Source organism: Nocardioides sp., from assembly GCF_035481145.1.
In the GTDB taxonomy this organism is placed as follows: Bacteria; Actinomycetota; Actinomycetes; order Propionibacteriales; family Nocardioidaceae; genus Nocardioides.
The window spans coordinates 1-47,492 of record NZ_DATIHB010000205.1 but is presented as its reverse complement, the minus strand read 5'-3'; the positions used below and the strand labels follow the sequence as shown (position 1 = coordinate 47,492).

51 protein-coding genes, 1 tRNA gene and 1 pseudogene are annotated in these 47,492 nt (G+C 70.6%); 40 read left to right on the top strand and 13 right to left on the bottom strand.

What is annotated here, in order from left to right; translation table 11 throughout:
• The first annotated feature begins 92 nt into the window (after positions 1–92).
• The 3 genes from VLF38_RS16465 to VLF38_RS16455 are packed head-to-tail and all read left to right on the top strand — an operon-like array spanning position 93 to position 3,773.
• A complete protein-coding gene (locus VLF38_RS16465; protein WP_325272320.1) occupies positions 93–941 on the top strand; it encodes an SPFH domain-containing protein in 849 nt (282 codons plus the stop codon).
• Positions 938–1,708, top strand: coding sequence for a sulfite exporter TauE/SafE family protein (locus VLF38_RS16460; protein ID WP_325272319.1), 771 nt, complete (start codon positions 938–940; stop codon positions 1,706–1,708). The genes VLF38_RS16465 and VLF38_RS16460 overlap by 4 nt, the downstream gene beginning before the upstream one ends.
• Before the next feature lie 34 nt (positions 1,709–1,742).
• A complete protein-coding gene (locus tag VLF38_RS16455) occupies positions 1,743–3,773 on the top strand; it encodes an acyltransferase family protein (RefSeq protein ID WP_325272318.1) in 2,031 nt (676 codons plus the stop codon).
• Here VLF38_RS16455 and VLF38_RS16450 read toward each other — a convergent pair.
• The gene (locus VLF38_RS16450) at positions 3,766–4,713 is read right to left on the bottom strand and encodes an alpha/beta hydrolase (RefSeq protein ID WP_325272317.1); all 948 of its coding nucleotides are present in this window, start codon (positions 4,711–4,713) and stop codon (positions 3,766–3,768) included. The two genes, VLF38_RS16455 and VLF38_RS16450, sit on opposite strands and share 8 nt — an antisense overlap.
• An 82-nt stretch (positions 4,714–4,795) precedes the next feature.
• On the opposite strand from VLF38_RS16450, the gene VLF38_RS16445 reads away from it, so the two are divergent.
• Positions 4,796–5,938 carry an LLM class flavin-dependent oxidoreductase gene (locus tag VLF38_RS16445; protein ID WP_325272316.1) on the top strand — a complete coding sequence of 381 codons (1,143 nt, stop codon included), beginning with the start codon at positions 4,796–4,798 and terminating at the stop codon, positions 5,936–5,938.
• A complete protein-coding gene (locus VLF38_RS16440; protein WP_325272315.1) occupies positions 5,935–6,579 on the top strand; it encodes an FMN reductase in 645 nt (214 codons plus the stop codon). Before VLF38_RS16445 ends, VLF38_RS16440 begins: the two co-directional genes overlap by 4 nt.
• Here VLF38_RS16440 and VLF38_RS16435 read toward each other — a convergent pair.
• A complete protein-coding gene (locus tag VLF38_RS16435; RefSeq protein ID WP_325272314.1) occupies positions 6,576–7,103 on the bottom strand; it encodes a YbhB/YbcL family Raf kinase inhibitor-like protein in 528 nt (175 codons plus the stop codon). The two genes, VLF38_RS16440 and VLF38_RS16435, sit on opposite strands and share 4 nt — an antisense overlap.
• Positions 7,104–7,158: 55 nt before the next feature.
• Between VLF38_RS16435 and cobT the strand changes: the two genes are divergently transcribed.
• The 5 genes from cobT to VLF38_RS16410 all read left to right on the top strand — a co-directional run bounded on the left by cobT (position 7,159) and on the right by VLF38_RS16410 (position 11,737).
• Complete coding sequence (gene cobT / locus VLF38_RS16430; RefSeq protein WP_325272313.1) at positions 7,159–8,226, top strand: nicotinate-nucleotide--dimethylbenzimidazole phosphoribosyltransferase; 1,068 nt, start codon at positions 7,159–7,161, stop codon at positions 8,224–8,226.
• Positions 8,226–9,452 carry a uroporphyrinogen-III C-methyltransferase gene (cobA, locus tag VLF38_RS16425; protein ID WP_325272312.1) on the top strand — a complete coding sequence of 409 codons (1,227 nt, stop codon included), beginning with the start codon at positions 8,226–8,228 and terminating at the stop codon, positions 9,450–9,452. The genes cobT and cobA overlap by 1 nt, the downstream gene beginning before the upstream one ends.
• A 21-nt stretch (positions 9,453–9,473) precedes the next feature.
• On the top strand, positions 9,474–10,280 hold the full coding sequence (locus VLF38_RS16420) for an RNA methyltransferase (protein WP_325272311.1): 807 nt from the start codon (positions 9,474–9,476) through the stop codon (positions 10,278–10,280).
• A gap of 66 nt (positions 10,281–10,346) precedes the next feature.
• Complete coding sequence (locus tag VLF38_RS16415) at positions 10,347–10,862, top strand: CHRD domain-containing protein (RefSeq protein WP_325272310.1); 516 nt, start codon at positions 10,347–10,349, stop codon at positions 10,860–10,862.
• Between the two features lie 35 nt (positions 10,863–10,897).
• The gene (locus VLF38_RS16410; protein WP_325272309.1) at positions 10,898–11,737 is read left to right on the top strand and encodes an oxidoreductase; all 840 of its coding nucleotides are present in this window, start codon (positions 10,898–10,900) and stop codon (positions 11,735–11,737) included.
• A gap of 20 nt (positions 11,738–11,757) precedes the next feature.
• Here the strand turns inward: VLF38_RS16410 and def are convergent, their stop codons facing one another.
• Positions 11,758–12,357, bottom strand: a complete 600-nt coding sequence (gene def, locus VLF38_RS16405) for a peptide deformylase (protein ID WP_325272308.1) — start codon at positions 12,355–12,357, stop codon at positions 11,758–11,760.
• 77 nt (positions 12,358–12,434) lie between these two features.
• On the opposite strand from def, the gene VLF38_RS16400 reads away from it, so the two are divergent.
• Positions 12,435–13,802: an acyl-CoA dehydrogenase family protein gene (locus VLF38_RS16400; protein ID WP_325272307.1), complete on the top strand. Its 1,368-nt coding sequence runs from the start codon at positions 12,435–12,437 to the stop codon at positions 13,800–13,802.
• Between the two features lie 28 nt (positions 13,803–13,830).
• On the top strand, positions 13,831–15,039 hold the full coding sequence (locus VLF38_RS16395) for an acyl-CoA dehydrogenase family protein (RefSeq protein WP_325272306.1): 1,209 nt from the start codon (positions 13,831–13,833) through the stop codon (positions 15,037–15,039).
• A gap of 65 nt (positions 15,040–15,104) precedes the next feature.
• Here VLF38_RS16395 and VLF38_RS16390 read toward each other — a convergent pair whose 3' ends face one another.
• A complete protein-coding gene (locus tag VLF38_RS16390; RefSeq protein WP_325272305.1) occupies positions 15,105–16,214 on the bottom strand; it encodes a galactokinase in 1,110 nt (369 codons plus the stop codon).
• A gap of 85 nt (positions 16,215–16,299) precedes the next feature.
• Complete coding sequence (locus VLF38_RS16385) at positions 16,300–16,908, bottom strand: hypothetical protein (protein WP_325272304.1); 609 nt, start codon at positions 16,906–16,908, stop codon at positions 16,300–16,302.
• Positions 16,909–16,981: 73 nt separating this feature from the next.
• Here VLF38_RS16385 and VLF38_RS16380 point away from each other — a divergent pair, with 73 nt between their 5' ends.
• Together VLF38_RS16380 and VLF38_RS16375 are read left to right on the top strand one after the other, a co-directional pair.
• Positions 16,982–17,575 (top strand): nucleosidase, encoded by a 594-nt coding sequence (locus VLF38_RS16380; RefSeq protein WP_325272303.1) that lies wholly within the window; start codon positions 16,982–16,984, stop codon positions 17,573–17,575.
• Positions 17,576–17,736: 161 nt separating this feature from the next.
• Positions 17,737–18,285 carry a VanZ family protein gene (locus VLF38_RS16375; RefSeq protein WP_325272302.1) on the top strand — a complete coding sequence of 183 codons (549 nt, stop codon included), beginning with the start codon at positions 17,737–17,739 and terminating at the stop codon, positions 18,283–18,285.
• Between the two features lie 65 nt (positions 18,286–18,350).
• On the opposite strand, the gene VLF38_RS16370 is transcribed toward VLF38_RS16375, so the two are convergent.
• From VLF38_RS16370 to VLF38_RS16360, 3 genes are all read right to left on the bottom strand, one after another.
• Positions 18,351–18,761, bottom strand: a complete 411-nt coding sequence (locus VLF38_RS16370) for a VOC family protein (RefSeq protein ID WP_325272301.1) — start codon at positions 18,759–18,761, stop codon at positions 18,351–18,353.
• A 249-nt stretch (positions 18,762–19,010) separates the two neighbouring features.
• Entirely contained in the window at positions 19,011–20,273 is a 1,263-nt protein-coding gene (locus VLF38_RS16365; RefSeq protein ID WP_325272300.1) for a hypothetical protein, read from the bottom strand.
• Between the two features lie 110 nt (positions 20,274–20,383).
• A complete protein-coding gene (locus tag VLF38_RS16360) occupies positions 20,384–21,184 on the bottom strand; it encodes a LysR family substrate-binding domain-containing protein (RefSeq protein ID WP_325272299.1) in 801 nt (266 codons plus the stop codon).
• Positions 21,185–21,268: 84 nt separating this feature from the next.
• Between VLF38_RS16360 and VLF38_RS16355 the strand changes: the two genes are divergently transcribed.
• The 5 genes from VLF38_RS16355 to VLF38_RS16335 all read left to right on the top strand — a co-directional run bounded on the left by VLF38_RS16355 (position 21,269) and on the right by VLF38_RS16335 (position 24,761).
• Positions 21,269–21,353 (top strand) — tRNA-Leu (locus VLF38_RS16355).
• A 102-nt stretch (positions 21,354–21,455) separates the two neighbouring features.
• Positions 21,456–23,156: a helicase gene (locus tag VLF38_RS16350; RefSeq protein ID WP_325272298.1), complete on the top strand. Its 1,701-nt coding sequence runs from the start codon at positions 21,456–21,458 to the stop codon at positions 23,154–23,156.
• 59 nt (positions 23,157–23,215) lie between these two features.
• Complete coding sequence (locus tag VLF38_RS16345; protein WP_188784415.1) at positions 23,216–23,479, top strand: phosphoribosyl-ATP diphosphatase; 264 nt, start codon at positions 23,216–23,218, stop codon at positions 23,477–23,479.
• 11 nt (positions 23,480–23,490) lie between these two features.
• On the top strand, positions 23,491–24,336 hold the full coding sequence (gene hisG, locus VLF38_RS16340; protein WP_325272297.1) for an ATP phosphoribosyltransferase: 846 nt from the start codon (positions 23,491–23,493) through the stop codon (positions 24,334–24,336).
• On the top strand, positions 24,336–24,761 hold the full coding sequence (locus tag VLF38_RS16335; RefSeq protein ID WP_325272296.1) for a PH domain-containing protein: 426 nt from the start codon (positions 24,336–24,338) through the stop codon (positions 24,759–24,761). The genes hisG and VLF38_RS16335 overlap by 1 nt, the downstream gene beginning before the upstream one ends.
• Positions 24,762–24,790: 29 nt before the next feature.
• On the opposite strand, the gene VLF38_RS16330 is transcribed toward VLF38_RS16335, so the two are convergent.
• Both VLF38_RS16330 and VLF38_RS16325 read right to left on the bottom strand, forming a co-directional pair.
• Positions 24,791–25,690 carry an aldose 1-epimerase family protein gene (locus tag VLF38_RS16330; RefSeq protein ID WP_325272295.1) on the bottom strand — a complete coding sequence of 300 codons (900 nt, stop codon included), beginning with the start codon at positions 25,688–25,690 and terminating at the stop codon, positions 24,791–24,793.
• 5 nt (positions 25,691–25,695) lie between these two features.
• Complete coding sequence (locus tag VLF38_RS16325) at positions 25,696–26,316, bottom strand: 4-amino-4-deoxy-L-arabinose transferase (RefSeq protein ID WP_325272294.1); 621 nt, start codon at positions 26,314–26,316, stop codon at positions 25,696–25,698.
• Between the two features lie 45 nt (positions 26,317–26,361).
• Between VLF38_RS16325 and VLF38_RS16320 the strand changes: the two genes are divergently transcribed.
• The 5 genes from VLF38_RS16320 (at position 26,362) to VLF38_RS16300 (ending at position 29,384) form a co-directional block, all read left to right on the top strand.
• Complete coding sequence (locus tag VLF38_RS16320) at positions 26,362–26,883, top strand: SseB family protein (protein WP_325272293.1); 522 nt, start codon at positions 26,362–26,364, stop codon at positions 26,881–26,883.
• 302 nt (positions 26,884–27,185) lie between these two features.
• Positions 27,186–27,866 (top strand): translation initiation factor IF-3, encoded by a 681-nt coding sequence (infC, locus tag VLF38_RS16315; RefSeq protein WP_325272321.1) that lies wholly within the window; start codon positions 27,186–27,188, stop codon positions 27,864–27,866.
• 47 nt (positions 27,867–27,913) lie between these two features.
• Positions 27,914–28,108: a 50S ribosomal protein L35 gene (rpmI, locus tag VLF38_RS16310; protein WP_107699752.1), complete on the top strand. Its 195-nt coding sequence runs from the start codon at positions 27,914–27,916 to the stop codon at positions 28,106–28,108.
• 68 nt (positions 28,109–28,176) lie between these two features.
• Positions 28,177–28,560: a 50S ribosomal protein L20 gene (rplT, locus tag VLF38_RS16305; RefSeq protein ID WP_325272292.1), complete on the top strand. Its 384-nt coding sequence runs from the start codon at positions 28,177–28,179 to the stop codon at positions 28,558–28,560.
• A gap of 26 nt (positions 28,561–28,586) precedes the next feature.
• Positions 28,587–29,384 (top strand): RNA methyltransferase, encoded by a 798-nt coding sequence (locus tag VLF38_RS16300; RefSeq protein ID WP_325272291.1) that lies wholly within the window; start codon positions 28,587–28,589, stop codon positions 29,382–29,384.
• Here VLF38_RS16300 and VLF38_RS16295 read toward each other — a convergent pair whose 3' ends face one another.
• Entirely contained in the window at positions 29,385–29,921 is a 537-nt protein-coding gene (locus VLF38_RS16295; protein ID WP_325272290.1) for a hypothetical protein, read from the bottom strand.
• Between the two features lie 77 nt (positions 29,922–29,998).
• Here VLF38_RS16295 and VLF38_RS16290 point away from each other — a divergent pair, with 77 nt between their 5' ends.
• Positions 29,999–31,036 (top strand): HAMP domain-containing sensor histidine kinase, encoded by a 1,038-nt coding sequence (locus tag VLF38_RS16290; protein WP_325272289.1) that lies wholly within the window; start codon positions 29,999–30,001, stop codon positions 31,034–31,036.
• Positions 31,037–31,041: 5 nt separating this feature from the next.
• Here VLF38_RS16290 and VLF38_RS16285 read toward each other — a convergent pair whose 3' ends face one another.
• The gene (locus VLF38_RS16285) at positions 31,042–31,839 is read right to left on the bottom strand and encodes a DUF817 domain-containing protein (protein ID WP_325272288.1); all 798 of its coding nucleotides are present in this window, start codon (positions 31,837–31,839) and stop codon (positions 31,042–31,044) included.
• A 143-nt stretch (positions 31,840–31,982) separates the two neighbouring features.
• On the opposite strand from VLF38_RS16285, the gene pheS reads away from it, so the two are divergent.
• On the top strand, positions 31,983–33,089 hold the full coding sequence (gene pheS / locus VLF38_RS16280) for a phenylalanine--tRNA ligase subunit alpha (protein ID WP_325272287.1): 1,107 nt from the start codon (positions 31,983–31,985) through the stop codon (positions 33,087–33,089).
• Positions 33,089–35,569 carry a phenylalanine--tRNA ligase subunit beta gene (gene pheT, locus VLF38_RS16275; protein WP_325272286.1) on the top strand — a complete coding sequence of 827 codons (2,481 nt, stop codon included), beginning with the start codon at positions 33,089–33,091 and terminating at the stop codon, positions 35,567–35,569. Before pheS ends, pheT begins: the two co-directional genes overlap by 1 nt.
• Positions 35,570–35,657: 88 nt before the next feature.
• On the opposite strand, the gene VLF38_RS16270 is transcribed toward pheT, so the two are convergent.
• Positions 35,658–36,209, bottom strand: coding sequence for a TIGR00730 family Rossman fold protein (locus VLF38_RS16270; RefSeq protein WP_325272285.1), 552 nt, complete (start codon positions 36,207–36,209; stop codon positions 35,658–35,660).
• 43 nt (positions 36,210–36,252) lie between these two features.
• Between VLF38_RS16270 and VLF38_RS16265 the strand changes: the two genes are divergently transcribed.
• The 13 genes and pseudogenes from VLF38_RS16265 to VLF38_RS16205 form a co-directional block, all read left to right on the top strand.
• Positions 36,253–36,783, top strand: coding sequence for a gamma carbonic anhydrase family protein (locus VLF38_RS16265; RefSeq protein WP_325272284.1), 531 nt, complete (start codon positions 36,253–36,255; stop codon positions 36,781–36,783).
• A 62-nt stretch (positions 36,784–36,845) separates the two neighbouring features.
• Complete coding sequence (argC, locus tag VLF38_RS16260) at positions 36,846–37,883, top strand: N-acetyl-gamma-glutamyl-phosphate reductase (protein WP_325272283.1); 1,038 nt, start codon at positions 36,846–36,848, stop codon at positions 37,881–37,883.
• Positions 37,880–38,398, top strand: a complete 519-nt coding sequence (locus tag VLF38_RS16255) for an ACT domain-containing protein (protein WP_325272282.1) — start codon at positions 37,880–37,882, stop codon at positions 38,396–38,398. Before argC ends, VLF38_RS16255 begins: the two co-directional genes overlap by 4 nt.
• Positions 38,395–39,546, top strand: coding sequence for a bifunctional glutamate N-acetyltransferase/amino-acid acetyltransferase ArgJ (argJ, locus tag VLF38_RS16250; protein WP_325272281.1), 1,152 nt, complete (start codon positions 38,395–38,397; stop codon positions 39,544–39,546). Before VLF38_RS16255 ends, argJ begins: the two co-directional genes overlap by 4 nt.
• On the top strand, positions 39,543–40,502 hold the full coding sequence (argB, locus tag VLF38_RS16245; RefSeq protein ID WP_325272280.1) for an acetylglutamate kinase: 960 nt from the start codon (positions 39,543–39,545) through the stop codon (positions 40,500–40,502). The genes argJ and argB overlap by 4 nt, the downstream gene beginning before the upstream one ends.
• Entirely contained in the window at positions 40,502–41,740 is a 1,239-nt protein-coding gene (locus VLF38_RS16240) for an acetylornithine transaminase (protein ID WP_325272279.1), read from the top strand. The genes argB and VLF38_RS16240 overlap by 1 nt, the downstream gene beginning before the upstream one ends.
• Entirely contained in the window at positions 41,737–42,672 is a 936-nt protein-coding gene (gene argF, locus VLF38_RS16235; RefSeq protein WP_325272278.1) for an ornithine carbamoyltransferase, read from the top strand. Before VLF38_RS16240 ends, argF begins: the two co-directional genes overlap by 4 nt.
• A 2-nt stretch (positions 42,673–42,674) precedes the next feature.
• A complete protein-coding gene (locus tag VLF38_RS16230) occupies positions 42,675–43,184 on the top strand; it encodes an arginine repressor (protein ID WP_325272277.1) in 510 nt (169 codons plus the stop codon).
• Positions 43,185–43,207: 23 nt separating this feature from the next.
• On the top strand, positions 43,208–44,638 hold the full coding sequence (gene argG / locus VLF38_RS16225) for an argininosuccinate synthase (RefSeq protein WP_325272276.1): 1,431 nt from the start codon (positions 43,208–43,210) through the stop codon (positions 44,636–44,638).
• The gene (argH, locus tag VLF38_RS16220) at positions 44,638–46,062 is read left to right on the top strand and encodes an argininosuccinate lyase (protein ID WP_325272275.1); all 1,425 of its coding nucleotides are present in this window, start codon (positions 44,638–44,640) and stop codon (positions 46,060–46,062) included. Before argG ends, argH begins: the two co-directional genes overlap by 1 nt.
• Positions 46,063–46,066: 4 nt before the next feature.
• Positions 46,067–46,654, top strand: a complete 588-nt coding sequence (locus tag VLF38_RS16215; protein WP_325272274.1) for a DNA-3-methyladenine glycosylase — start codon at positions 46,067–46,069, stop codon at positions 46,652–46,654.
• A 1-nt stretch (position 46,655) separates the two neighbouring features.
• The gene (locus VLF38_RS16210) at positions 46,656–47,303 is read left to right on the top strand and encodes a hypothetical protein (RefSeq protein ID WP_325272273.1); all 648 of its coding nucleotides are present in this window, start codon (positions 46,656–46,658) and stop codon (positions 47,301–47,303) included.
• A 55-nt stretch (positions 47,304–47,358) separates the two neighbouring features.
• A pseudogene (locus VLF38_RS16205) lies at positions 47,359–47,492 on the top strand (tyrosine--tRNA ligase); the annotation flags it as partial.

The following is a 47,492-nucleotide window of genomic DNA, read 5'->3' as shown; positions in this document are numbered from 1 at the left end:
CACGGTCGAGCCGGGCCAGACCGTGACCGTCAGCGAGATCCGGGGTGCGACGGCCGTCGTGCGCCCGGCCACAGTTACCGAGGGGGAGTGACATGGAAGCCGTAGCAGTGATCCTGGTGCTGGGGCTGATCCTGCTCGTCGTCTTCCTGGTGAAGACCGTGCGGATCGTTCCGCAGGCCTTCGCCGGAGTCGTCGAGCGGTTCGGCAAGTACCACGCCACGTTGCCGGCCGGCCTCAACATGGTCGTGCCGTTCATCGACAACGTCCGCTACATGATCGACCTGCGCGAGAACGTCGTGTCGTTCCCGCCGCAGCCCGTGATCACCGAGGACAACCTGACCGTGTCGATCGACACGGTCATCTACTTCCAGGTCACCGACCCGGTTGCCGCGACGTACGAGATCGCCAACTACATCCAGGCGATCGAGCAGCTGACGATGACCACGCTCCGCAACATCGTCGGCGGCATGACCCTCGAGCACGCGCTCACCTCCCGCGACCAGATCAACAACGGCCTGCGTGGTGAGCTCGACGGAGCGACCGGCAAGTGGGGCGTCCGCGTGAACCGCGTCGAGCTCAAGGGCATCGACCCGCCGCCGTCGATCTCCGACGCGATGGAGCAGCAGATGCGCGCCGAGCGGTCCAAGCGCGCCGCGATCCTGACCGCCGAGGGTGCCAAGCAGGCCCAGATCCTGACGGCCGAGGCCGACCGCGAGGCGGCGATCCTGCGTGCCCAGGGTGAGGCCAGCGCGATCCAGCAGGTCTTCACCGCGATCCACGAGGGCCGTCCTGACCAGGAGCTGCTCGCCTACCAGTACCTCCAGGCGATGCCGAAGCTGGCCGAGGGATCGGCCAACAAGGTCTGGATCCTGCCGAGCGAGTTCAGCAAGGCACTCGACGGCCTGGGTCGCCTGGCGCCGGAGGGCGACACGCAGGCGTGAGCCCGTTCGAGATGGCGGCGATCCTCCTCGCGGGGGTCGCCGCCGGCACGATCAACACCGTGGTGGGGTCGGGGACGCTGGTGACGTTCCCGGCCCTCCTCGCGTTCGGCGTACCTCCGGTGACGGCCAACATCTCCAACGCGATCGGGCTGGTCCCCGGCTCGGTCTCGGGCGCGATCGGCTACCGCCGTGAGCTCGCCGGCCAGAGGGAGCGCGTGCTGCGTCTCGCCTCGGCGACCCTGATCGGTGCGACGGCCGGGGCGCTGCTCCTCCTCGTCCTGCCGGCCGAGGCGTTCCGGGCGATCGTGCCCGTCCTGATCCTGCTGGGGCTGGTCCTCGTCGTGCTCCAGCCGCGCATCGCCCGTGCGGTGGCGCGGCGCCACGAACACCTCGGCGGGCTCCCCGAGCACGGCGCGCGCTGGGTCTGGCCCTCGATCCTCGGCGTCGGCGTCTACTGCGGCTACTTCGGCGCCGCGCAGGGCGTGCTCTGCATGGCGGTCCTCGGCGCAGGGGTCGATGACACCCTGCAGCGGCTCAACGGCGTCAAGAACGTCCTCGCGGCGCTCGGCAATGGCGTCGCTGGACTCGTCTTCGTGGTCGCGGCCTTCGGCTCGATCGACTGGCGCGTCGTCGCGCTCATCGCGATCGGTGCGACGGTCGGCGGGCAGCTCGGCGCGACGTGGGGGCGGAAGCTCCCGGCACCCGTGCTGCGGGCGCTGATCGTCGTCGTGGGCACGATCGCACTGGTGCGCTTCCTCCTCAATTGAGCACTGGCACGTCGAGATGCATAGAGTTTCCGCCGTGCCCGGCCTGCCCTACCGTCCCGAACTCGATGGCCTCCGGGCGATCGCGGTCTACCTCGTCCTCCTCTTCCACGCCGGGATGGTCACGCTCGAGGGTGGCTTCGTGGGCGTCGACCTCTTCTTCGTGCTCTCCGGCTTCCTGGTGACCGCGGTGATCCTCGACGAGGTCACTCGCTCGGGCCGCTTCGAGCTCGGCACGTTCTACGCGCGCCGCGTGCGCAGGCTGCTGCCGGCAGCGGTGCTCGTCATCCTGGCCACTGGCCTGGTGCAGCTGCTCGTGGCGTCCTCCGCCGCTCGTGCCGAGATGCTCGACGACGCGCGGGCCGCGTTGCTCTACGTCGCAAACTGGCACTTCATCGGCGAGTCCCGCGACTACTTCGCCCACGACACCGAGAGCAGTCCGTATCTCCACTTCTGGTCGCTCGCGATCGAGGAGCAGTTCTACATCCTCTATCCGCTGGTGGTCCTCGCGGCGCTGCGCTTCTCGGCCCGGCCGATCCGGGCACTCGCTCTCCTCCTCGCCGGGCTGGCGGTGGGCTCCGCAGGGCTCCAGGTCTGGTGGGGCGTGCACGATCCGACCCACGCGTACTACGCGACGGAGACACGCGCCTACCAGCTGGCGGTCGGAGCGCTCTGCTGCCTGGCTGTCGGCGCCGGGCGCCGCGCCGAAGCAGGCAGGATCTGGCGGTCGTGGGGACCGGCCATGTCCGGGGTCGGCCTGGTGCTCCTCCTCGCCGTGGCGAGCCGCGCGATGGACCTCAGCCCGTCGGCGCGGGGGCTCGTCGCGGCCGTCGCGTCGGGCCTCCTCGTGGCAGGTGTCTGGTCGACGCAGGGAGGCTGGTTCAACCGCCTCCTCGCGAGGCCCGCGCCGCGCTACCTCGGCCAGATCTCCTATGGCACCTACCTGTGGCACTGGCCGGTGTTGCTCGTGCTCGGCGACGTCTTCTCGGTGCGGCCACTGGTGCTCGCCGTCCTCGCGGCAGCGATCTCGACGGGCCTGGCCGCTCTCTCCTTCGTGCTCGTCGAGCACCCCGTGCGCAAGGCGCCGGTCCTCGTCCGGCTCCGCTGGTCCGCGGTCGGTGTGGGCCTGGCGACCAGTGTCGCTGCTGCGGTCGTCGTCGTCCCGCTCGTCCTCGAGAGCCAGGTCCGGCCCGCCCTCGCAGCGGGTGCGCCGACCACCCGGTCGGCGGTCCTCGAGGCACTCGACCGGGCTGTTCCGGAAGACCTCGACCTGGCGGCCGCGTCGGGCGACACCGGCGTTCCTCCGAAGCCGTGCACGGCCGAGGAGCCCGACGCCTGCCGACTCGTCAAGGGCACGGGGGCGCACGTGCTCCTGGTAGGCGACAGTCAGGCGCAGATGTACATCCCCGCCCTGGAGAAGGTGGCGCGTGCGCAGGGCCTGACCTTCTCCGCCAACGTCCAGGCGGCGTGCCCCTGGCAGGTCGGGCAGGTCAATCTGCTCTCCACGCCCGACGAGCAGGCTGCGTGTGAGGCTGGGCGCGAGACGTTCTACGCGGACGTGCTGCCCGAACTCGACGTCGACGTCGTGCTGGCGATCGGCCTGTCGCGGTCAGAGCCGTACTGGGCCAGCAGGCTCGGCGGCATCCGCGACGGCGAGAGCCTCGACGAGTTCCAGACGCGGACCACGCGCACCTCGGTCGACCGGGTCACCGGCGCCGGGCCGGACCTGGTCATCGCGAAGAGCATGCTCGGCACGGGTGGCTACAAGCGGCACGGCCCTGACCCCCTGACCTGCCTCGCCCGCGCCGACAAGCTCGCGGACTGTGCCGTCCTCGCGCCCCGCCAGCACCCCCTCATCGACAGCGTGTACGACGTGGTGGCCGCCGACCGCGCCGATGTCGCGACGGTCGATCCCAACGCGCTCATCTGCCCCGGGTACCCCGTCTGCTCGCCGGTCCTGGAGGACACCGTCGTCTGGCGCGACTCCGACCACGTGACGGCAGCGGTGCTGACGCGCCGGGCAGACCAGCTGTGGCGGATGCTCCGCGAGACCGGGCTGCTCAGCTGAGGTAGGCGTCGGCCCAGCGACCGATCTCGGCGTAGAACGCCTCACGGGCGGGGAGTCGCGACAGCGAGAGGTCATGCCGGCCGCCGTCGATCGCGACCGACGTGACGTGCGTGCCGAGCGACGAGGCCCAGCGGCGGATCTGCTGCACGTCGAGCACGATGTCGTGGGTGTGCACGGCGTCGCTCATCTCCGCCGGCCACGTGGACGCAGCCGAGGAGAGGACCAGCACCGGAGCCTCGATCGCCAGGCCACGGTGCAGCTCGGCGTGCCCGCGACGGATCGCAGAGATCCAGCCGAAGCGGACCGGCCAGGACTGCACGGGCTTCCAGGACAGCTCGAAGTCGAACTCGCCGCTGTGGTTCACGTGGAGGCTCTGCGTGTAGAGGCCGGAGACCGTGCGCGGCATGGTCCGCATCGGCGCGACGGCAGCGATGCGGTGGATCACCCTGGTGCCGATGCCGCGCTCCACAGCCGACCCCTGCAGGTCGAACCAGGGGGAGTTGAGGACCATCCCCGCGATCGGCACGCGGCGCTCCGATGCCCACAGGGGCAAGGTCAGCCCGCCCGTCGAGTGGGCGCTGAGCACCACGTGGTCGTGGCCGTCGCGCTCGGTGACGCGCTGCCAGGCGGCGTCGAGCTCGGGCCAGTACTCCCGGAGGTCGGCCACGTAGTTCGGCGTCTGGTGGGGGAGCAGCGACCGGCCGTACTTGCGCAGGTCCAGCGCGTAGAAGTCGTAGCCCCGCTCGGTCCACCACTCGGCGTACGCGGTCTGGAAGAAGTAGTCGCAGAAGCCGTGGACGTAGAGGACGGCCTTGCGCGTCGTGGTGTGAGCGGGACGCTTGACGAGGGTGGCGACGACCCGCCCCTCGCTGTCGTCGGGGAGCTCGATGGTCTCGGCGGTGTAGGGGGCGCCGAGGACGTCGGTGACCGGCTCGCTCATGCGCGGGAGTCTAGGGGCCCGGGTGCGGGAATGAGCGACGTTGGTATATGGTTGACATGTCATCTACAAAGGAGTGATGGACATGCAGATCGGCATCTTCACCGTCGGCGACGTGACGCCGGACCCGACGGACGGCACGGTTCCCACCGAGTACCAGAAGATCAAGAACACGATCGCCCTCGCGAGGAAGGCCGAGGAGATCGGTCTCGACGTCTTCGCGACGGCGGAGCACCACAACCCGCCGTTCGCCTCGCCGGCCAACCCACCGATCCTGCTCAGCGCCATCGCAGCCCAGACCGAGAAGCTGATCGTGAGCACGGCGACCACGCTGATCACCACCAACGACCCGGTGCGCCTGGCCGAGGACTACGCCTACCTCCAGCACGTCTCCGACGGCCGCATGGACCTCATGCTCGGCCGTGGCAACACCGGCCCGGTCTACCCGTGGTTCGGCAAGGACATCCGCGACGGCATCCCGCTCGCGATCGAGAACTACGACCTGCTGCACCGGCTGTGGCGCGAGGACGTCGTCACGTGGGAGGGGAAGTACCGCACGCCGCTGCAGGGCTTCACCTCGACGCCCCGCCCGCTCGACGGCGTACCCCCGTTCGTGTGGCACGGGTCGATCAGGAGCCCCGAGATCGCCGAGCAGGCGGCCTACTACGGCAACGGCTTCTTCGCGAACCACATCTTCTGGCCGGCCTCGCACACCGAGCAGATGGTCCGGCTCTACCGCCAGCGCTTCGCGCACTACGGACACGGTGACGCCGACCAGGCGATCGTCGGGCTCGGCGGCCAGTTCTTCATGCGGAAGAACAGCCAGGACGCCGTCAAGGAGTACCGCCCGTACTTCGACGTCTCGCCGGTCTACGGCCACGGCCCGTCGCTGGAGGACTTCTCCTCGCAGACGCCGCTGACCGTCGGCTCGCCCCAGCAGGTCCTCGAGCGCACGCTCGGCTTCCGTGACTACGTCGGCCACTACCAGCGCCAGCTCTTCCTGGTCGACCACTCGGGGCTGCCGATCAAGACCGTGCTCGAGCAGATGGACCTGCTCGGCGAGATCCTCCCCGAGCTCCGCAAGGGGTACGCCGAGGGGCGCCCCGCGCACATCCCGGACGCGCCCACCCACGGCGCGCGGGTCGCCGCCGCCGGCGGCGCGCACGACGCCACCGTGTACGCCGCGGCGGACTCGGCCACGGGCAGCCGGGCGGAGGACGTCCGATGACCCGGCACGTCGCGGTCGTCTCCGCCGGCCTCTCGAGCCCGAGCTCGACGCGGATCCTGGCCGACCAGCTCGCGAGCGCCGTCGAGGCGCGGCTCTTCGAGCGGGGTGAGGAGGTCCGGATCCACGTCATCGAGCTGCGGGAGCACGCGCGGGCGCTGGCGGACAACCTGCTCACCGGCTTCCCCTCGGGCGGTCTCGCCCAGGCGGTGCAGACCGTCGCGGACGCCGATGCGGTCATCGCCGTGACACCGGTCTTCTCCGCGTCGTACTCCGGGCTCTTCAAGACGTTCTTCGACGTCCTGGAGCCCGGGGTGCTCGAGGGCAAGCCCGTGCTGATGGGTGCCACGGCGGGCACTGCCCGTCACTCGCTGGTGCTGGAGCACGCGCTGCGGCCGCTCTTCTCCTACCTGAAGGCGACGCCGGTGCCGACGGCGGTCTTCGCCGCCTCGGAGGACTTCGGCAGCAACGCGGACGGCCGGCTGGCCGGGCGCGTCGACCGCGCCGCGGCCGAGCTCGTGGCGCTGCTCGACGGTCCGTCGACGCGGGCCGATGTCCCGCCGGCCCGCAAGCTGCAGGGCAGCACCGAGTTCGACCCGGAGGCCGACGACTTCGTCAGCTTCGACCAGCTGCTGAAGGGCTAGTGCTGGTAGGTGCCCGTGAGGATCGCGCGGCCCAGCGTCTTGAACGCCAGGTTGAAGCCGACCACCGCGGGTGAGGCCGAGCCGTCGACGCCGAGCTTCTCCTCGCTGACCGCGTGGACCACGAAGTAGTAGCGGTGGACCTGGTCGCCCTGCGGCGGAGCAGCGCCCATGAAGTTCAACCCGCCGCCGTCGTTGCGCACGTGGAAGGCGCCGTTCGCCAGCTTCGCGTCGCCGGCTCCGGCGCCGGTGTCGAGCGAGGTCACGTCCGCGGGGATGTCGCAGACGACCCAGTGCCAGAAGCCGGAGACGATCGGGGCGTCCGGGTCGAAGCACGTGACGACGTACGACTTCGTGCCCTCGGGGGCCCCGCTCCAACTGAGCTGGGGCGAGGTGTCGCCACCGGCGTGGACCTGGGCCTGGTCCAGCGGCTGGCCGTCCGAGACGTCGGTGCTGGTCACGGAGAACGCGGGGACGGCGGGCAGCAGGTTGTACGGATCGGGAGTCACAGGACGGTCGAGGCTCATGTCCGCAGGCTAGGCCGCGGTGCTCCCGAGTCCAAGGGTCGGCAAGAATGGCGCCGTGAGTGAAGTCCTGAGCAGCACGATTGCCCGCATCCAGCCGCTCGATGCGGAGGCGGTGGCGAACGCCGAGGCGGCCCAGGCCGGTCTCGCCAAGCCAGCCGGCGCACTCGGCGTCCTGGAGTCGCTCTCGATCCAGCTGGCGGGCATCGCGCGCACCTGCCCGCCGCCGGTGCCGGCGCAGCCTGCCGTCGGTGTCTTCGCGGGGGACCACGGGGTCCTCGCCCAGGGCGTGACGCCGTGGCCCTCCGACATCACCTTCGTCATGTGCACCGTCTTCCAGGCCGGTGGTGCCGCGATCAACGTGCTCGCGCGCGCGGCCGGTGCGTCGGTGACCGTCGTCGACATGGGCGTCGTGGGTCCGTTCGCCGAGGGCGACGGTCCTGGCGTCGAGCTGGTGTCGAAGAAGGTCCGACCGGCCACGTCCGACCTCGCCAAGGGGGCAGCGATGTCGCGCGACGAGGCGATCCAGGCGCTCGCGTCGGGCATCGCGGTCGCCGACCAGCTCGTCGACGGCGGCGCGGACCTGCTCATCACCGGTGACATGGGCATCGGCAACACGACCCCGTCGGCCGCCCTGATCGCCGCGTTGACCGGCACGGCTGCGGATGTCGTCACCGGTCGGGGCACCGGCATCGACGACGAGATGCTCGCCCACAAGACCTCGATCGTGGCGGGCGCGGTGGCGCGCATCGCCGACGGCGCCGACGCGATCGACGTCCTCGCGGAGGTCGGCGGGTTCGAGCACGCCGGGCTCGCAGGCTTCATCCTCGGTGGCGCTGCACGCGGCGTGCCGGTGCTCCTCGACGGCGTCATCGCGGGCTCGGCTGCGTTGGTCGCCCAGGCGCTCGCGCCCGACGTCACCTCCTACTGCATCGCCGGCCACCGCTCCGTCGAGCCGGGCCACCGCATCGCGCTCGAGAAGCTCGCCCTGCGCCCGCTCCTCGAGCTCGACCTCCGCCTCGGCGAAGGCACCGGTGCCGCCCTCGCGGCGCCGATCGTCCAGGCCTCAGCGCGCATCCTCAGCGAGATGGCGACCCTCGAGTCGGTCATGGCGGGTGGCCAGTGATGGGTGCTGACCTCCCGACGTACCCGGTCGGGCTCCGGCTCGCCGGCCGCAAGGTCCTCGTCGTCGGTGGCGGCCACGTCGCCCAGCGCCGGATCCCGACGCTGATCGCCGCCGGTGCCGACGTTTACGTCGTCGCGCGCGAGGCGACGATGGCCATCGAGGGCATGTCCGACGAGATCACGCTCGTCATCCGCGACTTCGAGCCCGCCGACCTCGACGGCGCCTGGTATGCCATCGCGGCCACCGACAACGCCGACACCAACGCCGCGGTCGCCGCTGCGGCCGAGGAGCGCCGGATCTTCTGCGTCCGCTCCGATGACGCCTCCGAGGCGACCGCGTGGACGCCGGCCGTGGGCCGTCACGACGGACTGACCGTCGCCGTCCTCGCCAACCGTGAGCCGCGTCGTTCGGCGGCGGTCCGTGACCAGATCATGGAGGCGATGCGCTCGGGCGGCTCGATCCGCAGCGAGTCCGCGATCGCGAAGACGCCCGGTGTCACCCTGGTCGGAGGCGGCCCCGGCGATCCCGACCTCGTGACGATCGCCGCGCGCAACGCCATCCTCTCTGCCGACGTCGTGGTCGCCGACCGGCTCGCCCCGCGTGAGCTGCTCGCCGACCTCGCACCGGACGTCGAGCTGATCGACGTCGCCAAGCTGCCCCGTGGTCGCTATGCGAGCCAGGAGTTCATCAACGAGGTGATCGTCGACCGGGCCAAGGCGGGCAAGCGCGTCGTCCGGTTCAAGGGCGGCGACAACTTCGTCTTCGGCCGTGGCTACGAGGAGATCCAGGCCTGCGATGCTGCCGGTGTGCCGGTGACGATCATCCCCGGGCTCTCCTCGTCGATCTCGGTGCCCGCGCGCGCCGGCATCCCGGTGACGCACCGTGGCGTGACGCACGAGTTCACCGTGATCTCCGGGCACATCCCGCCGGGCCATCCCGACTCGCTGGTGAACTGGTCGGCCGTCGCGCAGATGCAGGGCACCGTCGTCCTGCTGATGGCGGTGGAGAACGGTCCTGCGATCGCGGCTGCGCTCGTCGCTGGCGGTCGCTCCGTCGACACGCCGGTCGCGGTCGTCATGGACGGCACGATGCCCGACGAGAGGGTCGTCCTGTCGACGCTCGGCACGCTCGCGGCCGACATCGCGGCCGAGGGCGTCACCCCGCCGGCGATCATCGTCGTCGGTGAGGTCGTCGCCGTCGCCAACCCGGAGCGCTACGGCCGCTGAGGCCCGGCACGGCCCCTCCTGATGGCAGAGATCGTCGAGGTCGCAGACCCCGCAGACCCGCGGCTCGCGGACTTCCGCGACCTGCGCGACGTCGACCTGCGCGTCTCGCTCGAGGCCGAGCACGGCCTCTTCCTGGCCGAGGGTGCCAAGGTCGTACGCCGGGCGGCCGACGCCGGCTTCACCCCACGGGCTTTCCTGCTCCAGCCCAAGTGGGTCGACGGGCTCGCCGACGTGCTCGCAGGGAGCGACGCACCGTGCTTCGTCCTGCCGGAGCGCGAGATCGAGCAGGTCACCGGCTTCCACCTGCACCGTGGTGCTCTCGCGAGCTTCGAGCGCCGGCCGCTGCCGTCACTCGCCGCGCTCGTCGGTGCACCGGGACGCCTGCGCGTCGCTGTGCTCGAGGACCTGGTCGACCACGGCAACGTGGGCCTGATCTTCCGCAACGCCGCCGCGCTCGGCATCGACGCGGTGGTGCTGACCGAGCGCACGGCCGACCCGCTCTACCGCAGGGCGAGCAAGACCAGCATGGGCAACGTCTACTCCGTGCCCTGGACGCGCGCACGGGGCATCGAGGACATCCTTCGTGAGCTGCGCGAGCACGACGTCGTGCCCGTGGCGCTCACGCTCGCCGACGACGCGATCACGCTCGACGAGCTCGCCGCCATGCGCCACGAACGGCTGGCGTTCGTCTTCGGCACCGAGGGCGCCGGGGTGCATCCAAAGACCGAGCAGCAGGTCGACCACCGCGTGCTGATCCCGATGGAGCCCGGCGTCGACTCGCTCAACGTCGCGGCGGCCACCGCGGTCACCTTCTACGCGACACGCTGACCGGACCAATCCGGACCGGATGGGGTGACGAACGTCTCGTGACACCCATTCCTCAGGAGGTTTCCCATGCGTTCGTTCCCCCGCCGTCTGCTCGTCCCCGCGATGGCCTCGGCCGCCGTGATCGCCGTCGGCCTCTACGGTCCTGCCCAGGCCGGGCACACCAACAACGTCATCGAGTCCGACCTGTCGGGCCGGGCCGAGGTCGGCACCAGCCGGGCGATGACCGGCGATCCCAACGGCACCGGTGAGCTCTACGTCTTCGGGATCGACGGCGACCCCACCACGCTCTGCTACGTGCTGATCGTCGATCGCATCGAGGACGGCGCCCCCGGCACCGGCAGCCCGTTCGCGGCGCACCTGCACCGTGGGGCCCGTGGGCAGAACGGTCCGGTCGTCGCGAACCTCGCCTTCCCGCAGGGTGGGCAGTCCGCTGACTGCCTGAGCCAGGACGAGGCCGGCAAGTTCGTCAACGGCGGCTCCGTCGCGGAGATCCTCGCCTCTCCGGGCGGCTTCTACGTCAACGTGCACACGGCCGAGTACCCGGGCGGGGCGGTGCGGGGACAGCTCGAGCCCCAGCACTGACCCACAGGCGCGCGATCGGCGCTAGGTTGACCGCCATGACGAAGAAGGTCGCACTGGTCACCGGGGCGTCGAGCGGCATCGGCGAGTCTGCCGTGGTGGAGCTCCTCGGCAAGGGCTTCACCGTGTACGCCGCGGCGCGGCGTACCGAGCGGATGGCCGGGCTGGGGGAGAACGGCGCGCAGGTGGTGGCGCTCGACGTCACCGACGACGCGTCGATGGTCGCCTGCATCGACCGGATCATCGCCGAGCAGGGCCGCATCGACGTGCTGGTCAACAATGCCGGCTACGGCTCCTACGGTGCGGTCGAGGACGTCCCGATCGAGGAGGCCAAGCGGCAGTTCGAGGTCAACGTCTTCGGGCTCGCGCGCCTGAGCCAGCTGGTGCTGCCGCACATGCGCGCGCAGGAGTCGGGCCGGATCATCAACATCTCCAGCATCGGCGCACGTCTCTACGAGCCCTTCGGTGCGTGGTACCACGCCACGAAGTTCGCCGTGGAGGGGCTGAGCTTCTCCATGCGGCTCGAGGTGGCGCCGTTCGGCGTCTCCGTCTCCTGCGTCGCGCCGGCCGGCGTGGTGACGGAGTGGAACACCATCTCGCGCGACTCGCTGCTCGAGACGTCAGGGAGCAGTGCCTACGGGCCGTGGGCGAAGCGCGCGTTCAAGGTCCTCCAGACTGCCGACGGGCCCGCGATGTCGTGCACCCCTGATGTCGTGGGACGCAAGATCGCCAAGGTCGCGACCGCTCGGCGCCCGAAGGCGGTCTACCCGGTCGGGAAGGGAGCCCGGATGATCCGCGGGTCCTTCGACGTCGTGCCGAACGGCATGACGGACCTCATGCTCGGCCAGGTCTACGGCACGGGCCGCAGCGCGCGGTAGCGCCTGGCCCGCGCGAACGGTCAGGCCTGGTTGGCGGGCCAGGTGAGCGGATACTCCTCGATCGCCTGCTCCATCTGCTTGCGGAGCTTCTTCTGGGCGCCGAAGGCGAGGCGGTCGCCGAAGACCATGCCGTTGAGGTGATCGGTCTCGTGCTGCAGGCAGCGCGCCAGCAGGCCGTCACCCTCGAAGTGCACCGGCTCGCCATCGAGGCCGAAGCCGTCGACGGCGGCGTGGTCCGGGCGGCTGCAGGGGACGTAGGCGCCCGGGTAGGAGAGGCAGCCCTCGTCGCCTTTGTCGAGCTTCCGGCTCTTGCCGGTGGGCACCGTGACGACCGGGTTGCACACGATGCCGGCAACGTGCTGGCCGGCCGCGTCCGGGCAGTCGAAGACGAAGACGGCGAGGTCCTCGCCGATCTGGTTGGCGGCCAGGCCCACGCCCTCCGCGGCGTACATCGTCGCAACCATGTCGGCGACCAGCGCGCGCAGCGCGTCGTCGTACGCCGTCACGGGCTGGAGCGCGCGGTGCATGACGGGCTCGCCCCACCGGGTGATCGGGCGGACCGTGCCACCCGTGGGCAGCGGGCCGTACGGCGCGTGAGGAGGAGTGGTGGCGTCGGACATGAGCAGGATCCTAGTGCGCGCCGAGTGTGGCGCGCGTCTCTGTAGCGCAGTGTGTAACTGGGAGTTACAGTTGCCGCATGTCCCAGAACCCTGTCACCCGGGCCGGCGGAAAGTTCGGCCTGTCCAGCAAGGAGAGGCGCGACCCGATGGGTGTCGCGATCCTCGCCCTGAACAAGCTCGGCCAGAGCCCGCTCCTCGACAAGCTCAAGATGCGCAAGCAGGCGGAGGAGATCGTCTTCCAGAGCACACGCGGCGGCTTCAAGGTCGCCGCTGCTGCCAGCCGCACCTTTGCCAGGAAGGGCAAGAAGGGCGCTCCCGGCACCTCGACCCCCAAGGCGCAGGCGAAGGGCCTCTTCGACCTGACCCCGACCGAGGACGAGCAGATGCTCGTCGACGTGGTCTCGGAGTTCGCCGCCGAGGCGGTCCGCCCGGTGGCCGCCGAGGCCAACGAGGCCGCCGCTACGCCGCAGGACGTGCTGGCTGCGACGCTCGAGATCGGTCTGCCGATCCTCGGTGTCTCCGCTGAGCTCGGCGGCATCGCCGAGGAGCGCTCGGCCGTCGCCGGCACCCTCGTCCACGAGGCGCTGGCCAAGGGCGACATGGGCGTCGCGGTCGCCGCCCTCGCGCCCGGAGCCGTCGCCACCGCCCTCTCGCTGTGGGGCACCGACGAGCAGCAGAAGACCTACCTGCCCGAGTTCACCGAGGCGGCCGACGTCCCGGCTGCCGCACTGGCGCTGACCGAGCCGGCTGTCCTCTTCGACGTCTTCAAGCCCTCCACCACCGCCGTCCGCCAGGGCGACAAGCTGGTCCTCAACGGCGTGAAGTCCTTCGTGCCGCGCGGTGCCGAGGCGGAGCTCTTCATCATCGGTGCCTCGCTCGAGGGCGCCAACGTCCTCGTCCTGGTCGAGGCCGCGACGGCCGGCATCCGGATCGAGGCCGACCCGGCCATGGGCCTGAAGGCCGCCAGCCTGACCAAGGTCCACCTGCGCGACGTGACCGTCGAGGCCGACGCGATCCTCGGCGCGACCGACGGATCGACGTACACCGAGGCGGTCCGCAACTCGCGCCTCGCGTGGTGCGCCCTCGCCCTCGGCACCGGCCAGGCTGTGCTCGACTACGTCGTTCCCTACGTCAAGACGCGCGAGGCGTTCGGCGAGCCCATCGCGCACCGCCAGGCGGTCGCGTTCATGGTCGCCAACATCGCGATCGAGCTCCAGGCGATGCGCCTGGTCACCTACAAGGCGGCGAGTCGCGTGGCCCGCGGCGTCGACGCCACCCGCGAGATCGGTCTCGCCCGCAAGATCTGCGCTGACAAGGGCATGCAGATCGGCAACGACGGGGTGCAGCTGCTCGGCGGCCACGGCTTCACCAAGGAGCACCCGGTCGAGCGGTGGTACCGCGACCTGCGGGCCATCGGCATCCTGGAAGGAGGCGTCCTCGTCTGAGCCCTGCTCAGACGGAGGAGAACACACCATGATCTATCTCGAGACCCCCAAGAAGCACCGCGCGCTGGTCGACCAGGTCCACCAGGTCGCGATGAACATGCTGCGTCCGGTGTCGCGCAAGTACGACCTCGCCGAGCACGAGTACCCCAAGGAACTCGACATGCTCGCCGCGATGGCCGACGGCCTCAACGAGTCGGGCGCCTCCGAGGGCGCCGGTGCGACCGGCGTCCGCCGCAGCTCCGACGACGACACGTCCAACAAGAACGGCTCCAACATGGCGTCGGCCCTCTCGGTCGCCGAGATGTGCTGGGGCGACACCGGCCTCACCCTCGGCATGCCGCGCCAGGGCCTGGGCAACTCCGCCATCGCCTCCGTCGCGACGGACGCGCAGCTGGAGAAGTTCAAGGGCACGTGGGCGTCGATGGCGATCACCGAGCCGTCGTTCGGCTCCGACTCGTCGGCGATCACGACCACCGCCAAGAAGGACGGTGACGCCTACATCATCAACGGCGAGAAGATCTTCGTGACCTCGGGCGAGCGTTCCGACTCGATCGTCGTCTGGGCGACGCTCGACAAGTCCCTCGGCAAGGCCGCGATCAAGTCCTTCGTCGTCACCAAGGACATGCCGGGCGTGAAGGTCGAGCGCCTCGAGCACAAGCTCGGCATCCGTGCCTCGGACACGGCCGTCATCACCTTCACCGACGTCCGGGTCCCGGCCGAGAACCTCCTGGGCAACCCGGAGATCAACGTCCAGGAGGGCTTCGCCGGTGCGATGGCGACGTTCGACAACACGCGTCCGCTCGTCGCGGCGATGGCGGTGGGCTGCGCCCGTGCCTCCCTCGACCTGACGCGGGACCTGCTCGCGCAGGCCGGCGTCGAGATCGACTACGACAAGCCGGCGCACCTGCAGCACGCGGCCGCCGCGAAGTTCCTCCAGCTCGAGGCCGACTGGGAGGGTGCGCAGCTGCTGACCCTCCAGGCCGCGTGGATGGCCGACAACAAGAAGCCCAACTCGCTCGAGGCCTCCATGTCGAAGGCGAAGGCGGGCCGTGTGGGCTCCGACGTCACGCTCTCGTGCGTCGAGCTCTGCACCGGCATCGGCTACTCCGAGAGCGAGCTGCTCGAGAAGTGGGCGCGCGACTCCAAGATCCTCGACATCTTCGAGGGCACGCAGCAGATCCAGCAGCTGATCGTCGCGCGCCGGGTCCTGGGCCTCTCGAGCTCCGAGCTCAGGTGACCCCTGCCTGACGTCACACCAGAACGGCCCGTCCCTCCGGGGGCGGGCCGTTCTGTCGTCGCGGCTCAGGTGAGCAGGAAGCGTGGCTTGCGCCAGTGTCTCCGGTCGTACGCCGCGAGCACGGCGTCGGCGGCCTCCCCGAGGCGATCGCGGGGGAGCAGTGCGATCGCTGATCCGCCGAAGCCGCCACCTGTCATCCGCGCGCCGAGCGCACCGTGCTCGAGCGCGGTCTCGACGGCGACGTCGAGCTGCTCGCAGGAGACCGCGAAGTCGTCGCGCAGGGACTCGTGGCTCGAGGTCATCAGCGCGCCGGCCTCGGCCCACTCGCCGGTTGCGACGGCCTGGACGAACTCCTCGACGCGGGTGTTCTCCGTCACGACGTGGCGGGCCAGGGGCAGCCAGGGTCCATGGGCGGACTGGAGGTCGATCTCGTCGACGTCACGCAGGGACCCGACGCCGAGCGCCTTCGCCGCGGCCTCGCAGTCTGCACGCCGCGCGGCGTACTGGCCGTCGGAGAGCTCGTGCGAGGCGCAGGTGTCGATGACGAGGAGCGCGAGCTCAGGCGGTGCCCACGTGACGGGTGTGCGGGACCCGTCGGCGAAGTCGAGCAGGAGCGCCTCGCCCGGCGTGGCGAGGAGCCCGACGGTCTGGTCCATGCCGCCTGTCGGTGCGCCCGCCCGCTCGTTCTCGGCCCGGATCGTCGCCCGCAGCAGGACGTCCGGGTCGATCGGGCCGACCAGCGCGGCGACGGCCATCGCGACCGCGCACGAGAGGGCGGCGGAAGAGGAGAGCCCCGCCCCGACCGGCACGGAGGAGGCGATCGCCATGTCGATGCCCGGGATGTCGAACCCCTCCTCCCGCAACGCCCAGACCACACCGGCGGCGTACGCGGCCCAGCCGGTCGCCGTTGCCGGGTCTCCGGCGTACGTGCCGGGAGCCAGCGTGCTCACTGCGCGCACGAGGTGGTCGCCGCGGGGCGCAACGACCGCGTACGTCGCGTGGCGCAGCGCCAGGGGAAGGCAGAGACCGCGGTTGTAGTCGGTGTGCTCGCCGATGAGGTTGACGCGACCGGAGGCACGTCCTGCGGCCACCGGCACGGTGCCCAGCGCGGACTGGAGCAGCGTCGCCGCACGCTGGACGTGTTCGCCCGCCGAGCCGGGGTCGATCAGGTGCATGGGAGCACCTTGGCAGATACAGGCGCCGGAAACGCGCAGCGGCCCGCCACCGGCTGGTGGCGAGCCGCTGCGAGCACGGGCCGGATCAGCAGTCGTGGTCGCCGGGGGCGTCCGTCACGACCTTGCCGTCGGTGACCGTGAGGGTCCGTGGCTCCTGCGCCTTCGGGCCGACGCAGGCGTCCACGGCGCCGCCCGCGGACGTCAGCACGTTGACCGAGTACGCGCCGGTCTCGCCCGTGTGCTCGGTGACGTAGACGGTCGCGTCGCGCAGCGCACTGCCGGCGGCGGCGGCCTCCAGGTCGCTGCGGTCGACACCGGTGTCAGCGGCCATCGCCTGACGGGCGGCGAAGTACCTGGCGGCGGTGACGGCGTCCGCGTCGTCCGCGAGTGCGCCGTCGGTGCCGAGACCGACGAGGGCGAGGCTCTCGAGCTTGCGCTGGTCCTCCGCGCTGAGCTTCGACGTGGCGTCCTCGAAGCCGGCGGCAGGCTTCTTCTTCGCCTTCTTCTTGACCTTGTCGGCGGCCTTCGAGGCGGCCTCCGACGCCTTCTCCGTGGCCTGCGATGCGGCGGAGGACGCGGCTTCGGATGCGGCGGACTTCGTCGTGTCGGCGACGTCCTTCGCTTCGGCGCACCCCACGAGGGTGGCCGTGAGGGCAGTGGCGGCGGCTGCAGCAGCGAGACGCTGGATGCGCATGGGTGTCCTTCCGGTTGGTGGCACCCCGAGACGGGACATGCAGTGGTGACGGTGCCACAGCTAGGTTCTAGCCGTGCCAGACGTCCCGGATATCGACACCGACCACCTGCTTCCACGGGGCCTCGTCCCGCTCGTCATCTCGGCAACGCGCGCCGAGGCGGCCTACGTCCCGGCCGGGCTCGAGGTCGTCGTCACCGGGCTGGGGAAGACAGCAGCAGCCACCGCGACCGCGCAGGCGCTTGCCGGTCGCGACCTCTCGCGGCTCGTCGTGGTCAACGTCGGCACGGCCGGAGCGCTCCGCGACGACGTCGCCGGCCTCCACGAGCCGGGCGTCGTCCTCAACCACGACATCAACGCGGACGCGATCCGCGCGCTCGGCTACGACCCCCAGGAACGGCTGCTCCTCGACGCAGGGCGGCCCACCGTGCTGGCGACCGGCGACGTCTTCGTCACCGATCCGCTCGTGCGCGCCAGGCTCGCGCAGCAGGCACACCTCGTGGACATGGAGGGGTACGCCGTGGCCTACGTCGCCGCGCGCTTCGGCGTACCGCTGCGGATGGCGAAGCACGTCTCCGACAACGCCGACGAGGCGTCCTTCGACTGGCCGGCGATGGTCGACCGCTCCGCACGCGAGCTCGGGGCGTGGCTGGAGTCGGTGCTCGGTTGAGCTGATCACTGCCTGGTCCGTACGGGCGCTCGTGCATGCCGGCGACAGGCTCCGGCCACACCGCTCAGGGCTGCGAACTGTGTGCGGATCTGTCGCGATGACGCCGGTTCCATCCCGCGCGTCTCAGGCGTCGGCAGGCCGACGCTTCGTAACGTTCTTCCATGTTTGCCGATGACGTCTGGCGCTACTTCCCGCTCGGCCCGGTCCCGACGATCCTCATGGCGCTGATCGGCATCGCAGCGCTGCTCTACGTCGCGAGGACCTCGACGGACCGGTCGCGGATGCTTGCTGTCGTGATGCTCGTCGGGACGCTGCTGGCTGTCGTTGCGTACACCGGCCGTGGGGCAATGGGCAACGACGACGGCGAATTCTCGTGGCGCGTGGGCGACAGCATTCGCTCGGAGTGGCACAACATCAACCGAACGCTGGGCATGGTCCAGATCTTCGGGAACGTGCTGATGTTCGTTCCGGTCGGATGGCTGATCGCCGTTCTGGCGCCTCGCTTCCGGGTTGTGGTTGGAGCCGCGGCGGGCCTCGGTGTGTCTGCCGTCGTTGAGGTCTGGCAGATGCTCTCCGGGTCGTTTGGCGACGTGGACGACCTCATCCTCAACGGCGCAGGCGCCCTTCTCGGGGCACTTGTCGCGTGGTCCTTGGTCAACACACGACGCCCAACGCGCGCCACGACGGAACCGCGGCTGGCCAGGACCTGATCCGAGGGGACATGCCGCCGTGACGCGGAACACGTACTCCTCGTAGCAGTGAGAGCCAGAGTAGGTCAGCTGCCCCCGGCGATGTTGACCAGCCACGAGGTCCCGAACCGGTCGATGCACATCCCGAACTCGTCGCCCCACGGCTGGCTGGACAGGTCGACCGTCACGGTCCCTCCGTCCGACAGCGCCTGCCAGTAGCCGCGCAGTTCCTCGGTGTCGTTCCCGCCGAGGCTGACCGCGAGGTTGTTTCCGGGCCGCAACGTCTCGCCCGGCAGCATGTCGGCGGCCATGAGGGTGAGGCCAGACGCTGTCTGAAGTTGGCCGTGCATGACCTGGTCTCCTACGCAGTGGTCGTCGGTGCCGAAGTCGCCGAAGTGGTTGATCGTGAGATCGCCGCCGAACACGTCCTGGTAGAACGCCAGAGCGTCCGAGGCATTGCCCGCGAAGCTGAGGTAGGGGTTCAGTCGAGTGGTCATGTGCCGACGCTAGACCGTCACAGGCGCGCGGTCAGCCGCCGGCGCAGGGCCGACTTCCGCCGGAACCAGCTCAGATCACGCTCCCTGCGCGAGGCGATCACCGCGGCCAGCAAAGCGGGATCGTTGCCCGACACGCCGACTGTGCCGTGGCGTCTCGGACCGAATTCCTACACAGGGCGGCCGGCAAGCCCGTCGAACTGGCGCGTCACCTTCCGCGATGAGCACACCGATGCACACGGCGACCTGGGCTCACAGCTGCTGAGTGCCAGTCGGGGTGACCAGGAAGCGGTGGCCGTGGGGTGAGCGCCACAGGTTGTAGCCGGGCTCGACCATCGTGTAGCTCCAGCCGGTGAAGGTCTTGTGGCGGTGATGGGTCCGACAGAGGCTCGCGAGGTTTCCGCTGTTGGTCTGGCCGGGCGGCCCGTCGGGGTCGTAGGGCATGAGGTGGTCGACGTCGCCGGAGTGGGCGGAGCGGTTGCAGTGCGGGAAGACGCAGTGGCCGTCGCGCTCGATGACCTGCACGCGGAGGCGGTTGGGGATCTCCCACTGGTCGACGCGGGTCGTGGCGGTGGTGTCGATGACGGCACGCACTGCAACGCGCATGTCGGGGCGGGAGAGCCAGCGACGCAGGGCGTGCATGTGGATGAAGCTGCCGGTGCGCTCCACGCGTGCCAGACCTGTGCCCGCGGCGAGGTCGGCGGCGTTGACGTGGACCTTGACCTCGGTGCTGGGGCCGGACGTGCGTGCGCCGGTGGTCAGGTCGAGCCCGAGGTCGGCGCGGGCCATCGCGCCGAGGGCCTTGGCGCGACGCACCTCGAGCGGTTCGTCGTCGCCGTCGGCGCCGAGATGCGCGGCGCGGCGCGCGATGGCGGCCTCGAAGTCGTCGGCATCGGCGAGGTCGACGGTCGCGTGGATGTCGGCGATGCCCGCGTGGTTGGAGTCGTCGCGGCACACCTTCACGTCGCGTGCTTCGGCCGCGGCTGCGGCACGGATCTGAGCCTGCTCGGGATCGAAACGAACCAAGGCCTCCTCGACGAGGCGCCGCAGCGTGACGATGCCGACCTTGTGCGCGACTGGCGCCAGCTCGCCGTCGATGAAGGCCGCCCCCGCAGGCGGGAGGAAGCGAGTGTTCTGCGCGATCTGGCGGGCGCGCCACACCTCGAGGCTGTCGTCGATGACGCGGGCGTAGATGCGGGGGAGCCGGTGGGCGAGCTCGAGCGCATCGCCCATGTAGAGCCGGCCGGAGTCGGTGCTCTTGCCGATGACGGCCGCGAACTCGGCGACGCAGAACTCCGTCACCTCCGGCGTGCCCTCGCCGCCCAGTTGCATCGCCCGCTCGTCGCCGGGTGCCGCGCTGCCGACGCGAGCGTCAGTGGAGTGGAACGACGCCCAGCGCACCGCGGCAGCCAGCTGCTGGGCGTCGGAGTGCTGCACCATCCTGCGGTGCTGGGCAGCCCAACGGAGGACGGCCGCCTGGTCGTCGTACTCCACTCCGATGGGTGTCATCTGCATGCCCCCATTGTCGTCGAACAGGCGTTCGAAGTCAATGGCTTGTGGCGATGTTTTCGCAGGTCAGAGGCCATTTCATGCTACCCGCGAGTTGTGTGCGAAAACCGGGCCGGTCAGCGCCGCTTGCCACGCTTCGACGCGGCCTTTGCGCCAGTCCTCGCCCCGGTCTTGGCTCCGCCCTTCGCTCCAGACTTCGCCGTACGACGCCCTGCCGCGGCCTTCTTTGCGCCGGTCGGCTTCCGCGCGGGCTGGGCACTACGCTTCGCGGGACCCTGCTTTTCCGGCGCCTTCGCGGCCGGCACCTCGCCGCCACGCGATGAATTCACGCCGCGCCCGCGGACGATGCCGACGAACGTCTCGATCCGGGGGTCCTCGTCATCCGTCCGCCATGCGATGCCGACCGGGTGCAGCGGGCCGTCGGTGAGGGGGCGGGCGACAACGTCCTTGCGGTGGTGGAGCCGGGCGACCGACATCGGCAGCACCGCGACGGTGGCCTCGCTCGAGGCGACGACCTCCACCGCGTCCTTCGCCCCCATCGCCGGGTAGGGGAGCCGCTCCACGGTGGCGACCGACGACCAGCCGGGGAGGTCAGACGGGTCGGTGACGAGCTGGTGCCCCGCCAGGTCTGCGACGGTCACCTCCTCGTGGAGGCTCAGGTCGTCCTCGACCGAGACGACCGCGACCGAGAGCTCCTCGTAGAGCGGGATGACGTGGAGGCCGTCGCGCTCGACGGGCAGGCGCACGAAGGACATCGAGGCACGTCCGTCCCGTAGCACGGTGAGTTGGTCGGCGGCCTCGATGATCGTCAGCTCGAGCGGGCTCTCGGGGTAACGCTCGCGCCAACGCTTCGACCACTTGTCGGGGGAGACGCCGGCGACGAAGGCGACGACGAACGGCGCGGAGGGCTCCTGCATGCGGTCAGGTTAGTGCTGTGACGTGGGAGGCATGGGGCCGATGTGCATTGCTCCCGATGTTCCTGCTAAGTTTCTCTCGATCTCGCGCGGGTGGCGGAATAGGCAGACGCGCTAGCTTGAGGTGCTAGTCCACGTATAGTGGGTGGGGGTTCAAGTCCCCCCTCGCGCACGCGAAATCTCGAAGGCCTGAGACTGAAGAGTCTCGGGCCTTCGGTCATTTCCCCGCCGTGTCCTCCCGGTCCTGACCCCCGCGAACCGGGAGGATTCAGCAATGGCCAGGCGACGACGCAGCAGCAGCTCGGCGCGCGCGAGGTCGACGCCGCGGCCGCTGCCGTTCGTCGGGCCGGGGGAGCGGCTCTGGATCCTCGACGTCCCCTACGGCACCGAGGTCGCCGACGCCCGCTGGCACCCCGCCGTCAAGATGCACGTGTACGTCGGACGGTCGCTGCCGGTGCACCTCGCGCCGTACCACCCCCGGGCGCACACGCTCGGCCGCTTCCTCGAGGACCTCCACAACGACGGGCCGCCCGCGGCGACGCCGGTGCCGAGCGACACCTTCGAGCCGCGACAGCTGCAGTACGAGGGCGCCGACGCGATCGCCAAGCGGGCAGCCGCCGGTGGGCGGCTCTTCCTCCTGGCCGACGAGCCGGGGGTCGGCAAGACGGTCACCGCCGTGCTCGGCGCGATCGCAGCCGCGGAGCTCCGTGGTGGAAGCAAGGTCCTCGTGGTGGCCGACCGCCCTGCCGCAATCACCATCGGCCACTGGTGCCGCACGATCGATGCCTTGGGGGACGCCGGTCTGACCTGGGTCGTCACCACGTGGGACCGGCTGGAGAAGGTGGCCCCCTACGACTGGGACGTCGTGATCGCCGACGAGGCGCACGCGCTGCGGCGCACGACGACGAAGCGGTGGAAGCACTGGACGAAGGTCTCGGGGATGGCGCGCAAGCACGAGGTCGCACCGTTCGTCATCGCGACCACGGCAACCCCCGGGCACACGCCGCTCGAGCTTCCCTACCTCGCGCCCGGCTACGCGCAGGTGCACGACGAGCCGATCAGCGGTTGGCACAAGGCGACGGCACCGTCGGAGACGTTCGCCGACGCGCTGGCCCGGCACGGTGTGGGCGTCGAGCCAGGTCGCTACGGCGCGTCCTGGACGATCGATCCCGCCCGTCGTGCCTCGGACCTGCAGCTCGTGCGCGGCTGGCTGGCCGACGCCGAGCCGCCGGCGATGCTGCACCGTGCGGCGCCGTGGGGGCCGGTGCCGATCTCCGGCCTGCCCGTCGAGCTGACGCCGCACGAGCGCGAGGCGTACGAAGCGGGGTGGGGCGAGTTCTGCCGCGAGATGGACCTCGCCCGCCGCGGCCGCAACTCCGCGAAGGGCCGCGCCGCCCTGCTGCGGTTCCGGCAGAAGGCCGGCCTGATCCGCGTGGACTCGACAGTCGCATGGATCCAGCAGCAGGTCGAGAAGGAGCGGCAGGTGGCCTGCTCGGTGGAGTTCGTCGAGACCGCGGCCGACCCGATCGCCGAACGGCTCCGCGACGCCGGGCTCGAGGTCGCCTGCATCTACGGCCGCGACCGCTTCGACACCGAGGCCGAGCGGCTCCGCTTCCAGCGGGGCGAGACGAAGGTCGTCGTCTTCACCACGGTCGCCTCGATCAGCCTGCACGCGGGGGAGTCGCTCCCCGACGGCTCGCAGGCGTCGACCGAGCCGCGGGTCGGTCTCTTCCACCAGGCCCGCTTCTCCGGCATCGCCGGACGCCAGGTCACCGGCCGGACCCACCGCGATCACCAGGTCTCGCCGTGGCACATCGCCTGGGCCGAGCAGACCGTCGAGGAGCAGGTCGGCCGGGCCATGGTCGAGCGCATCGCGGCGGCCTCCGACACCGTCGGCGGCGACACCGCCGGCCTCGCCGACGTGGCCGCCCTGCTCGGCGCCGACTGGCTGCCGGCCGCCTCCTTCACCGAGTAGCCGACCGGCGCCCGGACCGATGCGCTGGCACCCCGTCGTACGCCGTAGGCTTGTGGCCCGTGAAGACGTTCGAGGAGCTCTGGGCCGAGCTCAGTGAGAAGGCCCAGACCCGACCTGAGGGGTCCGGCACCGTCAAGCAGCTCGACGCCGGCGTCCATGCGATCGGCAAGAAGCTGATCGAGGAGGCCGCCGAGTCCTGGATGGCCGCTCGCTTCGAGGGCAAGGAAGCGACCGCGCTCGAGATCAGCCAGCTGCTCTACCACGCGCAGGTCCTGATGCTCGCCTCCGGCCTGACGCTCGACGACGTCTACTCCCACCTCTGAGAGGTCCTCTCATGCTGCGCATCGCCGTCCCCAACAAGGGGTCGCTGTCCGAATCCGCTTCCGCCGTGCTCAAGGAGTCCGGCTACCGGCAGCGCTCGCACACCAAGGAGCTCGCGCTCATCGACGCCGACAACGGTGTCGAGTTCTTCTACCTGCGCCCGCGCGACATCGCGCTCTACGTCGCCGACGGCACGCTCGACGTCGGCATCACCGGCCGTGACCTGCTGCAGGACTCCGGCGCCAAGGCGGACGAGATCCGCAGCCTCGGTTTCGGCCGCTCGAAGTTCCACTTCGCCGGTCCCGCGGGCAAGTACAACGAGCTCGCCGAGCTCCAGGGCAAGCGGATCGCCACGTCGTACGTCGGCGTGGTCGAGGCCTTCCTCTCGGCCAAGGGCATCGACGCGACGGTCGTGCACCTCGACGGTGCGGTCGAGACCTCGATCCAGCTCGGCGTCGCCGACGTCATCGCCGATGTCGTGGAGACCGGCTCGACGCTGAAGGCTGCCGGCCTGGCCACGTTCGGTGAGGTGATCCTCGAGTCCGAGGCCGTCCTCATCACCCGTGAGGGCGCCGAGCTCGGCGAGGAGTACGACGTCTTCCTGCGCCGCCTCGAGGGCGTCCTCGTCGCGCGCAGCTACGTGATGATGGACTACGACATCCGCGCCGACCAGGTCGAGGCCGCGACGGCGCTCACACCGGGGCTCGAGTCGCCCACGGTCTCCCCGCTGCACCGCGAAGGGTGGGTCGCCGTGCGCGCGATGGTCCCGCGCAAGGGTGCCCAGAAGCTGATGGACGAGCTCTACGGCATCGGTGCCCGCGCCATCCTGCTGACCGACATCCACGCCTGCCGGCTCTGATGACAGGCGATCTCCCGAAGACCTGGCGCCCCTTCGGCGTCCGGGCCGCGGGCGGCATCTTCGGCCTCGCGCTGATCATCGTGCTCGCCGGGGCGTGGATCTCGTTCCCGGACTCCGTGCGTGAGCAGTTCACGCTGTGGCAGCGGATCACCACCGTCGCGCTCTTCGGCGGCTTCCTGGCCGTCGAGTGGGGCCTGATGCGGTGCCGCGCCACCGCCACGACCGAGGGACTGACCGTCGTCAACGGCTACCGGGTCCGGGTCTTCGAGTGGGCGCAGATCGTCGGCGTCAGGATGCCCGTCGGGGCGCCGTGGCTGAGCCTCGACCTCGACGACGGCACGACCTGCGCCGTTATGGCCGTCCAGGGCTCTGACGGCCTGCGGGCTCGGCGTGCGTACGCCGAGCTGAAGGCGCTCGCTGCCTGATCCCGCTCCGCTGGTCGCGCCTGTCGAGGTCAGACGGCGCGGATGCCCCAGACGGCCGAGAAGGTGTCCTCGGGCTCGATCGTGACCAGGTCCTCGCCGGTGCGGAACGCGTTGGCGTTGGCGGTCATCGGCTCCACCGCAAGCGAGCGCCGGCCATGGCCGGTGACGTCGTCGGCGCTGAAGAGCTGCAGCCAGCGGTGCTGCTCGTCGACCCAGAGCAGGACCGCCCGGTCGGCGCGCAGGACCACCTCTGCCCGACCGTCGCGGCCCCGGCGCAGGTCGGTGAAGGCGTCGTTGAAGACGGTCTCCTTCACCGGCCGCCAGACGCGGAAGTCGTAGTCGGTGCCCTCCACGTCCTCCCGGCCGACCGGCAGCAGGCGGTCCGGATCGGCGAGCGCGCGGGTGCCGGCCGGGAGGAGCAGCTCGCAGTCCTCCAGCGGTGCGCCGACGGTGAGGTAGGGGTGCGCGCCCGAGGCGTACGGCGCGGGGGAGTCGCTCAGGTTGGTCGCGCTCTGGGTGACGGTGAGGCCGTCGGCGCTGACGTCGTACTGCACGTGCAGGTCCAGCAGCCACGGGTAGCCGCTCTGCGCCATCAGCCGGTAGGTGAGCGCGACGCTGGTCGCAGTGTGCTCGAGGACCGACCAGGCGGCCCAGCGGGCGAGTCCGTGGGAGGCGTTGTGGCGCGACGGCTCGGTCAGCGCGAGCTGGTGCTCCTCGCCCCCGAAGGTGTAGCGGCCATCCTCGATGCGGTTCGGCCAGGGCATCAGCAGCTGGCCGCGGCCCAGGCTCGCCATCTCCTCCTCGGGGAACCCGTCGACGATCTCCTCGCCCTCGAATGCGAGCAGGCGCAGGGCGGCTCCGCTCTCCGTGATGACGGCGCGGTAGCCACCGGCGCTGATCTCGAACTGCTCTCCCGACGGGCTGACCATGACGCTCAGCCTAGGGAAAGATCCGCGCGCTCCTCGGGGGCGTCCACGGCGAAGTGCGCGGCTTCGGCCCGCTGCCAGGCCTCGAGTCGTGCGCGGTACGCCGACGGGTCGGCCGCGGCAGCCGGGTGCAGGCCGGTGTCGCGGTGGAGGGCCCGCTCGAGGAGCACGGCCGAGCCGGCAGTCCCGTCGGTGGGGCCGGAGCCGGGGCCGGTGTAGCCGGTCCCGAGCCAGACCAGCACGGTCACGAGGTCGGCGACCCTGCGGTGGCCGGCGCCGACCCCCTCGACGATGAGCAGGTCAGTCGGCGCGAGGACGAGCTCGTCGCCGGGTTGGTCGTGCTCCCAGTCCCACGTGGTCGCCTCGCCGGGACGGCCCGCCGCCAACGGCCGGAGCAGTGCGTCCAGCGTGCCGCCGAGGGCGGGCAGGCCGGACCACCCGGCGTACAGCAGGTCGAGCGGGAGCGTCCGGACCGTCAGGTGCGCGGGCGCCGTGGCGGCAATCGCGGAGGCGAGCGTCGACTTGCCGCTCCCGCTGGGGCCATCGATCGCGAGCAAGCGGCCCGCGCCGAGTGTGGGCTCGCGCGACAGGGTGAGGTCGAGGATCTGCTGTGCGGTCGCGTCGCTCATGACTCCCGAGAGTAGAGGCCTGCCCCGCTCGCCTAGGGTTGGCGCATGGTCAACACCGGCCGCTTCGACGGCGCGAAGCTCATCGAGGCGAACTTCCCCGACGACGATGGCACGCAGGGGCCCGTGCTCGCGGCTGCGCTCCAGTCGTACGCCGCGGGGGCACCGGGGGCCTACGTCGAGGTGGTCCGGGCGCTCCAGCCCAGCCGGCTACTGGTGCCGGTCGTGGCCCTGCTCGGCGAGGTGGAGTACGACGAGAACGGGCTGGCGCACGACAAGTCGAGCGACATGGCGACCGTGCTGATCCAGAACGCCGCGGGGGAGAAGGGGCTGCTCGCCTTCACTTCCACCGCCAGCCTGGAGGCGTGGAACGCCGAGGCCCGGCCGGTGCCGGCACCGGCGCCCGTGGCTGCCAACTCGGCACTCCAGGAGGAGGCGGTCGCCCTGCTCGTCGACATCGCCGGGCCGGTGCCGTTCACACTGACCGGTGCCGATCTCAAGGGCGTCGCAGCGGGGTGGGAGCTGGTCCAGGTGGACGACGAGTGGGCATGGGCCGCGCCGGCCGAGTGAGCACCAGCCGCGCACGATTCGGAGTGAGCGGGATCATCCGTTAGTCTTGTGCTCGACCGATCTGCATCCGCGTGCCCGCACGAGGAGACAGGTCCACCAAGCGGAGGCTCAGGCTTCCCACCCGCATCGACCGCCACAGGTCGTCGGGTCCGGTCCCGCGGCAGCGGCGTACGACGTGCGTCATTTCCGCGAGAGGTGAGCTGCATCCGTGCAACGCACCCGTCGACTGGCCTTCGCTTGCGAGCGGAGGCCTTTTTTCATCCTCCGGGTCGGCCCAGCAGACACAGTCACCAGGAGGACACATCAGCACCGAGCTGCGCATCAACGACCGGATCCGGGTTCCCGAGGTCCGCCTCGTTGGACCCAATGGCGAGACGGTTGGCATCGTGCCCACGCACGAGGCTCTGAAGCTCGCTCAGGAAGCTGACCTCGACCTCGTCGAGATCGCGCCGATGGGCAAGCCCCCCGTCTGCAAGCTGATGGACTACGGCAAGTTCAAGTACGAGAACGCCCAGAAGGCGCGTGACGCTCGCCGTAACCAGACGAACGTGATCATCAAGGAGATGAAGCTTCGTCCCAAGATCGACGGTCACGACTACGAGACGAAGAAGGGCCACGTGGTCCGCTTCCTCAAGGCCGGCGACAAGGTCAAGATCACGATCATGTTCCGCGGTCGTGAGCAGCACCGCCCGGAGCTCGGCTACCGCCTGCTGCAGAAGCTCGCGGAGGACGTCGCGGAGCTCGGCTTCGTGGAGTCCAACCCGAAGCAGGACGGCCGCAACATGATCATGGTCCTCGGCCCGAACAAGAAGAAGGCCGACGCGATCGTCGACGTGGAGGCGGAGAAGCAGGAGCGCCTGGCCGCTCGCGCCGCCGACCAGGCCGCTGAGCAGGCCTCGCGTGACGCCACCAAGCCGACCGAGCCCAAGGTCCGCAAGGCCAAGCGCGCCAACGAGGCGCTCGACCCCGACATCGACCTCTGACGAGCGCCCAGCTCCGACGAGACCAGCAAGAGATAGAGAGCAAAGAGATGCCGAAGAACAAGACGCACTCCGGTGCCAGCAAGCGCTTCAAGGTCACCGGCTCGGGCAAGATCCTGCGCGAGAAGGCTGGCAAGCGCCACAACCTCGAGAAGAAGGCCTCGAAGGTCACCCGCCGCATGACCGGCACCGTCGAGCTGGCCAAGGCCGACAACGCTCGCGCCAAGAAGCTGCTCGGTCTCTGACCTTCCCTTTTCCGAATCTTCTCCCTGCGGCCTGACCAGGTCGCGGGGCTAGCACCAAGGAGTACGACATGGCACGCGTCAAGCGCGCAGTGAACGCCGCCAAGAAGCGCCGCGTTACCCTCGAGCGGGCCTCCGGCTACCGCGGTCAGCGTTCGCGCCTGTACCGCAAGGCCAAGGAGCAGGTCACCCACTCGCTGGTCTACAGCTACAACGACCGCCGCAAGAAGAAGGGTGAGTTCCGCAAGCTCTGGATCCAGCGCATCAACGCGGCTGCTCGTGCCGAGGGCATGACCTACAACCGCTTCATCCAGGGCCTCAACCTGGCTGGCGTCGAGGTCGACCGCAAGATCCTCGCCGACCTGGCCGTCAACGACGCCCCGGCGTTCTCGGCGCTGGTCGCCCAGGCGAAGGCCGCTCTTCCGGCCGACGTCAACGCTCCGGCCTCTGCCTGAGCCTGACGCTCCCCTGAGCATCTGACGTGGCGAGCTTCCGCACCTCTTCGGAGGAACCCCTGACGCACGGCAACAGCCGGGTCAAGGAGGCGCGGAAGCTCGCCCGTCGGTCATTTCGGGCCGAGCAGCGGCTCTTCCTCGCCGACGGGCCGAAGGCCGTCGAGGGTGCGCTGTCGGTGGACGGCTGCGTCGTGGAGGTCTTCGCGACGCCCTCCGCCGCCTCGCAGTACGCCGCACTGCTCGGCGACGCTCCGATCACACTCGTCGACGACCGGGCGCTGGCCTCTCTGTCGGACTCGGTCACGCCGGCCGGGCTCGTCGCCGTCGGTCGCTTCCTCGACGCCCCGCTGCCGTCGGTGCTCGCGGAGGCGCGGTTGGTCGTCATCGCCGCCGACGTGCGCGACCCGGGCAACGCCGGCACCGTCATCCGCTGCGCGGACGCGGCCGGTGCCGACGCGGTGATCCTCGCCGGTGACGCCGTCGACCTCTACAACCCGAAGACCATCCGCGCCTCGGTCGGCTCGGTCTTCCACCTGCCGGTTGCGCTGGAGCGTGACCCCGTCGCCGCCGTGCGCGCCGCGCAGACCGCCGGGCTCGGCGTACTCGCGGCGGACATGGACGGCCGTGACCTCTTCACCGCCGACGACCTGCTGGCGGAGCCGACCGCCTGGCTGCTGGGCAACGAGGCCTGGGGCCTCCCGGACGACCTGCGCGCCGCCGCCGACGAGGTCGTGAGCATCCCGATCTACGGCGGGGCGGAGAGCCTCAACCTCGCGACCGCGGCCGCTGTGTGCCTCTACGCCTCGGCGCGCGCTCACCGCTGATCAGCGGTCGGCGACCTTCCCGTTCGGGAGCTCCTCGACGAACTCCTCCGGGGTGAGCACGTCCGCGGTCCGCGCGGCGTCGACGAGGTCCTTCACGAGCGCGTGGATCGCCTCGGTGAGTGCCTCCTCCGTCGGGTAGTCCTCGTCGGGCAGCTCGGTGCTGAAGCCGCTCAGCATCAGCTCGCGGCCGTCGCGACGTACGGCGATGGCATCCATCTCCTCGAACCACAGGTGCGCAGCGTCCTTGCCGAAGCGCTCGCAGCCGTCATACTGGTCGAAGTACGTTGCGCAGAGGTCGCCCGACGTGGGTGCGTCGATGGTGAGCACGCCGCCGAAGTCTCCGCGGTAGTCGATCTGCACCGAACCGGTCAGGCCGAGCCTCCAGGAGCGCGGCTCGCTGCCGGAGGGCTCGGGGACGAAGAGCGTGGTGGCTCCCCGGTCGGTGAGGGCATCCACGAGCTCCGGGTCGGGGCCGCTGCACCCGGTGAGCAGGGGAGCGGCGAGAACGAGGACGGCGAAGGCGGCGTGACGCGACATGGCACCAGCGTGCACCTGTGTGGGTCGCGCGCGTGGGAGCGCATCGCGGGCTGGGCAGCCGGGTCTAGATTGCACCCGTGACCACCGATCCAGCGGCAGCCGCCCTCGACGCGCTCCCCGACGGCGTCGTGGTGCTCGACCACGAGGGCCGGGTGGAGTGCCTCAACACGGTGGCCGCCCGGATGCTCGGGGTCGACCAGGAGGACTCCGTCGGCTCTGCCGCGGGGCTGGTGCTGCGCCTGCAGGACACCGAGGGCCGTGACTGGCTGGCGTTCAACCAGCCGTGGCACGGCCTGCCCTCCCGGACGGGCGTTCCCGAGCAGTCGTGGCTCCTGCCCGACGGCTCGGAGGTCCTCGTCGTCGCCCGGATCGCCCGCAGCGCCACCGGCGTCAGCCGCGTCGCGGTCTCGCTCCGCTCGGGCCGCGGCCGCGCCCGCCTCGACCGCGAGCGCTCCGACCTCGTCGCCACGGTCGCCCACGAGCTGCGCAGCCCGCTGACCGGGGTCAAGGGCTTCGTGCAGGCACTCCTCAGCCGCTGGGACAACCTCAACGACGACCAGAAGAAGCTCATGCTGACGACCGTGCACAGCGACTCAGACCGGCTCAGCCGGTTGATCGCCGAGCTGCTCGACGTCGCGCGCATCGACACCGGACGTCTCCAGCTCTATCCCCGGCCGACCGACGTCGCGCAGCTGGCGGCGCGTGTGGTCGACTCGGTCTCCCAGAGCACCGCACGCAACCTCGTGCTCGAGCTGGAGCGGGGGCTGCCGCCCGCGCAGGCCGACCCCGACAAGTTCGTCCAGGTGCTGACCAACCTGGTGGAGAACGCCGTTCGCCACGGCGAGGGCACGGTGCTCGTCTCGGTCCGCGCCGCCGCGAGCGCGGACGACAGCCCGGCGGTCGAGGTGACCGTCGAGGACGACGGCGCGGGCATTCCCGAGGAGATCCGGCGCAGGGTCTTCACGAAGTTCTGGAAGCACGGCGCGAGCGGCGGGTCCGGCCTCGGCATGTACCTCGTCAACGGCCTCGTGCGTGCCCACGGCGGTCACGTCGAGATCGGGGATGCAGCGGGGGGTGGGGCGCGGGTCTCCGTGCTCTGGCCCGCAGCAGGCTGACGGCGTCAGCGCGTCACGTGCGGCTCGCCGGGGACGTGGTAGAGCCGGCCCTCCTGCGACTTGACCGCCGCCACCAGCACGAAGCTCATCGTGACCAGGAGCGACCAGGCACCGAGCTTGGACGTGTGGACCACCTCCCACACCTCGAGCTGCCCCGGGTAGCGCCAGGCGTTGAGCAGCGTGGCGAGGTTCTCGGCGAGCCACAGGAAGCCGCCGATCAGCACGAACGACAGCCACAGCGGCATCCGGTAGCGGGCGTCACCGACAGTGAAGTGGACCGTGGTGCGGCGCAGGACCAAGAGTCCCACGACCGCCAGCGGAACCCGCAGGTCCACGATCCAGTGATGGGTGAAGAAGTTCGCGTAGACACCGACCGCCACCACGGTGGTGGGCAGTGGCGCATAGTGCGAGACCCGGAGGTCGAACCGCCGCCAGGCCTGGCAGATGTAGGAGCCGACAGCGGCGTACATGAACCCGGAGAAGAGCGGTACGCCGCCGACCATGCTCCACGCATCGCCGGGATAGACCCACGATCCCTCGTGCACCTTGAAGAGCTCGAGCGCCAGCCCGACGGCGTGGAACGCGAAGATCACCAGCACCTCGCGCCAGGTCTCCAGCCCGAGCGCCCAGAAGCCGAACGTGAGCAGGAGGCACCACAGCAGCAGCGCGTCGTACCGCGGGATCGGGAGGGGTACGACGAGCGCGAGAACGAGGCCGGCGAAGACCCCGATCGCGAAGACGCAGGACTGCAGCTCCAGCCACGCGAACCGGACGAGCTGGCCCACGAGGCGGCGAACGGTCACGCCGTGACCCTAGGGCACGCTCCGACGTGATACCGGTTCGCGCCGGGATGCCAGGGGTTCCTAGACTTGCCCCTCGTCGGTTGACGCTCTGCCCACAGGTCGAGCCTGTGACGACCGCGCACCTGAGATTCGAAAGGCAGTCCATGTCGGGCCCGAACACCGAGTACGACCCCGTCGAGGTCACCCCCCTGCAGGCCGCAGAGGTCGAGGCGATGCGCGACGCCGCGATCGCCGCGATCGGCACAGCGCAGGACCTCGAGGCGCTCAAGCAGGTCCGCCTCGAGCACGCCGGGGACCGCTCGCCGCTCGCGCTCGCCAACCGCGAGATCGGTGCGCTGCCGCCCCAGGCGCGCAAGGAGGCAGGTGCCCGCGTGGGCCAGGCCCGCGGCGCGGTCAACAAGGCGCTCGCCGAGCGCACCGTGGTCCTCGAGGCCGAGCACGAGGAGCGGATGCTCGTCGAGGAGACGGTCGACGTCACCCTTCCGACCGACCGGCGCGCTCCCGGGACCCGCCACCCGATCACCACGCTCTCCGAGCGCATCGCCGACGTCTTCGTCGCGATGGGGTGGGAGGTCGCCGAGGGTCCGCAGGTCGAGGCCGAGTGGCTCAACTTCGACGCGCTCAACCTCGGCGCCGACCACCCCGCGCGCACCATGCAAGACACCTTCTGGCTGCAGCCGGCCGACGCCGCGCTCGTGCTGCGCACGCACACCTCGCCCGTGCAGGCCCGCACGATGCTGACCCGCCAGCCTCCGATCTACGTCGTGTGCCCCGGTCGCGTCTACCGCACCGACGAGATCGACGCGACGCACTCACCGGTCTTCCACCAGGTCGAGGGCCTCGTCATCGACAAGGGCATCACGATGGCCCACCTCAAGGGCTCGCTCGACCACTTCGCCGCCGCGATGTTCGGCGAAGGCATCTCGACGCGGTTCCGCCCGTCGTACTTCCCCTTCACCGAGCCGTCGGCCGAGGTCGACCTCGTCTGCTTCGTCTGCCGCAACGGTGAGGTCGGCGACCCGGCCGAGTGCCGCACCTGTCGGGGCGAGGGCTGGATCGAGTGGGGCGGCTGCGGCGTCGTCAACCCGAAGGTGCTCGTCTCCTGCGGTGTCGACCCCGACGTCTACACCGGCTTCGCCTTCGGCATGGGCATCGACCGCACGCTGATGTTCCGCCACAACGTCGAGGACCTGCGCGACGTGTTCGAAGGCGACGTCCGCTTCGCCGCCCCGTTCGGAGTTGAGATCTGATGAAGGCACCCGTTTCCTGGATCAAGGAGTACGTCGAGCTGCCGGAGGACCTCTCCGTCGACGCGCTCGCCGCGCGCCTCACCGCGCTCGGGCTCAAGCTCGAGGCGCTGCACACGCCGGCCGATGCCATCACCGGGCCGCTCGTCGTCGGCAAGGTGCTGACGATCGAGAAGGAGCCGCAGAAGAACGGCAAGGTCATCAACTGGTGCACCGTCGACGTCGCGGACGCCAACGGCACCGGCGAGCCGCAGGGCATCATCTGCGGTGCCCACAACTTCGTCGAGGGCGACCTGGTCGTCGTCTCCCTGCCGGGCGCAGTCCTCGCGGGTGGCTTCGCGATCTCCGAGCGCAAGACCTACGGCCACCTCTCGGCCGGCATGATCTGCTCCCGCGCCGAGCTCGGCCTGGGCGACGACGGCTCGGACGGCATCATCGTGCTGCCCGCCGACGCTGCGAAGCCGGGCGACGAGGCGATTCCGCTGCTCGGCATGGACGACGCCGTCATCGAGTTCGAGATCAACCCCGACCGGGCCTACGCGCTCTCGCTGCGCGGCGTCGCCCGTGAGGCTGCACTCGGCTTCGAGGCGCCGTACGCCGACCCGGCACTGCGCGAGGTGCCGGCCGCAAACGACTCCGGCCACGCCGTGCAGGTCGAGGACGAGGGCGGCTGCCCGGTCTTCGTCACGCGCACCGTCACCGGCTTCGACCCGGCGCGTCCGACGCCGGAGTGGATGAAGATCCGTCTCGAGCAGTGCGGCATGCGCTCGATCTCGCTCGGCGTCGACATCTCCAACTACGTGATGCTCGAGCTGGGCCAGCCCAACCACTGCTACGACGCCGCGAAGGTCGCCGGCCCGATCCGGGTCCGCCGCGCAGCAGCGGGGGAGAAGATCACGACCCTCGACGACGTGGTCCGCAAGCTCGACCCCGCCGACCTGGTCATCGCCGACGACAACGGTGCCATCGGCATCGCGGGCGTGATGGGCGGCGCGACCACCGAGGTGTCGGAGACGACGACCGACATCGTCGTCGAGGCCGCGCACTTCGACCCGGTCACTGTCTTCCGCTCGCAGAAGCGCCACAAGCTGGGGTCCGAGGCCTCCAAGCGTTTCGAGCGTGGCGTGGACCCGGAGCTGCCGCAGGCGGCGGCCGACCGCGTCGTCGAGCTCCTCGTGTCGCTGGGTGGCGGCACCGCAGGTGACGGCGTGACGGTCGTCGGCGCGGCGCCGGCCCGCCGCGTCGTGACGGCGCCCGTGGACCTGCCCGCACGGATCACCGGCATGGCGATCTCCGCGGAGACCACTGTTGCGCACCTGAAGGCGATCGGTGCCGAGGTCACCGTGTCGGGCGACCACCTGACCGCCGTCGTCCCGTCGTGGCGTCCGGACATCAGCCAGCCCTTCGACCTGGTCGAGGAGGTCGCGCGGATCGTCGGCTACGAGGACGTCCCGTCGGTCCTGCCGACCGCTCCCGCCGGTCGTGGCCTGACCGAGGTCCAGCGCCTGCGCCGCCGCGTCGGTCGCGTCATCGCCGGTGCCGGCTTCAACGAGGTCATCTCCTACCCGTTCACCTCCGAGGCCGACTACGACGCCCTCGGGCTGCCGGCCGACGACGAGCGTCGTCGTTCGCTCCGGATGGAGAACCCGCTCAACGCCGAGCAGCCGCTGCTCGCGTCGACCTTGCTGCCCGGTGTGCTCCACACGCTGGCGCGCAACGTGGGCCGGGGCAACACCGATGCCGCCGTCTTCGAGACCGCGCTTGTCTTCCTGCCGACCGGTGACGAGAAGGCCCCGATCCTCGGCACCGACCGTCGTCCGACCGACGAGGAGTGGGCGGCCATCGAGAAGGCCGTGCCCGCCCAGCCGCAGCATCTCGCGCTCGCCCTGACCGGGGCGCGTGAGGCTGACGGCTGGTGGGGCGCGGGTCGCGCTGCCGGGTGGTCCGACGCCATCGCGGCCGTGCGCGATCTGGCCGGCGCCCTCGGTGTGGTCCTGGACGTCGAGGCAGCCGCAGTCGCGCCGTGGCACCCCGGCCGCTGCGCCGCGCTGTCCGTCGGTGGCGTCCACCTCGGCCACGCCGGTGAGCTCCACCCGAAGGTCTGCAAGGCGCTCGGCCTGCCGGCGCGCTCCGCGGCCGCCGAGATCGACCTCGATGCACTGCTCGAGCACGCCACGTCGCCGCAGGCGCCGCGCTTCTCGTCGTACCCGGTCGCGAAGGAGGACGTCGCACTCGTCGTCGACGCCTCCGTCCCGGCCGCCGCGGTGGAGGCGGCGCTGCGCGAGGGCGCGGGCGACCTGCTGGAGTCGATCCGCCTCTTCGACGTCTTCACCGGCGCGCAGGTGGGCGAGGGCAAGAAGTCGCTCGCCTTCGCGCTGCGCTTCCGGGCAGCGGACCGCACGCTTGCCGAGGGGGAGTCGGGCGCTGCCCGCGACGCCGCCGTGGCTCGCGCTGCCGAGGTGACGGGCGCCGTCCAGCGCTGACCTGCACCCACGCCGCAACTGGTCTTGAGTGGCAGATCCGGAGCCCGGATTCCTGCCAGTCAAGACCAGTTGCGCGTTTCGATGCGCCTTACAGCTGACGGGCGAGTCCCTCCAGGGCCGCCTCGAGCGTCGGCTCGACGACCAGGTCCCGGACGGTCTGAGCGTCCATGAACTCCGCCTCCGCGAGCTGGCGCAGCATCGTGACCATCGGGTCCCAGAAGCCGTCGGGGTTGAGCAGGCCGATCGGCTTCTCGTGGAGCCCGAGGGTCTTCCAGGTCCAGACCTCGAAGAGCTCCTCGAGGGTGCCGAGGCCGCCCGGCAGCACGAGGAAGGCGTCGGCGCGGACGCTCATCATGGCCTTGCGCTCGTGCATGGTCTCCACGACGTGCATCTCGACGCCTTCCTGGTGGAGACGGGCCCACTCCCGCTCGACCATGAAGCGGGGGATCACGCCATAGACGTGGCCACCTGCGTCGAGCACGCCCTGCGAGAGCCGGCCCATGAGGCCGGACCCACCGCCGCCGTAGACCAGCTCGATCCCGGCCGCTCCCAGCGCGCTGCCCACGTCGTACGCCAAGGCCGCGTGGGCCGGGTCGGAGCCGTCACGGGAGCCGAGGAAGATCGCCAGTCGTTGCAGCACACCCCCAACCTAGAAGGTCACGGGATCCGCTAGCGTCGGCGCCATGCCGCTGTACGAGTTCGAGGGCAAGCGCCCCTCCGTCCATCCCGAGGCCTTCATCGCTCCCACGGCGGTGCTGATCGGCGACGTCACCGTCGAGAAGGGCGCCAGCGTCTGGTACGGCGCGGTGTTGCGCGGCGACATCTGCTCCATCGTGGTCCGTGAGGGCGCCAACATCCAGGACAACTCGGTCGTCCACGGCGGCCCCGACGTCACGGTCGAGATCTGCAAGCACGCAGCCGTCGCGCACAGCGTCGTCTTCCACGGTGACTACCTGGGGGAGAAGTCGCTCGTCGGCAACGGCAGCGTGGTGCTCGACAACGCCCGCATCGGCGCCGGCACACTGGTCGCGGCCGGGTCGGTCGTGTCGGCCGGCAAGGAGATCCCGGAAGGGGTCCTCGCGCTCGGCAGCCCGTGCGAGGTGAAGAAGCCGATCGCCGGCACGCCGGCGGAGTTCTGGGTCGAGGTCAACGGTGCCTACTACGCCGAGCTCGCTGAGCGGCATGCCAAGGGGCTCTCCCCCGTCGAGGACTGAGCTGCCCGTCGACCCCTGCCGAAAAACCCCGTGCACATGATCATGCAGAGGGATGTATAGTCATGCATATGAGCAAGGTCAGGATCGCCGTCGCCGGAGCCAGTGGATATGCGGGCGGTGAGGTGTTGCGCCTGCTGCTCGGCCGCGACGACGTCGAGATCGGCGCGCTGACGGGTGGCTCCAACGCGGGGGAGAAGCTCGGCGTCCTGCAGCCCCATCTGGTGCCGCTCGCCGACCGGGTCCTCGAGCCCACGAACGCCGACACCCTCGCCGGCCACGACGTGGTCTTCCTCGGCCTGCCGCACGGCCAGTCCGCCGCCATCGCGGAGCAACTGGGTGACGACGTGGTCGTCATCGACTGCGGTGCCGACTTCCGGCTGACCGACAGCGCGGAGTGGGAGAAGTTCTACGGCGGCACCCATGCCGGCTCGTGGCCCTACGGCCTGCCCGAGCTCCCCGGCCAGCGCGAGGAGTTGGCGGGTGCGAAGCGGATCGCGGTCCCGGGCTGCTACCCGACGGTGTCCACGCTCACGCTCGCACCCGCGGTGGCCAACGGCCTGATCACCCCGGACGTCGTCGTGGTCGCTGCCTCCGGCACGTCCGGCGCCGGCAAGGCGCTCAAGGCGAACCTGCTCGGCTCCGAGGTCATGGGCAACGTCTCGGCGTACGGCGTGGGCGGCGTCCACCGGCACACGCCCGAGATCACCCAGAACCTCTCCGGCCTGACCGACGCCGCCGTCAACGTCAGCTTCACCCCGCTGCTCGTCCCGATGCCGCGCGGCATCCTCGCCACCTGCTCGGCGCCCGTCGCGGAGGGTGTGACCGCCCAGCAGGCGTACGACGCGTACGCCGCGGCGTACGCCGACGAGCCGTTCGTGACGGTGCTGCCCCAGGGCGTGTGGCCGCAGACCAAGAGCGTGCTCGGCTCCAACTCCGTGCACGTGCAGGTGACCGTCGACGAGACCGCTGGGCGGCTCGTCGCCGTCGGTGCCGTCGACAACCTCGCCAAGGGCACCGCCGGCGCCGCCGTGCAGTGCATGAACCTCGCGCTGGGCCTTCCCGAGGGCACCGGCCTCACCACGATCGGACTCGCCCCGTGAGCACTGAAACCCCCACCGACGGCACCGTCGACGACGTGCTCGACCTGGACGCCGTCGCGAGCGCGATCCCGGCCTGGCAGTCGCAGACCTTCACGCTGGCGGAGTACCCCGAGAAGCTGGCGATCGTGAAGCTCGCGCCCGGTGCCGAGGTCCCGCAGTGGGCTGAGTCGAGCTCGATCTTCTCCGTCACGGCGACCGCCACCGAGACCAGCCTGATCTGCGCCGGCCGGTCGGTCCCGACGAAGACGCCCAGCATCAAGCCGCTGATCGCCTTCCGCATCACCGGCGAGATCGACCCCGGGGCCGTCGGCGTCCTGGCCAACCTGCTGGTGCCGCTCGCCGAGATCGGCGTGCCGGCGTACACGTTCTCCACCTACGAGACCGACTGGGTGATGGTGCGGGTGATCGACTCCGAGAAGGCTGCGGAGGAGTGGCGACGACGAGGGCACACCGTTGCCGCCGCCGTCCCGATCACTCCGCAGAAGTCCTCCCCGAAGGGTCCCAAGAAGAAATGAGCATCACCCACCCCGCCGGCTTCGTCGCCTCCGGCGTTCACGCCGGCCTGAAGTCCAACGGCAACCTCGACCTCGCCCTCGTCCTCAATGAGGGCCCCCGCTTCGACTCCGCCTCCGTCTTCACCGCCAACCGCTGCAAGGCCAACCCGGTCCTGTGGTCGCAGGAGGTCGTCAAGGACGGTGTCGTGAAGGCGGTCGTCCTCAACTCGGGCGGCGCCAACTGCTACACCGGTCCCGATGGCTTCCAGACCACCCACGCGGTGGCGGAGAAGGTGGCCGAGAAGGCGGGCATCGGCGCGATCGACGTCGTCGTCTGCTCGACCGGCCTGATCGGTCTCGCCAATCCCCGGCAGAACCTCCTCGACGGTGTCGAGGCCGCTCACGCCGCCCTCTCCGCCGACGGTGGCGAGCTCGCCGCGCAGGCGATCATGACCACCGACTCGGTCAACAAGCAGTGCGTCGTCCAGGGAGACGGATGGAGCATCGGCGCGATGGCCAAGGGCGCGGGCATGCTCGCCCCGGCGCTCGCCACGATGCTGGTCGTCATCACCACCGACGCGATCGTGCCCGCCGACGAGCTCGACGCAGCCCTGCGGGCGGCGACGCGGGTCAGCTTCGACCGGCTCGACTCCGACGGCTGCATGTCGACCAACGACACGGTGACGGTCCTGGCGAGCGGCGCTTCCGGCGTACAGCCGACTCCGGAGGAGTTCACTGCCGCCCTGCAGGAGGTCTGCATCTCGCTGGCGAAGCAGCTTCTCGCCGACGCCGAGGGCGCCGACCACGAGATCTCCATCGAGGTCCTCAACGCCGCTTCCGAGGACGACGCGGTCGAGGTCGGCCGCTCCGTCGCGCGGTCCAACCTTTTCAAGGCTGCCGTCTTCGGCAAGGACCCCAACTGGGGCCGGGTGCTGGCGAGCGTCGGCACCACGCAGGCGGCCTTCGACCCGGCTGACCTCGACGTCGCCATCAACGGCATCTGGGTCTGCAAGCAGTCCACGCCCGCCGAGGACCCAGCCGGCATCGACCTCGAGCCACGCTCCGTGACGGTCACCATCGACCTCAAGGCTGGTGACGCGACCGCCACGGTGTGGACCAACGACCTGACCCATGCCTACGTCCACGAGAACAGCGCGTACTCCTCATGAGCAACCTGCACGCCAGCCACAACCCGTCCCTGACCGCGGAGCAGAACGCCCACGTCCTCGCGGGCGCGCTGCCCTGGCTCAAGCGCTACCACGGCAAGATCATCGTGGTGAAGTACGGCGGCAACGCCATGACCGACGACACCCTCAAGGCTGCCTTCGCCGAGGACATCGCGTTCCTCCGGCTGGCCGGGTTCAAGCCGGTCGTCGTGCACGGCGGGGGTCCGCAGATCTCGAAGATGCTCGACCGGCTCGACATCAAGTCGGAGTTCCGGGGTGGCCTGCGGGTCACGACACCCGAGGCGATGGACGTCGTCCGGATGGTGCTCGTCGGCCAGGTCCAGCGCGAGCTCGTCGGCCTTCTCAACCAGCACGGTCCGCTCGCGGTCGGTCTCTCCGGCGAGGACGCCGGGCTCTTCACCGCCACGCCCACCAACACGATCGTCGACGGTGAGGAGGTCGACCTCGGTCTCGTGGGCGAGGTCGCCAAGGTGCGGCCCGAATCGGTGCTCGACCTGGTCGAGGCGGGCCGGATCCCGGTCATCTCGAGTGTCGCCCCCGACGAGAACGGCACCGTGCACAACGTCAACGCCGACACTGCAGCAGCCGCACTGGCCGCGGCGCTCGGCGCCGAGAAGCTCCTCGTCCTCACCGACGTCGAAGGCCTCTACCGCGACTGGCCGCACAGCGACGACGTCATCGGCGAGATCAGCCCGGAGACGCTCGCGGAGATGATCCCGAGCCTGGCCTCCGGCATGGTCCCGAAGATGCAGGCCTGCCTCAACGCCGTCCAGGACGGCGTCCCGCGCGCGACCGTCGTCGACGGCCGGACACCGCACGCCGTCCTGCTGGAGATCTTCACCGACGCCGGTGTCGGCACGCAGGTGCTGCCCGGGGTCGAGACCAAGCTGCGGCAGGCCAAGGTGCCCGCCAGCGACAAGTCCGCGAAGGAGGCGTGATGGCCGACCACGCACGGCAGAACCAGCAGGAATGGACCCAGCGCTACACCGGCGCCGTGATGAACACCTTCGGCACCCCGAAGCTGGTCCTGGCCCGGGGCAAGGGCGCCCGCGTCTGGGACGCCGACGGCAAGGAGTACGTCGACCTTCTCGGCGGCATCGCCGTCAATGCGCTCGGCCACGCCCACCCGGCACTGGTGGACGCGGTGACCGCGCAGCTGCAGACGCTGGGCCACATCTCGAACTTCTTCGCCAGCGAACCGCAGGTCGAGCTCGCCGAGCGGCTCTGCAGGATGGTCGCGTCCTCCTTCGAGGCTGCAGGCGAGACCAGGGTCTTCTTCACCAACTCCGGAGCCGAGGCCAACGAGGCGGCCTTCAAGCTGACCCGGCGCACCGGGCGGACGCACATCGTGGCCACCGAGGGCGCCTTCCACGGCCGGACGATGGGCGCGCTCGCCCTGACGTCGAAGGAGGCCTACCGGACGCCGTTCGAGCCGCTGCCGGGCGAGGTCACGTTCGTGCCGTACGGCGACGCCGAGGCGCTGGCCGCGGCCGTCACCGACGCGACGGCCGCGGTGATCATCGAGCCCGTCCAGGGAGAGGCGGGCGTGATCATCCCGCCGGCCGACTACCTGGCCCAGGCCCGCCACATCACGACCGCCCACGGTGCGCTGCTGTGGCTCGACGAGATCCAGACCGGCATCGGCCGCACCGGCACCTGGCTGGCCCACCACAACGACGACCTCACGGACCCGCTCAGCGCAGCTCCCGACATCGTCACGCTCGCCAAGGGCCTCGCCGGTGGCATCCCGATCGGTGCGTGCGTGGCGACCGGACGGGCGGCGACTCTGCTCGAGCCGGGCAACCACGGCACGACGTTCGGCGGCAACCCGGTGGCTGCGGCTGCCGCGCTCGCGGTGCTCGACACAATTGAGAAGGACGACCTGCTTTCCCACGTCGCCGCCGTCGGCGCGCGTCTGGCCGAGGGCCTCGCCCGGGAGCCGCAGATCACCGAGGTCCGGTGCGCAGGCCTGCTCATCGGTGTCGACCTGGCCGACGGCATCGACTCGGCCGCCGTCACGGCTGCGGCGCTCGAGGCAGGCTTCATCATCAACAACCCGACCCCGTCGCGGCTCCGGTTCGCGCCTCCGCTCGTGCTGACCGATGACGACGTAGACGCGTTCCTCTCCGCGCTGCCCGGCATCCTCGACGCTGCTGAAGGGACCGTGACCGCATGAGCGAGCAGACGCTGAGGCACTTCCTCCGGGATGACGACCTGACCCCGGCCGAGCAGGCCGAGGTGCTGGCGCTCGCGGCCTCCCTCAAGGCGGCGCCGTACTTCCTGAAGCCGCTCGAGGGGCCGCGCACCGTCGCGCTCATCTTCGACAAGCCGACCCTGCGCACGCAGGCGAGCTTCGCGGCGGGCATCGCCGAGCTCGGCGGCTACCCGATGACGGTCGACGGAGACAAGGCCGGGATCGGCGTGCGTGAGTCGATCGCGGACGTGGCGCGCGTGCTCGGCCGCCAGGCAAGCCAGATCGTGTGGCGGACCGGCCCGCAGACCAAGATCGATGAGATGGCCGCGTACGCCGGCGTGCCGGTCGTCAACGCGCTGACCGACGAGTTCCACCCGTGCCAGCTGCTGGCTGACCTGCTCACGATCCAGGAGCACAAGGGCACGCTCAAGGGGTTGACCGTCGCCTTCCTCGGCGACGCGGCTTGCAACATGGGCAACTCGTGGGCGCTGGCGGGAGCCACCGCCGGCCTGCACGTCCGTTTCGCTGCCCCTGAGGGCTACACCCCGGACGCCGACGTGCTGGCGCGCGCCGGACGCATCGCCGGTCACACCGGTGGCTCGATCGCCGTCACCACCGACGCCTCGGAGGCGGCCCGGGACGCCGACGTCCTGGTCACCGACACCTGGGTGAGCATGGGCAAGGAGGACGAGGCGGCTGCCCGCGTCGCCGCCTTCTCGCCGTACGCACTCACGAGCGAGCTCGTCGCCCTCGGCAAGCCCGACGCGATCGTCATGCACTGCCTGCCGGCCTACCGCGGCAAGGAGATCGCTGCCGAGGTCCTCGACGGCCCGCAGAGCGTCGTCTGGGATGAGGCGGAGAACCGTCGCCACGCCCAGAAGGCGATCCTGACCTTCCTCGCGCGGCAGGCCTGAGCATGAACGTCCACGCCCTGAAGCCGCAGTCCAAGGCAGCGCGCCAGGCGCTGATCCTCGACCTGCTGGGATCGCGCGAGGTCAAGTCGCAGACCGAACTGGCCGAGCTGCTCGGCGAGCGTGGCCTCCACGTCACCCAGGCGACCCTGAGCCGCGACCTCGACGACCTCGGTGCGGAGAAGGTGCGGGGGGCCTCCGGCGCCCTCGTCTACGCGGTCTCATCCGAGGGCACGCGCCTCGCCGGAGCGGGGGAGACTGCTGCCGCGAATCACCGCCTGGCGCGGCTCTGCGCCGAGCTGCTGATGAGCGCGGAGGCGAGCTCGAACCTCGTCGTCCTCCGCACCCCGCCGGGTGCGGCGCAGTTCCTCGCCAGTGCGATCGACCGCGCGGAGGTCCCCGATGTGCTCGGGACCATCGCGGGCGACGACACTGTGCTCGTGATCGCGCGCGCCGCGGACGGCAGCGCGCTCGCCCGACACTTCACCGACCTGGCCGACGGCCACCACGACTGAACGTAGAAGACAGGAAAACGAACTTGAGCAAGGTCCTCACCTCCCTGCCCGTCGGTGAGAAGGTCGGCATCGCCTTCTCCGGAGGCCTCGACACCTCCGTGGCCGTCGCCTGGATGCGTGACAAGGGCGCGATCCCGTGCACCTACACCGCCGACATCGGCCAGCCCGACGAGCCGGACATCGCCGGCGTCCCGCTGCGTGCCAAGGAGTACGGCGCCGAGATCGCGCGCGCCGTCGACATCAAGCCGCAACTGGTGGAGGAGGGCCTGGCCGCGCTCGCGTGCGGTGCCTTCCACATCCGCTCCGGTTCGAAGGCGTACTTCAACACGACTCCGCTCGGCCGCGCCGTCACCGGCACGATGCTCGTGCGCGCCATGCAGGCCGACGACGTCAACATCTGGGGTGACGGCTCGACGTACAAGGGCAACGACATCGAGCGGTTCTACCGCTACGGCCTGCTCGCCAACCCCGAGCTGCGCATCTACAAGCCGTGGCTCGACAACGACTTCGTCACCGAGCTCGGTGGCCGCCACGAGATGTCGGAGTGGCTGGTCGAGCACGGCCTGCCGTACCGCGACTCGACGGAGAAGGCCTACTCCACCGACGCCAACATCTGGGGCGCCACGCACGAGGCGAAGATCCTCGAGCACCTCGACGTCTCCTTCGAGGTCGTCGAGCCGATCATGGGCGTGAAGTTCTGGGACCCGTCGGTCCAGATCGAGTCCGAGGACGTCGCAGTCACCTTCGAGGCCGGCCGGCCCGTCGCCCTCAACGGCAAGCGCTACGACGACGCGGTGGCCCTGGTCCTGGAGGCGAACAAGATCGGTGGCCGTCACGGCCTCGGCATGTCCGACCAGATCGAGAACCGGATCATCGAGGCCAAGTCGCGCGGCATCTACGAGGCCCCGGGCATGGCGCTGCTCTTCGCGGCGTACGAGCGCCTGCTCAACGCCGTGCACAACGAGGACACCCTCGCCAACTACCACAACGAGGGCCGCAAGCTCGGTCGGCTGCTCTACGAGGGCCGCTGGCTCGACCCGCAGTCGCTGATGCTGCGCGAGTCGATCCAGCGCTGGATCGCCTCGCTCGTCACCGGCACGGTCACCCTGCGCCTGCGCCGCGGCGACGACTACACGATCGTCAAGACCGAGGGCGCCAACTTCTCCTACCACCCGGAGAAGCTGTCGATGGAGCGTGTCGAGAACGCCGCCTTCGGCCCCACCGACCGCATCGGCCAGCTCACCATGCGCAACCTCGACATCGCCGACTCGCGCGCCAAGCTCGAGCTGTACGCCGGCCAGCCGCTCGACCAGGGCACCGTGCTGGTCGAGAACGGCACGCTCTTCGGCGAGCTCCCGGCCGGTGGCTTCGACCAGATCGCCGTCGCGGCCGAGATCGACCAGGCCGCCGAGGAGATCCAGGACGAGGTCGCGTTCGAGAGCGGCACCGACTGATGTCCAAGCAGGACGCCACCAACACCGGGAAGCTGTGGGGAGGGCGCTTCGCCGGCGGTCCCTCGCCCGAGCTCGACGCGCTGTCGCGCTCGACGCACTTCGACTGGCGGCTCACGCCCTACGACCTCGCCGGGTCGAAGGCCCACGCCAACGTGCTGCACGCAGCGGGCCTGCTGACCGACGCCGATCACGCCGAGCTGCTGCGCGGCCTGCAGGTGTTGGGGGAGCGCTATGCCGCCGGCGAGCTGCACCCGGACGCCTCCGACGAGGACGTGCACGGTGCGCTCGAGCGGCTGCTGCTGCTCGAGGTCGGTCCGGACGTGGGCGGTCGCCTGCGCGCCGGCCGCTCGCGCAACGACCAGGTCGCGACGCTGTTCCGCGCGTTCCTGCGTGACCACGCCCGGGTCATCGCCGACAAGGTCCTGGACCTCGTCGACGCGCTGCACGGTCAAGCCGCGCAGCACCACGGGGCGATCATGCCCGGGCGCACGCACCTGCAGCACGCGCAGCCGGTGCTGCTCAGCCACCACCTGCTCGCGCACGCCTGGCCCTTGCTCCGCGACGTCCAGCGCCTGCGCGACTGGGACGCCCGCGTGGCGGCGGAGTCGCCGTACGGCTCGGGTGCGCTCGCCGGCTCGAGCCTGGGGCTCAACCCGCAGGCAGTGGCGGCCGAGCTCGGCTTCACCGGCTCGACGCCCAACTCGATCGACGGCACCGCCTCGCGTGACTTCGTCGCGGAGTTCGCCTTCGTCTGCGCGCAGATCGGTGTCGACGTCTCCCGCATCGCCGAGGAGGTCATCCTCTGGTCGACCAAGGAGTTCGACTTCGTCAAGCTCCACGACTCTTGGTCGACCGGGTCGAGCATCATGCCGCAGAAGAAGAACCCCGACATCTCCGAGCTGGCCCGCGGAAAGGCGGGGCGCCTGATCGGCAACCTGTCCGGCCTGCTCGCCACGCTCAAGGCCCTCCCGCTCGCCTACAACCGCGACCTGCAGGAGGACAAGGAGCCGGTTTTCGACTCCGTCGACACCCTCGAGGTGCTGCTGCCGGCGTTCACCGGTCAGATCGCCACGCTGACCTTCAACACAGCGCGCATGGCCGAGCTCGCTCCGCAAGGCTTCTCGCTCGCGACCGACATCGCCGAGTGGCTGGTGAAGCAGGGCACCCCGTTCCGCATCGCCCACGAGGTCGCGGGGGAGTGCGTGCAGGTCTGCGAGCAGCAGGACAAGGAGCTCGCGGACCTCACCGACGAGGAGTTCGCCGCGATCAACCCCGCTCTGACGCCTGCGGTCCGTGACGTGCTCACTGCCGCGGGCTCGGTCGCCTCGCGCGACGGCCGCGGCGGCACCGCACCGGTCCGCGTGGCCGAGCAGCTCGACGAGTGTGCGGCGGTCGTGTCCGGACACCGTGGCTGGCTCGTCTGACGCGGTGAGCACGCTCCGGATAGCGCTGGAGCGGCCGGTCCTCGAGGCCGCGCCGCTCCTGCTCGGTGCCGTCCTGCGCCACGACGACGTCGCCGTCCGCATCACCGAGGTTGAGGCGTACGACGGTCCCAACGATCCCGGGTCGCACGCCTTCCGCCAGACCCCGCGCAGCTCGGTGATGTTCGGCCCGGCCGGGGTGCTCTACGTCTACTTCACCTACGGCATGCACCACTGCGCCAACGTCGTCTGTGGCCCCGAGGGGCAGGGCAGCGCGGTCCTCTTCCGTGCCGGCGAGGTGGTGGAGGGCGTGGACGTGGCGAAGGCGCGGCGTGGCACGACCGTGGAGCGCGAGCTCGCCCGTGGGCCGGCCCGGCTGTGCTCAGCACTGGGCATCCGGCTGATCCACAACCGCACGGATCTTGCCTCGGGCCCGCTCACCCTGGAGCTCGGCGCTCCGGTCGATCCCGCGCTGGTCAGCACCGGCCCCCGGGTGGGCCTGCGCGAGGCCGCTGACTGGCCCTGGCGCTTCTGGATCACCGGAGATCCCACCGTCTCCACCTACCGTCCGGCCGCACCGAAGCGCACCCGCTGACGTGGCGCGGGCACTCGCGCTGGTGCTGGTGGTGGCCTTCGTCATCGGCGGCGTGGTCCAGGCCTGGCTGTGGCGGCTCGACGTCGAGGTGCTCACCGCGCCGCTGAGCTCGCAGTTCGCCTGGGCCGTCGTCCTGTACGCCGCCGGCTGGGTCGCTGCGCGACGGACGACGTGGGCCGTCGCCGCGGGTGCCCTGACCGGAGCGGTGCTCATCGGCAGCTACTACCTCTGCCAGGCGCTCGCTAGCGGCCCGGGCTCGGCGACGGACCAGTTCACCAAGTCGCGGGGCCCGGCCTGGGTGGCGGCGACGATCCTCGTCGGTGCGGGTCTCGGGCTCCTGGGCGGCTGGAGCGCCCGCACTCGTGAGCGGCCCGTCCGTGGCGCGTTCGCGCTCCTCACCATGGGGGTGGCCCTGGCCGGCGGTCCGGTGCTGCTCGTAGCGCTCTACGGTGAGCACCTCCCGGGGACAGCACGGGTCGTCATCCCGGTCGTCTATGCGTGCGCCGGCATCGCACTCGTCCTCCATGCCGTACGCCGCGTGCCCGCTCCTGCCCTGCGTCGCGCGGCCGGAGCTGCGGCGGTGGCGGGTGCTGCCGGGCTCGGCCTCCTGGTCCTCCTGATGACCCGGGTTCTCTACCGCACGTTCTGATGGGGCAGGCTTGTCCGTGCACGACCCGCACCGCCGAACCAACGAAAGGCCGATCGTGGCTGTCGACCCGAACCTGCTGGACGACCTCGAGTGGCGAGGACTCCTCGCTCACGCGACCGACCTCGACGCGCTGCGCGCCGAGCTCAGCGAGGGTCCGGTCAAGTTCTATGTCGGCTTCGACCCGACCGC

What these genes read in the sequence shown, in the direction of transcription:
- VLF38_RS16465 (WP_325272320.1), top strand. Translation starts at nt 93, where the DNA reads ATGGAAGCCGTAGCAGTGATCCTGGTGCTGGGGCTGATCCTGCTCGTC.
- VLF38_RS16450 (WP_325272317.1), bottom strand. Translation starts at nt 4,713, where the DNA reads ATGAGCGAGCCGGTCACCGACGTCCTCGGCGCCCCCTACACCGCCGAG.
- VLF38_RS16445 (WP_325272316.1), top strand. Translation starts at nt 4,796, where the DNA reads ATGCAGATCGGCATCTTCACCGTCGGCGACGTGACGCCGGACCCGACG.
- VLF38_RS16440 (WP_325272315.1), top strand. Translation starts at nt 5,935, where the DNA reads ATGACCCGGCACGTCGCGGTCGTCTCCGCCGGCCTCTCGAGCCCGAGC.
- VLF38_RS16435 (WP_325272314.1), bottom strand. Translation starts at nt 7,103, where the DNA reads ATGAGCCTCGACCGTCCTGTGACTCCCGATCCGTACAACCTGCTGCCC.
- cobA (WP_325272312.1), top strand. Translation starts at nt 8,226, where the DNA reads ATGGGTGCTGACCTCCCGACGTACCCGGTCGGGCTCCGGCTCGCCGGC.
- VLF38_RS16420 (WP_325272311.1), top strand. Translation starts at nt 9,474, where the DNA reads ATGGCAGAGATCGTCGAGGTCGCAGACCCCGCAGACCCGCGGCTCGCG.
- VLF38_RS16415 (WP_325272310.1), top strand. Translation starts at nt 10,347, where the DNA reads ATGCGTTCGTTCCCCCGCCGTCTGCTCGTCCCCGCGATGGCCTCGGCC.
- VLF38_RS16410 (WP_325272309.1), top strand. Translation starts at nt 10,898, where the DNA reads ATGACGAAGAAGGTCGCACTGGTCACCGGGGCGTCGAGCGGCATCGGC.
- def (WP_325272308.1), bottom strand. Translation starts at nt 12,357, where the DNA reads ATGTCCGACGCCACCACTCCTCCTCACGCGCCGTACGGCCCGCTGCCC.
- VLF38_RS16400 (WP_325272307.1), top strand. Translation starts at nt 12,435, where the DNA reads ATGTCCCAGAACCCTGTCACCCGGGCCGGCGGAAAGTTCGGCCTGTCC.
- VLF38_RS16395 (WP_325272306.1), top strand. Translation starts at nt 13,831, where the DNA reads ATGATCTATCTCGAGACCCCCAAGAAGCACCGCGCGCTGGTCGACCAG.
- VLF38_RS16390 (WP_325272305.1), bottom strand. Translation starts at nt 16,214, where the DNA reads ATGCACCTGATCGACCCCGGCTCGGCGGGCGAACACGTCCAGCGTGCG.
- VLF38_RS16385 (WP_325272304.1), bottom strand. Translation starts at nt 16,908, where the DNA reads ATGCGCATCCAGCGTCTCGCTGCTGCAGCCGCCGCCACTGCCCTCACG.
- VLF38_RS16375 (WP_325272302.1), top strand. Translation starts at nt 17,737, where the DNA reads ATGTTTGCCGATGACGTCTGGCGCTACTTCCCGCTCGGCCCGGTCCCG.
- VLF38_RS16370 (WP_325272301.1), bottom strand. Translation starts at nt 18,761, where the DNA reads ATGACCACTCGACTGAACCCCTACCTCAGCTTCGCGGGCAATGCCTCG.
- VLF38_RS16365 (WP_325272300.1), bottom strand. Translation starts at nt 20,273, where the DNA reads ATGCAGATGACACCCATCGGAGTGGAGTACGACGACCAGGCGGCCGTC.
- VLF38_RS16360 (WP_325272299.1), bottom strand. Translation starts at nt 21,184, where the DNA reads ATGCAGGAGCCCTCCGCGCCGTTCGTCGTCGCCTTCGTCGCCGGCGTC.
- VLF38_RS16350 (WP_325272298.1), top strand. Translation starts at nt 21,456, where the DNA reads ATGGCCAGGCGACGACGCAGCAGCAGCTCGGCGCGCGCGAGGTCGACG.
- hisG (WP_325272297.1), top strand. Translation starts at nt 23,491, where the DNA reads ATGCTGCGCATCGCCGTCCCCAACAAGGGGTCGCTGTCCGAATCCGCT.
- VLF38_RS16335 (WP_325272296.1), top strand. Translation starts at nt 24,336, where the DNA reads ATGACAGGCGATCTCCCGAAGACCTGGCGCCCCTTCGGCGTCCGGGCC.
- VLF38_RS16330 (WP_325272295.1), bottom strand. Translation starts at nt 25,690, where the DNA reads ATGGTCAGCCCGTCGGGAGAGCAGTTCGAGATCAGCGCCGGTGGCTAC.
- VLF38_RS16325 (WP_325272294.1), bottom strand. Translation starts at nt 26,316, where the DNA reads ATGAGCGACGCGACCGCACAGCAGATCCTCGACCTCACCCTGTCGCGC.
- VLF38_RS16320 (WP_325272293.1), top strand. Translation starts at nt 26,362, where the DNA reads ATGGTCAACACCGGCCGCTTCGACGGCGCGAAGCTCATCGAGGCGAAC.
- rpmI (WP_107699752.1), top strand. Translation starts at nt 27,914, where the DNA reads ATGCCGAAGAACAAGACGCACTCCGGTGCCAGCAAGCGCTTCAAGGTC.
- rplT (WP_325272292.1), top strand. Translation starts at nt 28,177, where the DNA reads ATGGCACGCGTCAAGCGCGCAGTGAACGCCGCCAAGAAGCGCCGCGTT.
- VLF38_RS16295 (WP_325272290.1), bottom strand. Translation starts at nt 29,921, where the DNA reads ATGTCGCGTCACGCCGCCTTCGCCGTCCTCGTTCTCGCCGCTCCCCTG.
- pheS (WP_325272287.1), top strand. Translation starts at nt 31,983, where the DNA reads ATGTCGGGCCCGAACACCGAGTACGACCCCGTCGAGGTCACCCCCCTG.
- pheT (WP_325272286.1), top strand. Translation starts at nt 33,089, where the DNA reads ATGAAGGCACCCGTTTCCTGGATCAAGGAGTACGTCGAGCTGCCGGAG.
- VLF38_RS16265 (WP_325272284.1), top strand. Translation starts at nt 36,253, where the DNA reads ATGCCGCTGTACGAGTTCGAGGGCAAGCGCCCCTCCGTCCATCCCGAG.
- argC (WP_325272283.1), top strand. Translation starts at nt 36,846, where the DNA reads ATGCATATGAGCAAGGTCAGGATCGCCGTCGCCGGAGCCAGTGGATAT.
- argJ (WP_325272281.1), top strand. Translation starts at nt 38,395, where the DNA reads ATGAGCATCACCCACCCCGCCGGCTTCGTCGCCTCCGGCGTTCACGCC.
- argB (WP_325272280.1), top strand. Translation starts at nt 39,543, where the DNA reads ATGAGCAACCTGCACGCCAGCCACAACCCGTCCCTGACCGCGGAGCAG.
- VLF38_RS16240 (WP_325272279.1), top strand. Translation starts at nt 40,502, where the DNA reads ATGGCCGACCACGCACGGCAGAACCAGCAGGAATGGACCCAGCGCTAC.
- argF (WP_325272278.1), top strand. Translation starts at nt 41,737, where the DNA reads ATGAGCGAGCAGACGCTGAGGCACTTCCTCCGGGATGACGACCTGACC.
- VLF38_RS16230 (WP_325272277.1), top strand. Translation starts at nt 42,675, where the DNA reads ATGAACGTCCACGCCCTGAAGCCGCAGTCCAAGGCAGCGCGCCAGGCG.
- argH (WP_325272275.1), top strand. Translation starts at nt 44,638, where the DNA reads ATGTCCAAGCAGGACGCCACCAACACCGGGAAGCTGTGGGGAGGGCGC.